Source organism: Rheinheimera baltica (assembly GCF_030731985.1).
Taxonomy (GTDB): domain Bacteria; phylum Pseudomonadota; class Gammaproteobacteria; order Enterobacterales; family Alteromonadaceae; genus Alishewanella; species Alishewanella baltica.
Genome location: NZ_JAPJDY010000002.1, coordinates 519042 through 576712 on the forward strand (window position 1 = coordinate 519042; position 57671 = coordinate 576712).

45 protein-coding genes, 1 tRNA gene and 6 pseudogenes (2 of these 52 cut by a window edge) are annotated in these 57671 nt (G+C 47.1%); 20 read left to right on the top strand and 32 right to left on the bottom strand.

Translation table 11 applies throughout. The annotated features are described in order from the left end of the window. The 23 genes and pseudogenes from ORJ00_RS05230 to nudF all read right to left on the bottom strand — a co-directional run. On the bottom strand, positions 1-359 hold the 5' portion of the coding sequence (locus ORJ00_RS05230) for a hypothetical protein (protein WP_306139192.1). The gene continues 64 nt to the left of window position 1, outside the view; the window shows 359 of its 423 coding nt (coding positions 1-359); it begins with the start codon at positions 357-359; the stop codon falls past the left edge of the window. A gap of 5 nt (positions 360-364) precedes the next feature. After that, complete coding sequence (locus ORJ00_RS05235) at positions 365-796, bottom strand: toxin C-terminal domain-containing protein (protein ID WP_306139193.1); 432 nt, start codon at positions 794-796, stop codon at positions 365-367. A gap of 24 nt (positions 797-820) precedes the next feature. Then, positions 821-949: pseudogene (locus ORJ00_RS05240) on the bottom strand (RHS repeat-associated core domain-containing protein); the annotation flags it as partial. 59 nt (positions 950-1008) lie between these two features. Then, a complete protein-coding gene (locus ORJ00_RS05245) occupies positions 1009-1539 on the bottom strand; it encodes a hypothetical protein (protein ID WP_027671351.1) in 531 nt (176 codons plus the stop codon). 1 nt (position 1540) lies between these two features. Continuing rightward, a pseudogene (locus tag ORJ00_RS18985) lies at positions 1541-1714 on the bottom strand (hypothetical protein); the annotation flags it as partial. 21 nt (positions 1715-1735) lie between these two features. Further along, a pseudogene (locus ORJ00_RS05250) lies at positions 1736-2176 on the bottom strand (RHS repeat-associated core domain-containing protein); the annotation flags it as partial. A gap of 73 nt (positions 2177-2249) precedes the next feature. Continuing rightward, a complete protein-coding gene (locus tag ORJ00_RS05255; protein WP_306139194.1) occupies positions 2250-2624 on the bottom strand; it encodes a hypothetical protein in 375 nt (124 codons plus the stop codon). Further along, positions 2624-3187: pseudogene (locus ORJ00_RS05260) on the bottom strand (RHS repeat-associated core domain-containing protein); the annotation flags it as partial. The pseudogene ORJ00_RS05260 and the gene ORJ00_RS05255, both read right to left, overlap by 1 nt. 56 nt (positions 3188-3243) lie before the next feature. Continuing rightward, positions 3244-3768, bottom strand: a complete 525-nt coding sequence (locus ORJ00_RS05265) for a hypothetical protein (RefSeq protein ID WP_306139195.1) — start codon at positions 3766-3768, stop codon at positions 3244-3246. Then, positions 3743-3949: a hypothetical protein gene (locus ORJ00_RS05270; protein ID WP_306139196.1), complete on the bottom strand. Its 207-nt coding sequence runs from the start codon at positions 3947-3949 to the stop codon at positions 3743-3745. Before ORJ00_RS05270 ends, ORJ00_RS05265 begins: the two co-directional genes overlap by 26 nt. A gap of 219 nt (positions 3950-4168) precedes the next feature. After that, positions 4169-4330 (bottom strand): annotated as a pseudogene (locus ORJ00_RS05275) (RHS repeat-associated core domain-containing protein); the annotation flags it as partial. A 102-nt stretch (positions 4331-4432) separates the two neighbouring features. Then, the gene (locus ORJ00_RS05280; protein ID WP_306139197.1) at positions 4433-4855 is read right to left on the bottom strand and encodes a hypothetical protein; all 423 of its coding nucleotides are present in this window, start codon (positions 4853-4855) and stop codon (positions 4433-4435) included. Positions 4856-4861: 6 nt separating this feature from the next. Next, a complete protein-coding gene (locus tag ORJ00_RS18990) occupies positions 4862-9169 on the bottom strand; it encodes an Lcl domain-containing protein (protein WP_370304638.1) in 4308 nt (1435 codons plus the stop codon). Between the two features lie 2571 nt (positions 9170-11740). Further along, a pseudogene (locus ORJ00_RS18995) lies at positions 11741-15334 on the bottom strand (Lcl domain-containing protein); the annotation flags it as partial. Positions 15335-15521: 187 nt separating this feature from the next. After that, positions 15522-15896, bottom strand: a complete 375-nt coding sequence (gene rraB / locus ORJ00_RS05290; protein WP_306139199.1) for a ribonuclease E inhibitor RraB — start codon at positions 15894-15896, stop codon at positions 15522-15524. A gap of 4 nt (positions 15897-15900) precedes the next feature. Next, entirely contained in the window at positions 15901-16647 is a 747-nt protein-coding gene (locus tag ORJ00_RS05295) for a 1-acylglycerol-3-phosphate O-acyltransferase (protein ID WP_306139200.1), read from the bottom strand. A gap of 88 nt (positions 16648-16735) precedes the next feature. Beyond that, positions 16736-19039: a DNA topoisomerase IV subunit A gene (gene parC, locus ORJ00_RS05300; RefSeq protein WP_306139201.1), complete on the bottom strand. Its 2304-nt coding sequence runs from the start codon at positions 19037-19039 to the stop codon at positions 16736-16738. A gap of 3 nt (positions 19040-19042) precedes the next feature. After that, a complete protein-coding gene (locus tag ORJ00_RS05305) occupies positions 19043-20464 on the bottom strand; it encodes a tetratricopeptide repeat protein (RefSeq protein WP_306137820.1) in 1422 nt (473 codons plus the stop codon). Between the two features lie 48 nt (positions 20465-20512). Beyond that, positions 20513-22408, bottom strand: coding sequence for a DNA topoisomerase IV subunit B (gene parE / locus ORJ00_RS05310; RefSeq protein ID WP_305976751.1), 1896 nt, complete (start codon positions 22406-22408; stop codon positions 20513-20515). Positions 22409-22443: 35 nt separating this feature from the next. After that, the gene (locus ORJ00_RS05315; protein ID WP_306139203.1) at positions 22444-23016 is read right to left on the bottom strand and encodes a YqiA/YcfP family alpha/beta fold hydrolase; all 573 of its coding nucleotides are present in this window, start codon (positions 23014-23016) and stop codon (positions 22444-22446) included. After that, positions 23009-23836 (bottom strand): metallophosphoesterase family protein, encoded by an 828-nt coding sequence (locus ORJ00_RS05320; protein WP_306126278.1) that lies wholly within the window; start codon positions 23834-23836, stop codon positions 23009-23011. Before ORJ00_RS05320 ends, ORJ00_RS05315 begins: the two co-directional genes overlap by 8 nt. Continuing rightward, positions 23791-24231: a DUF1249 domain-containing protein gene (locus ORJ00_RS05325; protein WP_027671359.1), complete on the bottom strand. Its 441-nt coding sequence runs from the start codon at positions 24229-24231 to the stop codon at positions 23791-23793. Before ORJ00_RS05325 ends, ORJ00_RS05320 begins: the two co-directional genes overlap by 46 nt. A 1-nt stretch (position 24232) precedes the next feature. Then, positions 24233-24868 (bottom strand): ADP-ribose diphosphatase, encoded by a 636-nt coding sequence (gene nudF / locus ORJ00_RS05330; protein ID WP_306126277.1) that lies wholly within the window; start codon positions 24866-24868, stop codon positions 24233-24235. Between the two features lie 119 nt (positions 24869-24987). On the opposite strand from nudF, the gene tolC reads away from it, so the two are divergent. From tolC to ORJ00_RS05345, 3 genes are all read left to right on the top strand, one after another. Continuing rightward, complete coding sequence (gene tolC, locus ORJ00_RS05335; RefSeq protein ID WP_027671361.1) at positions 24988-26283, top strand: outer membrane channel protein TolC; 1296 nt, start codon at positions 24988-24990, stop codon at positions 26281-26283. Between the two features lie 108 nt (positions 26284-26391). After that, a complete protein-coding gene (lpxL, locus tag ORJ00_RS05340; protein WP_306126276.1) occupies positions 26392-27324 on the top strand; it encodes an LpxL/LpxP family Kdo(2)-lipid IV(A) lauroyl/palmitoleoyl acyltransferase in 933 nt (310 codons plus the stop codon). 3 nt (positions 27325-27327) lie between these two features. Continuing rightward, the gene (locus tag ORJ00_RS05345; RefSeq protein ID WP_306139204.1) at positions 27328-27909 is read left to right on the top strand and encodes a TcpQ domain-containing protein; all 582 of its coding nucleotides are present in this window, start codon (positions 27328-27330) and stop codon (positions 27907-27909) included. Between the two features lie 24 nt (positions 27910-27933). On the opposite strand, the gene glnE is transcribed toward ORJ00_RS05345, so the two are convergent. Beyond that, positions 27934-30753 carry a bifunctional [glutamate--ammonia ligase]-adenylyl-L-tyrosine phosphorylase/[glutamate--ammonia-ligase] adenylyltransferase gene (glnE, locus tag ORJ00_RS05350; RefSeq protein WP_306126274.1) on the bottom strand — a complete coding sequence of 940 codons (2820 nt, stop codon included), beginning with the start codon at positions 30751-30753 and terminating at the stop codon, positions 27934-27936. 13 nt (positions 30754-30766) lie between these two features. Then, positions 30767-31669 (bottom strand): CYTH domain-containing protein, encoded by a 903-nt coding sequence (locus tag ORJ00_RS05355; protein ID WP_306139205.1) that lies wholly within the window; start codon positions 31667-31669, stop codon positions 30767-30769. A 133-nt stretch (positions 31670-31802) separates the two neighbouring features. Here ORJ00_RS05355 and ORJ00_RS05360 point away from each other — a divergent pair, with 133 nt between their 5' ends. Next, positions 31803-32408, top strand: a complete 606-nt coding sequence (locus tag ORJ00_RS05360) for a TIGR04211 family SH3 domain-containing protein (protein WP_306126272.1) — start codon at positions 31803-31805, stop codon at positions 32406-32408. 6 nt (positions 32409-32414) lie between these two features. Here the strand turns inward: ORJ00_RS05360 and ORJ00_RS05365 are convergent, their stop codons facing one another. After that, positions 32415-32921, bottom strand: a complete 507-nt coding sequence (locus tag ORJ00_RS05365; protein ID WP_306126271.1) for an Lrp/AsnC ligand binding domain-containing protein — start codon at positions 32919-32921, stop codon at positions 32415-32417. Between the two features lie 132 nt (positions 32922-33053). Here ORJ00_RS05365 and putA point away from each other — a divergent pair, with 132 nt between their 5' ends. The 3 genes from putA to ORJ00_RS05380 all read left to right on the top strand — a co-directional run bounded on the left by putA (position 33054) and on the right by ORJ00_RS05380 (position 39448). Continuing rightward, positions 33054-36830, top strand: a complete 3777-nt coding sequence (gene putA, locus ORJ00_RS05370; RefSeq protein ID WP_306126270.1) for a bifunctional proline dehydrogenase/L-glutamate gamma-semialdehyde dehydrogenase PutA — start codon at positions 33054-33056, stop codon at positions 36828-36830. A gap of 170 nt (positions 36831-37000) precedes the next feature. After that, complete coding sequence (locus tag ORJ00_RS05375; protein WP_027671368.1) at positions 37001-38149, top strand: cyclic di-GMP phosphodiesterase; 1149 nt, start codon at positions 37001-37003, stop codon at positions 38147-38149. Between the two features lie 87 nt (positions 38150-38236). Next, a complete protein-coding gene (locus ORJ00_RS05380) occupies positions 38237-39448 on the top strand; it encodes an HD-GYP domain-containing protein (RefSeq protein WP_306139206.1) in 1212 nt (403 codons plus the stop codon). Here ORJ00_RS05380 and ORJ00_RS05385 read toward each other — a convergent pair. Together ORJ00_RS05385 and ORJ00_RS05390 are read right to left on the bottom strand one after the other, a co-directional pair. After that, positions 39445-40230, bottom strand: coding sequence for a general secretion pathway protein GspB (locus tag ORJ00_RS05385; RefSeq protein ID WP_306139207.1), 786 nt, complete (start codon positions 40228-40230; stop codon positions 39445-39447). The two genes, ORJ00_RS05380 and ORJ00_RS05385, sit on opposite strands and share 4 nt — an antisense overlap. Before the next feature lie 26 nt (positions 40231-40256). Further along, on the bottom strand, positions 40257-41183 hold the full coding sequence (locus ORJ00_RS05390) for an ExeA family protein (RefSeq protein WP_306139208.1): 927 nt from the start codon (positions 41181-41183) through the stop codon (positions 40257-40259). A 67-nt stretch (positions 41184-41250) separates the two neighbouring features. Here ORJ00_RS05390 and ORJ00_RS05395 point away from each other — a divergent pair, with 67 nt between their 5' ends. Beyond that, positions 41251-42507, top strand: a complete 1257-nt coding sequence (locus ORJ00_RS05395; protein ID WP_306126266.1) for a multifunctional CCA addition/repair protein — start codon at positions 41251-41253, stop codon at positions 42505-42507. Here ORJ00_RS05395 and ORJ00_RS05400 read toward each other — a convergent pair. Genes ORJ00_RS05400 through folB form a run of 3 tightly spaced genes read right to left on the bottom strand, consistent with a single transcriptional unit; the run spans position 42504 to position 44158 of the window. Then, positions 42504-43316, bottom strand: coding sequence for an undecaprenyl-diphosphate phosphatase (locus tag ORJ00_RS05400; RefSeq protein WP_027671373.1), 813 nt, complete (start codon positions 43314-43316; stop codon positions 42504-42506). The genes ORJ00_RS05395 and ORJ00_RS05400 overlap by 4 nt on opposite strands. Before the next feature lie 3 nt (positions 43317-43319). Beyond that, positions 43320-43805, bottom strand: a complete 486-nt coding sequence (gene folK / locus ORJ00_RS05405; protein ID WP_027671374.1) for a 2-amino-4-hydroxy-6-hydroxymethyldihydropteridine diphosphokinase — start codon at positions 43803-43805, stop codon at positions 43320-43322. Continuing rightward, positions 43805-44158, bottom strand: a complete 354-nt coding sequence (folB, locus tag ORJ00_RS05410) for a dihydroneopterin aldolase (RefSeq protein ID WP_027671375.1) — start codon at positions 44156-44158, stop codon at positions 43805-43807. The genes folK and folB overlap by 1 nt, the downstream gene beginning before the upstream one ends. A gap of 138 nt (positions 44159-44296) precedes the next feature. Between folB and plsY the strand changes: the two genes are divergently transcribed. Beyond that, complete coding sequence (plsY, locus tag ORJ00_RS05415; protein WP_305977038.1) at positions 44297-44902, top strand: glycerol-3-phosphate 1-O-acyltransferase PlsY; 606 nt, start codon at positions 44297-44299, stop codon at positions 44900-44902. 137 nt (positions 44903-45039) lie between these two features. Here plsY and tsaD read toward each other — a convergent pair whose 3' ends face one another. After that, positions 45040-46053 (bottom strand): tRNA (adenosine(37)-N6)-threonylcarbamoyltransferase complex transferase subunit TsaD, encoded by a 1014-nt coding sequence (tsaD, locus tag ORJ00_RS05420; protein ID WP_306139209.1) that lies wholly within the window; start codon positions 46051-46053, stop codon positions 45040-45042. A 180-nt stretch (positions 46054-46233) separates the two neighbouring features. Between tsaD and rpsU the strand changes: the two genes are divergently transcribed. From rpsU to ORJ00_RS05475, 11 genes are all read left to right on the top strand, one after another. Continuing rightward, positions 46234-46449 (top strand): 30S ribosomal protein S21, encoded by a 216-nt coding sequence (gene rpsU, locus ORJ00_RS05425; protein ID WP_027671378.1) that lies wholly within the window; start codon positions 46234-46236, stop codon positions 46447-46449. A 160-nt stretch (positions 46450-46609) separates the two neighbouring features. Beyond that, positions 46610-48364, top strand: a complete 1755-nt coding sequence (dnaG, locus tag ORJ00_RS05430) for a DNA primase (protein WP_027671379.1) — start codon at positions 46610-46612, stop codon at positions 48362-48364. 84 nt (positions 48365-48448) lie between these two features. Beyond that, positions 48449-50293, top strand: a complete 1845-nt coding sequence (gene rpoD, locus ORJ00_RS05435; protein ID WP_027671380.1) for an RNA polymerase sigma factor RpoD — start codon at positions 48449-48451, stop codon at positions 50291-50293. Between the two features lie 182 nt (positions 50294-50475). Beyond that, positions 50476-50552 (top strand) — tRNA-Ile (locus ORJ00_RS05440). Between the two features lie 45 nt (positions 50553-50597). Then, a complete protein-coding gene (locus tag ORJ00_RS05445) occupies positions 50598-51566 on the top strand; it encodes a thioesterase II family protein (RefSeq protein WP_306139211.1) in 969 nt (322 codons plus the stop codon). A gap of 79 nt (positions 51567-51645) precedes the next feature. Continuing rightward, complete coding sequence (locus ORJ00_RS05450) at positions 51646-52278, top strand: 4'-phosphopantetheinyl transferase family protein (protein ID WP_306139212.1); 633 nt, start codon at positions 51646-51648, stop codon at positions 52276-52278. 237 nt (positions 52279-52515) lie between these two features. Further along, positions 52516-54627, top strand: coding sequence for a winged helix-turn-helix domain-containing protein (locus tag ORJ00_RS05455; protein ID WP_306139213.1), 2112 nt, complete (start codon positions 52516-52518; stop codon positions 54625-54627). A gap of 588 nt (positions 54628-55215) precedes the next feature. After that, a complete protein-coding gene (locus ORJ00_RS05460; RefSeq protein WP_306139214.1) occupies positions 55216-55878 on the top strand; it encodes a helix-turn-helix transcriptional regulator in 663 nt (220 codons plus the stop codon). Positions 55879-55899: 21 nt separating this feature from the next. Further along, entirely contained in the window at positions 55900-56079 is a 180-nt protein-coding gene (locus ORJ00_RS05465; protein ID WP_306139216.1) for a hypothetical protein, read from the top strand. Positions 56080-56085: 6 nt separating this feature from the next. Beyond that, entirely contained in the window at positions 56086-56661 is a 576-nt protein-coding gene (locus ORJ00_RS05470; protein ID WP_306139217.1) for a hypothetical protein, read from the top strand. A 307-nt stretch (positions 56662-56968) separates the two neighbouring features. Then, positions 56969-57671, top strand: partial view of an alpha/beta fold hydrolase gene (locus tag ORJ00_RS05475; protein WP_306139218.1) — the 5' portion only. 137 nt of this gene lie beyond the right edge of the window; the window shows 703 of its 840 coding nt (coding positions 1-703); it begins with the start codon at positions 56969-56971; its stop codon lies off the right edge, out of view.

Genomic DNA, 57671 nt, shown 5'->3' on the forward strand with positions numbered 1-57671 from the left:
GCCTCAGCTTTGTCACCAATCAGAATAAGATGGTCGCCTTCATCACGAATGGCCTGCAATTTGAAATACCGGAAATCGTAGCTTTCATCAGGGTATTCATGAATTGCCTTTAAATACACTTCAGCATCTGGATTGCGGTCTTCTGCTTTCCAGATTAAAAGCCCTTTCAATAGCACTTGGCTATTTTTATTCTCTGGAAGCGGTTCATCTACTACAACTGAAATTGTCGGCAACCCCATTGAATTACCGAATATATAAACAAATAGCCTATCTTCTGAAAAGCCTTCAATCACGGCAAAAAGTGGCTTAGATACTTCACCCAACTCTCTCAGCTCTTTGATTAATAGATCAACAATCATTAAAACTAACCTCCAACCGGATTGAGAGCAGCATCAACTGTCCCGGTGCGTGTATTCTTGCTGCCTAAATCTTTAACAGAGTCAGCTATTTTCCATACTCCGCCATTGTGTGAGCCCTTGCCATCACCGCTACCAACGTCACGAGTTATATACTGCTTTGTTTTTTTGTTGTAATAAACCGCCTGATCGTGGACTCTAGATTTAATTTTCTCAAAACCTAACTTCTTCGCTGCGGCGGTTGCTTCGCCTGTCGTCTTGTAAAAGACCTCGCCTTTACCGGCTTTAATACCCCTAGGCCCGACGCCCCCAGTAAACGCGCCTTGCAGTGCTGCTGCACCTACTTGCCAGTAGTCGACACAGCCTAGTGAACGGCCTTCTATTACCACCTGCCACAGGAATTCTTTGGCGGCACCAAACAGTGCCCGGCCAACGATCACCTGCAGAATTTCCCCGGTTGGGTCAATAAAGTTTACCGGGTCACCCAGTACGTAGCCGTATAAGTTACTATCACCCCCGCCAAAGCGGATGGGGTCTTTACTGGTCCAGCGGCCGGTTTGTGCATCGTAATCGCGTGCACCAAAGCGGGTTAAACAGGTATCGTCACCAAAATAAAGCCGCTTTTAAGCGGCTTTATTTTGGCTGGAAAATTTTACTCATCACTCCAAATATCATACCAATCGTAAACGTACACACCTTTCTGCGGTTTAACTATTTCGTCAATCGGCACATCATCCGGTAACGCTAGGAACCAATAAAAGCCGTCTGACATATCTGAAAAACATGCTCCTGTTTTGACATCTTTTACTCCAACCTGCACGACGTCCCGCAGACTAAGTTGATATATATATACTTTTTCAATATTACTAAGCGTATTAAACTCTTTATCAACTAAGTAAGGCAAATCGATATTTGGAAGTAAATTACTGAACGCTGCTACTTTTTCATCAGGGGAGTTGAAATCGTCATCATCGAGGAAGAACTTCAAATGATGGGTATTAAACTCTCCCTCATTAAAATACTCGAAAAAATTAGATACAACCTCCAAAAATTGCTGCTCAACAATATAATACTCTTCTGGGTAATGGCTTTGTCCAGCTTTTAAAAGCTCTGATCCAAGCATCCAGTCACTCATATAATCCGGGTTGTCATAGTCATATTTGCAAACCTTAAAATACTGCATATCAACCGCCGATTTTATTCATATTTGCGTCATAAGAACCTAGCCTAGAGTCTTTCGACTTACGTCCGGCTTCAGCCTGCTTCTGATTTGCATAGCCTTTAAACATTTCAGGACCATGACCTGTATCTGATTTACCAATCCAAGCTGGATCAGCTTTCGGTTTGTGGAAAATAGGGCCATGTGAGTTACTGCCTTTCTATACATAGCCATTTCTGGTTGCTGCTTCTCTCGCTTGTTTATTCGTATATTGAGATTTGGCGGTACCACGAATGCCACTTCGTGCGGCATTTCCACCCACTCCCCCGGTAAACGCACCTTGAAGCGCTGCCGCACCTACCTGCCAGTAGTCGACACAGCCCAGTGAGCGGCCTTCTACAATGACCTGCCACAGGAACTCTTTGGCGGCACCAAACAGCGCCCGGCCAACGATAACCTGCAGTATCTCCCCGGTGGGGTCAATAAAGTTTACCGGGTCGCCCAGTACATAACCGTATAAGTTACTGTCGCCACCGCCAAAGCGGATAGGGTCTTTACTGTTCCAGCGGCCGGTTTGGGCGTCGTAATCGCGCGCACCAAAGCGGGTTAAACCGGTATCAGCATCATACAAGCCACCGGCCCAGCCGAATGGCTGAAAGCCTGGGTTGGTGTCTTAATATTTTTATCTGAACCCAGTTTTACGAGCTTCAAATAAGAACAATCCGAATTAAAAATTAATTCTTTTTGGCTCTCCATTCAGTACTATCAAAAGCCTGAATAATTATTTCACAGGATGAGAAATCATCCTTTGCGAGATCTTCACCAACAAATTCAACATTGGGGTCAAGTGCAATAATTAAACATTCAATAGTTTGCTCCAAACTCTGAGCGAAAACTATCAGCTCATCCCAACTCATTTTAAACCCAGTTGAATCGGATCTAATAGCATCTTCAAATTCATCCATAGATAAATCATTTGGCGCTTGACCAATGCCATTAAAGTCTAAAACAGACCAATTGAGATTGTTCGGCTCAATTCCATTTAACCAGTCAATTAACTGCACGCGAGTGCCATCAGGCCTAAACATATTATTTGATTCTATTGTCATTACGGCATCCCTAATGGTTTAGCTGGTCCATGCTGAGGAGTTCCCCCGGTTGGATTTGGAACCCAGTCATGCTGATGCGGATTTGTGTGATTTTGTGGTCTCCCATGATCAGTAAAATCTATATCCCGAACGGGTTTACCATTCCCGTCAAACTCTCTAGCCTGGGTATAATCACCATTTCGGCCTTTCTTTGTACCAAGCTGAGTATGTGGTGCATCTGAATCGGGGACCGGGTTTCCGTTTTTATCTCTAGGTAATTTTCTATCGGGGCGATAACTTCCTGCGTTCTTTGCAACACCCCTCGGCCCACCCCCCCCAGTAAACGCACCCTGTAGTGCTGCTGCACCTACTTGCCAGTAGTCGACACAGCCCAGTGAGCGGCCTTCTATTACTACCTGCCACAGGAATTCTTTGGCAGCACCAAACAGTGCCCGGCCGACGATTACTTGCAGTATCTCCCCGGTTGGGTCAATAAAGTTTACCGGGTCACCCAGTACGTAACCGTATAAGTTACTGTCACCGCCGCCAAAGCGGATGGGGTCTTTACTGGTCCATCGGCCGGTTTGGGCATCGTAATCAGAACAAAGCCGCTTTTAAGCGGCTGGCTTTATCTACCGAATTAAAAAATGAATTGAGTGGGATAACATTCAATATAAATCGCCCTATTGAATTCCCAATCATTTTCAATAGACATCACATCCCGAAAGCATCGGTAATATGTATTAAGCTCCATTCCTTCTACTTTAGCCAAGCCAAGCTCAACTGGAACTCTATATTCTTCCGATTTTTCTGGAAACTTTGCCTTATCCCTGTCTAGAAGATAGATACTAGGTGGCTCATCTGAAAGCTGGCTATATAGTGGTTTAGTATCATCCCAAAAGCTCAGGTAATCTGAACAATCTAATGGAAGAACCAAGACAGGCATAAACTCAGCAATACAGCCTTTTTTAATAATTTCACTTACTAGTTCAAAAAAAACATTTATTGAGAAATCTAGTAACTCTTCACCTTTAAGTTCGATTTCTACAAAAGATGAAACATGGGCGGTTAAAAGGTAAACCTGCCCCTTTAACCGCATTGAATCATCGAGCCAATGAGAAAAAGCCTTAATTACGTCTTTATTTTTTAGGTAAACTCCAGCCATTTTGTTGCACCCACTTTGCTTGCTGACTTGTCAATTTTGTACCGCCATGTTTCCAAGTACCATCAATATTCAATGCAGAACCATCTTTAAAGTGGATATGCGCTTGCTCTCCTTTAACTTTACCTACATCAACACGCGTAACACCATCAGGCGCATCACCCCGCTTGATTTGCTGATTCATTTGGTTAGGGCTTTTGAATTTGCCAGCACCTTTACCGGCCTTAACACCCCTCGGCCCAACGCCCCCGGTAAACGCGCCCTGCAACGCTGCCGCACCTACCTGCCAGTAGTCAACACAGCCCAGTGAGCGGCCTTCTATGACTACCTGGTAAAGGAACTCTCTGGCGGCACCAAACAGTGCCCGGCCGACGATAACCTGCAGTATCTCCCCGGTTGGGTCAATAAAGTTTACCGGGTCACCCAGTACGTACCCGTATAAGTTACTATCGCCACCACCAAAGCGGATTGGGTCTTTACTGGTCCAGCGGCCGGTTTGGGCGTCGTAATCGCGGGCACCAAAGCGGGTTAAACCGGTATCGGTGTCGTACAGGCCGCCGGCCCAGCCGAATGGCTCCCTTTACTCTGCCAAGAGTAATCTTTTTCCCGCGTCTAATGAAAACTGCACGCTTTTAGCGTGCAGTTATTAAAAAAAACCAGCTAAACGTTACTCTTCTTCATCTGCATACATACTTTCATCGAACGCATCATAGTGCTGTCTTAACTCCAGCGCCTCAGCCTTGTCACCAATCAGAATAAGATGGTCGCTTTCATCACGAATGGTCTGCAATTTGAAATACCGGAAATCGTAGCTTTCATCAGGGTATTCAAAAATGCTTTCCAAATACACTTCAGAATCTGGATAATTATCTTCATTTATCCAGATAAAAAGTTCTTCTAACAACACTTTGCTGTTTTTGTTCTTTGGTAGAGGCTCATCGACAGTAATCAATATTGTTGGATAATCCTCCAAGCAACCAAACCGACAGACAAAAAGCCTGCGCGAAGAATCACCTCCAATCAATGAAAAAAGCGGCTTGGATGTACCATCTGGTAATCGCAGTTTTTCAATTAATTCTGAAGCTAACATATCCGGTTATTTCCCTATTTTGTTCAGTGCAGCGTCAAAGGTACCACCACGGGTGTTATTGCTTCCCAGCTCTTTAACCGACTTGGCTTTTTTCCAAACGCCACCGTTATGTGAGCCATTGCCATCACCACTACCAACATCACGTGATATGTATTCTTTCGTTTTTCTGTTGTAATAAACCGCTTGGTCATGAACTTTGTCTTTAATCTTCACAAAACCTAACTTCTTCGCTGCGGCGGTTGCTTCGCCTGTCGTCTTGTAAAAGACCTCGCCTTTACCGGCTTTAATACCCCTCGGCCCAACGCCCCCAGTAAACGCGCCTTGCAGTGCTGCCGCACCTACCTGCCAGTAGTCGACACAGCCCAGTGAGCGGCCTTCTATTACTACCTGCCACAGAAACTCTTTGGCGGCACCAAACAGTGCCCGGCCAACGATAACCTGCAGTATCTCCCCGGTTGGGTCAATAAAGTTTACCGGGTCGCCTAGTACGTAGCCGTATAAGTTACTGTCGCCGCCGCCAAAACGGATAGGGTCTTTACTGGTCCATCTTCCTGTTACCGGGTCGTAATCGCGCGCACCAAAGCGGGTTAAACCGGTGTCGGTGTCGTACAGGCCACCGGCCCAGCCGAAGGGCTGAAAACCAGGGTTAGTGTCTTGGGTAACAATACCAAACTCATCATAGCTAAGCTGCTGGGCTATGTCGCCAGTTTGGCTGTTTACCACCAGCCGCACCGAGCCTAACTGGTCGGTAATAAAGCGATAAGTTATACCGCCTTTTACCATATAGTCTGGCACGTTGCCCAGGCTGCCATAGACAAAACGTGCAACCACGTTGTTATTGGCATCTAACTGCGCTACCGGGTTTAACTGGTCGCCATACAATAAACCATATTGCACTGTGCCATTTACCGTTTTACCTACCCGGCGGTTGCTGGCGTCAATCAGGTATTCAATGCTGGTAACACCTGCACCGCTATCAGGTAGCGTAACGCTTTGCAGGTTGCCAAACACATCGTACTGGTACTGGGTAACAGCATCACCGCACTGCTTTTGCTGCAATTCGCCATTGGCGCTGTAGCTGTAGCTGCAGGTGCCATGCGTTAGCAGCCGGTCTTGCGCATCATAGCTTGCGCTTACCACGCCACTGCCGCTGGTTTTACTTAGGCGGTTGCCGTTGGCGTCGAAGCTGTATTCTACCGTGTCGCCATTTCGCACTACCTTGTACAGGCGGCCATTACTGTTGTAGTGGTAATCGCTTACTACGGTGTCTGCGCCAACAATTTCGGTTTTACGCGTTATCCGCCCCAGGTTGTCGCGCACCAGTGCCATGCTATGCAGTGGCTGGCTGTTAAACCGGCTGGTTACGCTGTTTAACTCGGCAAAGTCGTTGTGCTCAAGTACACTACTGATATTACCCAGTTGCGTAGCGGTTAGCACGCCGCCTTGTTGCGCAGCCAGGGTAAGGTTTAGGTTACCCGCAGCGGTAATTAAACCATCAGCGTCATAGCTGTAAGCCACACAGTCGCCGCCGTTAATGCACTGCGCCGTTACCGCAAAGTCATTATTGTAGCTGTAGCTTACTTCACCGTTTATTAACCCGCTCCAGCTTTCGGTTAGCGGTAAATTACCGTCGTAGCTATAGCTGTTGTGTATGCCATACGGCGAAGTGACTGCCGTTAACTGGCCATGCGTATTGTAGCTGTACGCGTAATCTCCCTGCGGCGCCTGAAGGCTTTGCAGCTGCGAGCTGCCCGTAGCATAACTGAAGTTAATTTGCTGGCTGTCTGGCCGTGTTATACCGGTAAGCTTGCGGTCACGGTCGTAATGGTAATGCGTAGTGGGCACAGTGGCACCGGCTACTGCCGGCGGCGTGTAAGCCGACTCGTTACCCACACCATTGTAATGGAACTGGTGCGCCGGTTGGCCTGGCGGCGTTAAACTGCTAACGTTGCCGTTGCTGTCGTAGCTTAGTACCAGTTCAGTGCCGTCCGGATACCGGGTTGAGGTAACCCGGCCCATTACATCGTAGCTGTACTCGGTAACATAACCCTCTGCATCAGTAACCGCGGTAACATTACCTTTGCCATGGGCGGCGTATTCAAACTGCGTTAGCCTGTCACCCGCATGCGTTTGCACTAAACGGCCACGGCTGTCATAGCGGTAGTGTTCTGTAGCCAAACCACTTACCTGCACCGAGCTTAACAACAGGGTTTGCGGGTCATACTGGTACACCACTTCACGCTGTGCGGCGCTAAGTTCGATTTTAACACCCGTAACAGCATCGTTATGAATGGTACTGACTTTACCATTGGTATTTATTGAAACCGTTACGCGGCTGGTGTCAGTGCCATTGCTGCCATACTGCTTTTGTAGCACCGTTTGCTGTTGCAAGCCCGATGGCATGGTATTGCTGATATTGGCCGGTATTGGCTGGCCGGTTACCGCATCGCGGGTTTTATCCACCACACTGCTTACGCCGGCACTCTGGTAGCTGTTACGCAGGCCATCTGCTGCGCGAATGCTTTGCTGCAAACTATCGTCAGTAAAGCGGATACGCTGCTGCAAATCGCCGTTGCTAAGCTTAGACAACTGCGTTTCATACAGGTTGTCTTCTGCCGTGGTATAGCCATAGCGTAAATTACCGGTGTAGGCATCGCGCTCACTGAAGAAGCGCCAAATGCCGCCTTCGCTGTCATCGCTGTAGCTAATACGGCCGTGCTGGTCGTAGCCGCGGCTAAACAGGTGGCCGTTAGGGTCGCGTTTTTCAATGATTTGGCCATTAACGTAACTAAAGCTATATGCGCTGTTATCAGCGTACTGCACAGCACGCAAATCGTGCTGATGATCAACATTTAAGCGGGTGATATAGCCGTCACTGGTTTCCAGCTCTGTCGCTACGCCATTGCTGTCGCGGCGAATGGTTAAGCTGTTATCAAACCTATCGCGCACTGCCACCAACTGGCCGGCACTGTTGTAGTCAAAGTGCATTAACACCTTGCCTGTTACTTGATCCAGCGTACGAACATGTTTGCCGCTGCGGTCAAACACATAAGGGCTCTTGATACGGGTTAAGTCGTTACGTACACAGCGGGCGTAGTATTGCTCGGTGTGCTCATAGCGGTGGTGCGAGTAACCGGCGCTTTCCAGAGCCCAGGCTTGAGTCGCTGCCGCCATAACATTCGGCGTAGATGCCCAGTAAGGCCGACGGAAGTCAACCCCAGGTGACCAGGGCCTGCCCTGCTGCATTTCCGGCAAGCTGGTTTGATGCGAAAATACAGTGTTTGGCAGGGCATAGCTAAGCTCGTTTACGTTAGGTAAGCGCCAGTCTTCAAAACCGGCGTGGTCTAGGTTTTCACAGTAATCAATAGCTTGCTGCCAGCCAAACTGCAAACTGCTGTTTGCCGGGCTGTCCTGCCACATTAGACCGGTGGCACTGTCTACCACCACCTCATCTGCGGGGCTGGCTTGCAGTTCGCGGCTGTATTTTTCGTCCAGCGGCTCGCCACTGACACATAGCGCCGGGATCATCCGGTTATCCGGGTTATAGGTGTTTTGCTTCCAGTAGCTTTGCATTTCTGTGGTGTACATCGCCATAAACTGCACGTTAGCCGCTTTATCTATGGTGTATGCCACTTCTTTTGACGTCGGCAGGCGCCACGGCAGAGCTGTATCCGGGTTTTGTGGCAAGGCGGCACAATAGCTGTTTGCCTGCGCTTTGGTTGCAAAGCGCACGGCTGGGCTGGTTAGGTGCTGCCATTGCAAACCGGTAACATTGTCCTGTACCGTGCCATGGCTGGTAATGCTATAGCTGATATCGGCACCAAATTGCTGGTAACTACCATCATCACCCGGGTATTGGCTTTCGGTTATTCCGGTTTTTAGCACCTTGCCGGCGGCTTCAACGTCCATCGTACTGCCGTCACCCAAATAAATACGGTTGAACGGGCTAAGTACATGGTGCTCAGACAATGACCAACCATTGGCTATCGGGCTTTGCGGTATGTTAAACAGCGGTACTACGTTACTGCTCCAGCGCACATCGTTTTCGCGGCCGGCCACATTGGTAACGGTTTGGCCCCACTGCGCCCAAGCCATAGGGAAGCTGCTTAACGGCTGGCCACTGCTGGCTGCGTTGCCAGAGCTTAAGTAAGCTGCAGGATACGCATAACCAATGCGTAGTTGCGCGCGAACACCGCCTTCAACCCGTTTACCTGCGGCGTTAGTACCATCCCAGATAAACTCTACCTGCTGGTTAATCGCCGGAGCAAAGCGCTGCTCAAACAACCTGCCGGCCACTTCAAGCGTGGCGATCATTTCCACCACGCCTGGCGGCAACTCATCATCACTTACCGTGGCAGTAATTTTGTGCTGGTAGCCTGCAGTGCGTTGGCTGGAATAATGCAGTGCTATGCCCGTACCGGTAATGCCAATATCATCATGCAGTACCAATGGTTTAGGAGTAACATAAGAGCCAACTGCGGTACATTCTTCAATATCCAGCTCGGTTTCACCATTGGCGTCGGCATCCGGATTATTTGGGTCACGCCCGTCTGAGCCGGCCGACCAATTCAAATCATAGGGCGTCATATGGTCAAACGCGGCGCGCCATAGCGTATCGCCAGCAGCGTAACCGGTTAAGCCAATAGCTTCATCAGCTGTAATGCCGTCGCTATTAATATCATCGGCGATGCCATCATCGTTGTAGTCAACGCCATCTACTGTGCCGTCGCCGTTAGTATCCAGCAGGCGCACCACCACACCATTGGGCGAGGCTATCCATTTCGAGATAGTGCGGTCGAAGTAGCCCACCGGCACGATTTCGCCTACCGGGAAGCCGAGGAAGTTATCTAAGTACAGTACCACGTCAGCGTTGTAATGCACTGAGTCGGTGTAGTGAGTGCCATCAACATGTAAGTCTGACGCCCAGGTAAAGGCGGTTTCCGCAGGCAATTCACCTGGCATTGAGGCCGGGGTTTCAAACTCGGTGGCGCTGAACATAAACTGCGATATCGGCCGACGCGCGCCGTTTTGGCTGCGGATCTCGGCTGAGGTAATGCCATTAAACACTACCGTAGCGCGGCGTTCGCCAAATTCATCGCTTATAACCGATGACTGGTGCACCTGCGCTGTACCGGCGGTTAAATCGATCAGGCTTTGTTTGCTGTCGCGTTCAAGCAAAGTGACATTTGGCAATGCCGCCCAGCTGCTACTGGCTCCAATAGTGCTGCGCTGCAGTACCACATAGCCCGGTTTTTCATACACGACGGTTTGCTCACCGGCCGGGCCGGCTAGCATAAAGCGGCCATCCGCATTGGTTTTAACCGAGCCATATTCCGACGCATTTAACAGGCTTAGCTGCACGTCGGCCATTGGGTAGCCATAGCGGTCTTGCACCACACCGCTATATACCGCCACCGCCAGTGGGTTAATGCTGCGTACGGTGGCATTTTCAGCTATGTAAGCTTTTAATGGCTCAGCTTCAGTGCCATTTAATATTGTGGTATCGGCAGGTTCGCCAATGCTGATATACACTCGGTTAGATTCAATACCGGCCAGACTAACCGATACCGTGGTATCGCCCGCTTGCTCGGCATACAGCACACCATTTTGTACCGACACTACCGAGTAAGCATCGGCTTTAAACTGCGCCAAGGCAGTTAAATCACGCTGGCTGCCATCGCTGTAAATACCGGTAACGGTTAACTGGGTGCTTTGGCCCAGCGCTAAATGCACACTGGCTGGGGTAATGGTTAATTGCCGCAAACCGCTAAGTTCAGCTTCATTTACATCCACCTCCAGCTGATGCACCGGGCAGCCCTGCGCCTGGCTAACATCTACAGTTTGAATACGACTGCTATCCCAGTTTGGCCCCTGATCGATGGTTTTAAATACCGTTACTGCACCTTGCTTAATAACTGGATTAACGCCCGGCTGATATAAGCCTTTGGCCAGGCCAAAACCGACTACTCCTTCGGTGGTATTATCAGCATGGTTATCGTCTAAGCCGGTTTGTAGCAAGTGATTGCGGTGGCCCCACGGCGTGCCGTCGATACCAAAGGCGACAAACCAGTCTTTGTCGTAGTAAAGCCAGAAATAAATGGCTTTTGCCAATGCAATATTGTCGCTAATAGGGTTTGGATCTGTAGCACCAGCTACCGATTCTGGCTTGCTTATAAAGCTATCGGCATTGGCACCAATATAGCTATGCGCCTGCATACGCTGCATTGGTGAGCGGCCATCGTTGTAATGGCCTATTACTTGATTGCGGCTTTGTATGTACGTGGCATACGTTTGCGCCACTTCTACCATGGCTGCATCAAAACCGGCATAAGGTTTAATACCCCGGGCTACCCGCTCGGCATTAACCAGATACAGGCCTTTTTGCTGCACACTCATTGCATCCCACTGGGCTTGCTCAGGCATTAAAAGATACTGATGTACCGAAGGGTCCAAACTTCGGGCATAGTTAAAAGCGCGGGCGATATCGTCTACCGTTTCGGCATTGCCACCGGTCCAGGCGATATTGTCTTGAGGATATAAGCCGTTGTAACCGAGATCATCCGTTACAGGCAACGTTGGACAATGCGAGAACGAGCGCCCCGACGTAATATTGATGGTTGTCTCCAGGCTTTTACTAACAGCCATATCGGACGTAACTACCAAACGGATAGCATAGCTACCTGGCTCCTCAAAACTAATTGTAGTAATAGCTGACTCAGATATTAAAGCGTTATCAAGATACCAAGCAAAGCTCAGTGAACCAGCTTCGACATAACTTTGGCTGGCATCGAACTGTAATTCGCCGTTTACCCATCCTTCTTCCGGTACAATCCACTTTGCAACTGGCGTAGTCTCAGGTGTTTCCGCATAAGTTCGTACACAGCGCGGGTAACCTTTATTGTTAGTTGACTGATTTACTAAGCCCCCGAGCGTCATGTGCTCAGAGTCAGAATAAGAACGATAGTAAAATACGATGTTTGGATTGGAAGCCGGCCAATAGCCAAAATCCCGTACACTCGATTTAGGTAAATAGCGGAACGGTGATGGCATTCTTGGGCTGCCATTGCGCTCTGCACCACCATATGCATCAAAAGTTGCTAGCAGTGAATGTGACTCGTTGCGGTTGGGCAAACGCCAATCTGTAAAACCAGCTAGAGTTGTATCTTCACAAATTTGTGCCGCCTCTGGCCAAAGTAGTGGAGTCTCACGTGCGATTTGTGGGCCATCTTCCCACATTAAACGGTGAGTGGTATCAATCACCACGTCATGCTGTTCGATACGTTTATAAACCGGTTTGTAATGTTTTTCGCCAGAAACACAACGCACATATTCAGACATATTGTAATTAATGGCATGCACTTCACCTGTGTTAAACGATAAAGTGTTATACATAACCCGGGCGTTAACGATGCCGCTGTCTCTGCCAACTTCTTCAGCAAGGTAGGGATAGTAATAACTGTTATTTCTAGCCTGGTTTTTAAACGCACGGTTGAGTGCACCGCCACGTATCGGCGTAAGATAGGCCATTTCTAAACGGGTGGGTAAGCGCCAGTCAGTGATACCACCCAGTTCTAGGTTGCTGCAGTAATATTGCCCACCTGAATGTGAACGTTTAATCTCAGTGACTGCTATATCATCTTGCCAGACAAGGCCTGACACACGGTCAGTTACAACCTCACGTTCGTGGTCACGTTCAAATACCCGATCGGTACCAATTTGGGTTGCACCGTCTTCAAGCGGGCTGTTAAATGAAGTAACACCGGTTTTTGGCACCCGGGAATATCCCGGTGGCAAGTCCGCTAAGGTGTAAAAGGTTTTAACTTCAATGTTATAGGCTAACTCAGAATACTTACCGTATTTGTCTTGTGCTCGAATAACAACGTTATGCGTACCCACTTGCTCAGCGTTAGGTTGCCACAGGATATCAGCCTGAGTATTGTTTATTGGGGTAAGGGTTAATCCTGCCGGCGCTATGACAAGGCTAAACTCGATTGCGTCATTATAATTGTCATTATCTGCCGCGCTTATTCTGTCTTCGAATGACACCGTTGCAAAAGCAACATTTTTAGGATTATTGGTAAATACAGGTGGTTGGTTAAGATCAGGCACAAGCAACGTAAACTGTGCCTGATTATATGTTTGACCATCCGTAACGACAGTAATAGTAATATCTTTAGTACCTATATCCCCCCGCTCTGGTGCCCAACTTAGTACGCCGCTGTCTGGATGCATAGTCATTTGTGCCGGAGCAGATTCGAGCATAAAACACGTCAGTACATCGTTGGCGTTGGCAACAGTAAACGGAATGAACGTTTTGCGGTGTATACTGGCCACCAGATTTGATGGCGGCTGTATGTTCAAGTCAACATCATGCTGAAAATCAGAAAGTGCTGCACTGTCATGGCGCGAAAATAAATCCTCACAGCTCAACAACGTATTGCCAGATAAACCCACTACTAACTGCAGCGGCTGCTCAGGTTGCTCACTATTAAAACCTTCGTATATATCAGTGTCATAGATACTCACGCCATCATCATCGGCAAATTTCATCTCTGCTAAATGATTGTAATGGCTAAAAAAGTTAACAAAGCGCAGTTCATCTGCTGCAGAATAGGTTTTAATAATTAAATCATTAGCCATGCGTCGCATATTTTGAAACACAGTTTGGCGGGAAACTCCCTCCGCAAAGTTTAAATGTACTTTAAGTGCAGTATCGCCTAGCGTATAGACAACGTCTTTGCCATGTCCGGCTTCGAACTGCAACGTCAATCGTTGTTCATCCCAACTATAAACGGTGCCTTCTGCATCAGTTTCGTATGATGGGGCGGTATATTGCGCAATGATAATGTCATCACCAGCCTTGGCATCAATACTGGTGACTGCCATCCGGTTTAGTAAAATATCGCCGCCCTCTGTGCCTTGCAGCAGAGTTTCGCCTGAACGGCCTAAAATGAGTTGGCGCGCTGGTAAGGATTGCGATGGTGCTGTGGCGCTAAAAATGGGAAACAACTGCTGGCGGGTAAGTGTTTGGCCTGAGTCTAATTTAAACAGCTCTATGGTGTTAGCCAGAGTAAAAAAGCTTTGTATCGTTAATGTTTGGCCGCTTTGGCCAATGCGCAACATTAAATCGTTGCCCGAGCGCACTAAGCCGCTGCTAATATCGCTCCAGGCAATATCGGCGGCAAAATGCACTTCGTTACTGCCTTCGGTATCGATAATGACATCTGCACCATCACCTTTAGCAATAACATAGCGATTATTGCCGGCGCCGCCGAGCATAATGTCGTTGCCGGTACCGGCACGGAACAGTGAAGCACGCTCATCAGAAATTAATAAGTCATCTTGTGCAGTGCCGTCGATAATAACAAAATTGGTTTCATCGCCAGTGTCACAGCTATCACCCTGACAGGGATCAGGATCTTCACCGCCACCAGAACCATCACCGTCATCACCGCCACCAGAACCACCGCCATCATCTCCACCGTCACCATTGCCTTCACCTGGTGCGTTATTATCAAAGCTAACGCCCGGTGCTACCATATAGTAATGATGCGCTTGCTCTGGGGGAGCGACGCCAAACAGGCCAAACAGCTGAGCAGCGTCTATGTCGCCGCCGCTGGTAAAGCGAATTTGCGAGATGGTATTAGCACGGGTAAAAAACTGATACACCGTTACTTCGCTACCATCCTGGCTGTTAATAAGCTGCAAATCATCACCACTGCGGCGAAGGTTCATAGCAATATCGTTAAAAGCTACGTCAGCACCAAACAAAATGGTATTGTTACCCTCGTAAGCAACAATCAGGTTTTTGCCGCTGTTTAAACCAAACTCCATGGTTACCGCAGGGCCGCGAGGAACCAGAATATCGTTACCCGCTAAACTTTGCATAAGCAAGGTGCCATGACGAGCAATCAGCACTTCTGCATTAGCGCTGCCGGTTAGTTCTGAGTCTGGTGCCTGAGCGGTGACAAGCTCGGGTAAAGCCGCGGTTGCCGTTGGTGCGGCCATGCCAAAAGCACCAAACAGCTGGGCATTGCTAATTGTCTGGCCATTGCTTAAACGAAATTGGTTGATGGTATTGCTATGTGAAAAGAAAAATTTCACAGTGAGTGTTTGACCGCCTTGGCCAATGCGCAGCACCAAATCGTCACCCGACTTCATTAAGCCACTGGCAATATCCGAAAAGCTAATTCCTGCGTCAAATTCAACAGTGTTATTTCCTGACAGCTCGTAAATAGTGTCTGCACCGTCATCTTTACTGATGACATAAGTATTGTCGCCAACACCACCGATAATAAAATCATCGCCGCGGCCCGCCTCAACTCGAGTTGTTACAGAATCTGCAACAATCATATCTCGACCATCGGTACCTATAACACTACTAGCCTCAGTAGCTTTAATACTGCAACTGAACAAAATAACACTGGCAAAAAATAGCGTAAAAAATTTATTAATCATCAACTTAAATGGCACTAGCATGGCTATGTTGCTTCCAATTTTCACAGGCACCTGTAAGCATTTGCTTAGACAAAGCTGCCCCAATAAAAAAAATTGCTGCGATACTAGTTACAAAATTTCACATTGTAAATAAAATTGTTAAAGATTATTAAATATTTAACAAAACAAAAAAGCCGCTTTACAGCGGCTTTTACTTGGTTAAAGACGATTATTCTTCGTCGTCTTCGTCATAATCTACATCGTCTTCGTCACCTTCAAAGTAGGTGCCCCAGCCGTCGTATTCTACATGATGTTTTTTCGCCAGTGCTTCCAGCTTTATCGCATCGGCAACAATGGTTTCAGTTACCAACGATTGCTCGCGTATAGCGTCGAATACCCAGGCATTACTGCCGTCTTCAAACTCAACTTCTTCGGCGTCGGTTACTTCGTAACCTAACTTAAATAGCTCTACCGACAATTTTTCTAATTTGGCGAAGTCTTTGTCGTAAAAATGATGCTCAATAGTGTACTGCGCGTCTGGATCGCTGCCATCTTCTAATAATGCGGCGATGGTGTCTTCAGTAAATTCCTGCCAGTTTTCCATAAAATTACTCTTTAGCTTTAATATTGTTGGCAGTGTAGTCGTTGCCAAGTTCGCTATCAAGTAGCGCTATCTGTTGCTGCATTTGCTGATGAACATTTTGTGCAAATTCACGAATATTTACCTGATCACGTTGCAGTGTTTGTGGCGCCATTATTTGCACAATCACCTTGCCATTGTTCCAGCGGTTTAATTTAAATTGGCCATGGGTACTACTCATACACACTGCCACCACCGGCACGTTGGCTTCAAGTGCAATATGAAATGCGCCCATTTTAAATGGCAATAATCCCCGGCCATAACTGCGTGTGCCCTCAGGAAACATCCATACTGAAATCTTGTCACGGCCAATACGTTCTGCAGCACCTAACATTGCACCTAATGCCCGGCTTTTGTTTTGCCTGTCGATGAGAATATTGCCGCTTAACCAATATAGCTGACCAAAGAAAGGAATAAATTTCAGGCTTTTTTTACCAATCGTAACAGTACGCAACTCAACCGCGTTACTGATGGTAAATAAGTCGAGATTATTTTGATGATTCGCGATGTAAACACAAGGTTGGCCAATGTCGGCGCCGTTATGCTGACGGATCTCTACTTTCAGGCCAAAAATCCATGCTGCCCAACCGTACCAATGTGAAAAAATATACACGTTGTTGGGATGAAATGGCCTAACCAAGCAAATCAGTAAACCTGCGACGGTACTAAGTAAAAAAAACAAGATTAATAAAACTATCCGAACTACCGCTATCACCAGGTTCTCCAAATTGCTGCCGCGTATTGTTGACGTTTATTGCAGCATAAAAAAAGGCGCCATAAAACAGGCGCCCAGTATAACGGGTTTAATCGGTACTGCTGGTTTGATCACTGCCACTTGGTTCAGTACCCGTGTCATCAACCTGATTTACCAACACCGCATCAATACGCTGCAAACCACGAGGTAATTTGTTTCCGCGCCGGCCGCGCTCGCCATGGTAATGCGCCAGATCGTCTGCTTTTAACCCTAATTTACGTTTTCCGGCAACCAAGGTAACACTGCCTGTAGCAGGCACTATGGCTAACTGACTAACATACTCTTCACGGCTAGAGGCCCTTGCAGACGGTATCGACATTAATTTGTTGCCCTTGCCTTTACTTAGCTTAGGTAAATCTGCCACCGGGAATACCAGCATACGCCCTTCATTAGAAATACACAGCACCAGATCCGTATCAGGGTGTTTCACCACCATTGGCGCCATGACTTTGGCGCCCAATGGCAAGCTTAGTACTGCTTTACCGGCTTTATTACGGCTAAGTAAGTCGCTGTACTCCGCAACAAAACCGTAACCGGCATCACTGGCTAGAAGCAGTGCTTGTTTCTCGTCACCTAATAACACATGGTCAAAACTTTCCCCCGCTACCACAGCAAAACGCCCGCTTAACGGCTCGCCTTGCCCGCGGGCTGATGGCAGTTCATGCGCTTCGGTGGCAAAACTGCGCCCCGAGGAGTCTATAAACACCGCCAGCTGATTAGAGCGCCCACTGGCTAGGGCTTTAAAGGCATCGCCCGCTTTGTAGCTAAGCGCATTGCCGTCGATATCATGGCCTTTGGCACAGCGTACCCAGCCTTTTTCAGATAACACCACACTAACCGGCTCACTGGGCAATAGCTCTTTTTCGCTCAGTGCTTTCGCCTCGCCCCGTTGTACTATCGGGCTTCTGCGATCATCGCCATACTTTTCGGCATCGGCGAGTAATTCGTCACGGATAAGCTTAGTTAGCTTTTTCTCTGAACCTAAAATTGCCTGTAACTTGTCACGCTCTTTGGCGAGTTCATCTAACTCGCCACGAATTTTCATTTCTTCCAGCTTGGCTAAATGCCGTAGCTTTAACTCAAGAATGGCTTCCGCCTGGCGCTCGGTAATACCGAAGTGAGCGATTAACTCTGGCTTGGGTTCATCAAAAGTGCGAATAATGCGGATAACTTCGTCGATGTTTAAAAAGGCGGTTAATAAACCTTCTAAAACATGAATACGGTCCAGCACCTTATTTAACCGGTATTGCAATCTGCGCCGTACGGTATCGCGGCGGAACTGCAGCCACTCGCTGAGAATTTCCAGCAGGTTTTTCACGCGCGGACGATTGTCCAGACCCAGAATATTAATATTAACGCGATAGCTGCGTTCCAGATCGGTGGTGGCAAACAGATGCTGCATGAGCTGCTCAACATCAATGCGATTCGAGCGTGGTACAATAACGATGCGGGTGGGGTTTTCATGATCGGACTCATCACGTAAATCACTCACCATGGGCAGTTTTTTGGCTTGCATCTGCGCAGCAATTTGCTCCAGTATTTTGCCACCTGAGGTTTGATGCGGTAATGCCGTTATGACAATATCGCCGTCTTCCTGCAGGTATACAGCACGCATCTTTATGCTGCCGCGACCGGTCTGGTAAATAGTCGCTAAATCAGCTGCCGGGCTGATAATTTCTGCGTCGGTTGGGTAATCCGGGCCTTTTACGTACTGCATTATATCCAGTACAGTACTTTGAGGGTTGTCCAGTAGTGCTGCACAGGCATGTGCCACTTCACGCGCATTATGCGGTGGTATATCGGTTGCCATACCCACTGCAATACCGGTAATACCATTTAGCAAAATATGTGGCAGCCTGGCAGGCAGCACTTTGGGCTCTTCTAAAGTACCGTCAAAGTTGGGCAACCAATCGGTAGTACCCGCGCCAAGCTCTGACAATAACACTTCAGAGAATCGAGACAATTTAGCTTCGGTATAGCGCATTGCCGCAAATGATTTTGGATCGTCCGGTGCACCCCAGTTTCCCTGTCCATCTACCAGCGGATAACGATAAGAGAACGGCTGCGCCATTAGTACCATGGCTTCATAGCAGGCAGAATCACCGTGCGGATGAAACTTACCCAGTACGTCACCCACAGTACGGGCTGACTTTTTGTATTTTGCCAGATGTGACAAACCCAGCTCCGACATGGCATATACAATTCGCCGCTGCACCGGTTTTAACCCATCGCCTATATGGGGCAATGCTCTATCCATAATGACGTACATGGAATAGTTTAAGTAAGCTTCCTCAGTAAAACGACGCAGCGGTAACTGTTCAACGCCATCATAGGAAATTACAGTCTCTGTCATAACTTATCCTGTTTGCCCGGGAGTGTCTGAGGTGGTTACCCGGAGTTTATGTTTTTGCCGGGTGAGTTGCCACAGTAATAAAACAAGGAGTACCAGCGTACTGCAACTGAGGATTGCCAGCCAAAGTAACTGCACCTGACGTTGCCGCTCAGCTTGTTGCAAGCGTAGTGTTTTTAATTCGTTGTCTTGTTCTAACAGCCTGTTCTGTTGGACCTGACGCTCATGTTCAAAGCCAATACGCAGATGTTCTACTGCCAGCTCGTTTTCTTTGTTGCGGACATCCTCAAACATATAAACAAAATCATCCAGTTGTCGATATGCCCGTTCATATTCGCCCAATTCAGCCAGCAATTGCGCCTTTAGATACCATACATTTAGCCGGGTTGGGCTATCCGCTTCGACCCCTTCATCTGTTAAACCGCGCTCAGCTAATATCACTTGCTGCATCGCCATCGATGCCTGCTTTAAGTTTAGATAAATCTTTGCTTTTTCATAATGATGGGTAGAAATGTGTAATGTAGATTGCAACAAAGGTAAGTAATGCTCGGCCTTGGCAATATAGGATAACGCGGCATCACCACTGCCACTTTCACTACTGGTTATGGCCAGCCCTAAATACGCATGATACAAATTAACATTGTCCTGCACCTGCAGACTCTTTTGCAACATCATGTTGTACGTCTCAAGTGATAAAGAATATTGCTCCAAATAACTGTAGGTGCGGGCCAGATTAAACAGCACCGCAATTTGTTCTTTTTGCCAGCCGAGTTGCTCATATAACTGTAAAGCGGTGCTAAGCAAATCAATAGCCTCTTGCTCATACGCCATAGACGCATATAGCAGCCCCAATTCAGCATTCACTTCGGCTAGTAATTCAGTGTCGTTTACTGCCGGAGCACGTTGATAAGTATCTTTTAACAATGCCAGTGCTTGTTGTTGCTGGTTTTGGGCACTTAACACAGCGGCATGATTAATTTGCCCCATGAGTGTTTGCTTATCGTTTTCCAGCAATGTCGCCAGCGCAATACCCTGCTGATAATATTGTAACGCCAACGGATAATTGGCTTGCATTTCCAACGCGAAACCCAGCGTATAGAGCAGTTTTACTTTAAGTACGGATTGCTCGTCGCCCAAAATACTAAGGCCTTGCTGAGCGGCTTGCTGTTGTTCCTGATGTCGCCCCAAACCGTCTAGTAAAGAGGCTTGTTGAAAATACCAGTTCGCTTGCTGATGCACTGATAAGCTGGCCACATCGTCCTTGTGCTGTAGCAACAGCTTTAGCATTGCCTCAGGTTCCTGACGTTGTAACGCAGCAACCTGTGCAAGCCACTCGGGTGGTTCATCAGCCGTTTCTGCTGTTTGCGCAATAGCAAGTTGCAGCCATAACACACTGCAAAGCAGTGCAAATTTAATATACTTCGTCACACTATTGATGCCTTATACATATAATTGCTTTAACACTGTGTGCAGCACCTAAACCGTAATCGCGGCTTTATCGCCTTTTTGCTCCAGCCATTCCCGTCGATCCGTCGCGCGTTTTTTTGCCAACAGCATATCCATGACTTCCAGCGTTTGCTCAACATCGTCAATGGTTAACTGTACCAAGCGGCGGGTATTTGGGTCCATTGTGGTTTCACGTAGTTGTAGCGGGTTCATTTCACCCAGGCCTTTAAAGCGTTGAACGTTAACTTTACCGCGCTTTTTCTCTGCCTCTATCCGATCTAAAATACCGTTTTTCTCGTCTTCATCGAGCGCGTAATACACCTCTTTGCCAATATCAATACGATAAAGGGGTGGCATAGCCACGTACACGTGTCCGGTTTCAACCAAACAGCGAAAATGCCGCATAAATAGCGCACACAGCAAAGTAGCAATGTGCAAACCATCTGAGTCGGCATCCGCCAAAATACATATTTTGCCGTAACGTAATGCGGATAAGTCGTCGCTGTCGGGGTCCATACCAATGGCAACTGAAATATCATGCACCTCTTGTGAGGCCAGAATTTGCCCAGAGTCTACTTCCCAGGTATTTAAAATTTTGCCCCGCAAGGGCATAACAGCCTGAAACTCACGATCGCGCGCTTGTTTAGCACTGCCACCGGCTGAGTCACCTTCGACCAAAAACAATTCGGTGCGGTTTAAATCCTGTGCAGAACAATCGGTTAGCTTGCCAGGCAAGGCCGGACCCGACGTCACTTTTTTGCGGATAACTTTCTTGGCGGCTTTTAAGCGTTTCTGCGCATTGTTAATACAAAAATCTGCCAGGTTTTCGGCAATATCGGTGTGTTCATTCAACCACAGGCTAAAAGCATCTTTGACAATACCTGATACAAATGCCGCTGATTGGCGTGACGATAATCGCTCCTTGGTTTGACCGGCAAATTGTGGGTCCTGCATTTTTAGTGACAATATGTACGCACAGCGATCCCAGACATCTTCCGGTGACAACTTGATGCCGCGCGGTAACAAATTGCGGAATTCACAAAATTCGCGCAGGGCTTCCAATAACCCCTGGCGTAAACCATTAACGTGGGTACCGCCCTGTGCGGTCGGGATAAGGTTCACGTAGCTTTCTGTAACCAGTTCCCCGCCCTCCGGCAGCCACAGCAACGCCCATTCCACAGCTTCGTTGCTGGCACTGAAACTGCCAACAAAAGGCTGTTCCGGCAAACACACCATGTCTTTTACCGATTCGGCCAGATAATCTTTAATACCCGCCTGATAACACCACTGGTATTGCTGCTGATTTACGCGGTCATCAAAACTAACCGTTAATCCGGGGCACAATACCGCTTTGGCTTTTAACACGTGCAGCATTCGGCTTACCGAAAACTTTGGCGAATCGAAGTAAGACGGCGTAGGCCAAAACCTTACACGGCTTCCGGTGTTTCGCTTACCCACACTGCCGGTTATTGCTAGCTCTGATACCTTATTACCATGCTCAAATGCCATTTCGTAAACATTGCCATCGCGACGCACGGTGACATCGACCCGACTGGACAACGCATTTACGACCGAAATACCCACACCATGCAAACCACCAGAAAACTGGTAGTTTTTATTCGAAAACTTTCCGCCGGCATGCAAACGACAAAAAATCAATTCTACCCCGGTAACCCCTTCTTCAGGGTGAAGATCCACCGGCATCCCTCGGCCGTTATCAATCACTTCTAATGATTGATCATCATGTAATATTACCTGCACAGCATCTGCATGCCCTGCAAGGGCCTCATCGACGCTGTTATCAATGACTTCCTGGCCCAAATGGTTGGGACGGGTGGTATCGGTATACATTCCGGGGCGACGCTGCACGGGTTCAAGCCCGGTTAGCACTTCAATCGAATCGGCATTGTACTGTTGTGATGTCATAGTCTCGGTCACTGGCTGATAGGATTAAACGCGTTTTACGCGAGTTGGCAAAAGTTGGCAATAGCATCTAACTCGTTGGTATAACCCACGTAGCTATGATCACCCCCTTCACTCAGTTTTATTTTAGCGCCTCTATAGTAGCTAAGCGCCTGTCGGTAATCTAACACTTCATCGCCGCTTTGCAACATAAGCAGGTAATTCTCTGGCTGAAGCAATTGCGGCGGCATTAACTGCGCCAATACGGTCATCTGTGCAGGCGTCACATCATAATGCTGTTGCAGTACGGGGTGAAAATAACGCCCAAGATGTTTATCCAGCACTTTATGGGGCGCAACGGCAGGGTTAATAAGGCAGGCACGGCATTGTATTTGCTCCGCAATACAGGTGGCTAAAAAGCCCCCCAGCGAACTGCCTATCAGCGCCACATCTCGCCTGGCGCCAATATGGTGTTTAATTAATGCTAACGCCGATGTGGGTTCATAAGGTAAATCTAACGCCGTAAAATCAATGTGTGAGTAATATCGGGCAAAAAACGCGGTCGTTAATTGTGCTTTTTCAGATTGAGAGGAACTGGCAAAGCCATGTAAATAAACTACTTTTTTATTCATTGTTATGTTTAACCATTATTTCAAGATGGCGAAACTGCCAACTAACCCCCTGGTCAGCACTAAACACCCAGTCGCACCACTGTGGACCCAGATCTACCGTTTGCCAATCTGCTGTCGGTAAGAACTGCACAGAGCTAGCGGGGCAACCCACAATATCGACCCTTTGGTGAACCTGATGATAAGCATAGTGCGCATGCCCATGTGCAATACCAAGAACACGAGGTTCAGCAGCAATAGCTTGCCACAACGCCTGCGCTTGCAACTGGCCATGCTTGTCAATAAAACAGTTCAACGCTTTGGGGTGATGGTGACAAAACAACCACAGCGCTGATGCAGTACTTTGTTCGCACTGGGTTTGCAGCCATCGCTGTTCAGCTTCTGAAAACGCGCCGGCAGGCATGTCACCTTTGGTATTAAGTAGCAAGAGTTGCCAATCACCCAACTGCAAACTGCGTTCAGCGCGAAAGGGGGGGTGCTGACATAAACGTGCAAGTTCAGCCGTGTCATCATGGTTTCCGGGTAAGCAAAAAATCGGACAACTCAGCGGCGCTAACAACCGCGCCAGCAATTGATAAGATGCAACACTGTGATCTTGCGTCACGTCGCCAGTTAACAGCACAGCATCAGGCTGTTCTAAAATTAATTGCTCGACGATGGCCGCCAGGTGCATCGCAGGCTGCACCTGCTGATAATAGCCGTTAACATTTGCCAGTAAATGACAATCTGTAATTTGAGCCAGGCGATACCGCGCTTTGTTAGAAAACTGATATACCATTAACCGAATACCAACTCCTGATTCGTATAACCCTGGACGGCGCATAATTTTAACCAGTCCCGCAGCAGCAAGTTAATTTGCCGCTTCTCATCAGGTTGCAACATATCGGTATTGGGGTAATCATAACGTGCTTTAAAGCGGCTGATTTGTTGACAGGCCAGCACTTCTGCGACCCGGGCATCATGATATAACCGCACGACAAAATTCGGCCGGAAATAATGCTCGTGCTGATCAACAAGTTCTATTTGTAGCGTGGTGGTAAAGCGTGCCACGTCAATTACCGTAAGTCGATAACTGTGTTGTTCCGACACCTGAATAACGGTCGACTGACCATCACCAGCTTCGTGAGATACATAGCGATTTAACTGTGCATAATTTCGCTCACACAGTGCCAAAAAGTCAGGCAATTTTGGTTTGTATTTACTGCGGTTAAACCACACGTCAGTCTCCCCAGCGTTGTTTTACCTGGTTTAGATTAAGCGCCAGCCATTGCAGGGCAATGACACTGGCTGCATTATCAATTTTTTGCTCGGCCAGCAACTGCATGGCGTCAGTACGCGATAAAACGTGCACTTTTATGTCTTCATGTTCTTCGGCCAAACCAAACACGCCAGGTTGTACCGGCTGTGTTAGCCTGCCTAGGAACAGTTGAATACGTTCTGTCGTGCCACCCGGACTAGATAAGTAGCTAAGCATAGGCCAAAGCTCGTTGATTGTTAACCCAGCCTCTTCTTCCGCTTCTCGTATTGCCACTTGTTCAGCGCTTTCGCCCGGCTCAATCATGCCCGCGATAACTTCTAATAACCAAGGGCTGGCACTGCTACTGGCGGCACCAACGCGAAACTGTTCAATCAATACCAGCTCATCCGTTTGCGCGTTATACGGCAGCACCACAACCGCATGACCTCGCTCAAATACTTCACGCTTCATCGGTTCGCTCCAACCGCCAGCAAACAGCTTATGCCTTAAGGTGTAACGATCCAAACGAAAAAAACCCTGAAAAACCGTAGTTTTGTCGATAACATCAAGATCTTGCAAACCAAATGAGGGATACTGGTCAAAGTTGAATTTAGACATTGCTATACTCACATTCTGTTACACTCTTGCGGGTAACTTTACGGTTTAATGATTACCTAGTTTACCTTAACAGAGTATCATTTATGCAGTTTCCTTTTATCTGGCCAGGATTGGTAGACATGAAAAAAACTTTACTCAATACTTTGTTAGCATCTTCTTTTGGATTGTTCAGCCTGCAGATTTCCGCTGCAGACCTGCAAGAAATATATCAGTTAGCGACGCAAAAAGACCCAACGGTGTTACGTGCTGCTGCATCGCGTGATCGCGCGGCCCGTGGTATAGACGTGTCTCGTGCAAGTTTACTACCTAGTATCACAGCTTCTGCCAGTTTTGGTCGCAATGATAGCAGTAGTTACGGATTAGATGCCCCCAACGCCAACTCCGCCAGTATTTCATTAGCACAAAGCTTATTCGATTGGGGCCGCTGGGAGCGCTTAAACCGCGCAGAGCAAGTGGCATTGCAAGTACAAACAGCATACGACAGCGAAGTGCAAAACTTAATTGTCCGGGTAACTAACACCTATTTTGACGTGCTAAGCGCCGTAGATGATTTAGGTTTTGCACAGGCAGAGAAACGCGCTATTGAGCGTCAACTAGAGCAAACCAAGCAACGCTTTGCCGTTGGTCTTACCGCGATTACCGACGTACATGAAGCGCAAGCGCAGTACGACAGTGCCGTAGCCCGCGAAATAGCTGCCGAAAACGAGCTGGAAAATGCCCGTGAGTTTTTACGTGAAATTACCGGTCAGTATCATGAGAGCTTAGCCTCACTTAACACCGATAAATTTTCGCCGGGCACGCCAAGCCCGTCCCAAGTGCAAGATTGGGTTAAGCTGGCACAAGACAACAACCTGACATTAAAAAGCCAACGTGTGTTATTAGACATTGCGGACAAAGACATCACTCTGGCAGAAACCGGCCACTACCCTACGCTGTCTCTGAGTGCTGAACTTGGTACAGGTAAAGTATCGGGTATGGACCGCAGCGAAAGTAGCTCTGCTGGTATCTCGTTAGCCGTACCGATATACAGTGGTGGCGGAGTTAACGCAGAAGTTGAAGTAGCAAAAGCGAACTATGTTGAAGTTAGCCAGACGGTAGAGCTTAATCATCGTGCAGTTATTCGTCAGGTACGTAGCTCTTTTAACGGCGTTAATGCTCAGATTTCATCTATCAAAGCATTAGAGCAAGCGGTAGTGTCGGCAGAAAGTGCATTAAACGCTACCGAAACCGGTTTTGAAGTAGGTACCCGTACTATTGTTGACGTACTGCAAAGTACCCGCAACCTGTTCGAAGCACGCCGTAACTTATCTGGTGCACGTTACAACTACATTGTCACCATGCTGCAACTTAAACAAGCGGCAGGCAACTTGTCTGAACAAGACTTGATGGCCGTTAACCAAGCGCTTACTAACTAGCCTTTGTTCAGGTTCACCGCGCCTGCGGTGAACCTCTTACCAGTTTTTCCTATCGCTACCGCCGTTTTTCGCTACAATAGCGCAGGTTTTTTTTGCTGAGGGTATCGCGTGGTTCAGGCTCCGCAGTTTAGCTGGCGCTTTTTGCTGCCAAAATATTGGTTATTGTGGCTCGGTGCAGGCTTACTTTGGCTTATCAGTTGGTTGCCTTATTCAGTGTTAATGTTACTCGGCAAGGGCTTCGGGCGTTTGTTGCATCGCACACTTTCATCACGACGCAAAGTGGCTAAGCGTAATATCGCGCTATGTTTCCCACAAATGCCTGAAACAGAGCAAAATGCCTTAGTAAAACGCAATTTCGAAGAAACCGGTAAAGCCTTGTTTGACACCGTTATTGGCTGGTGGTGGCCAACATGGCGCATTAGAAAATTGGCCCATTTTAGTGGCTATGAACATATACAAGCTGCTGTAGCTGAGGGAAAAGGGGTGCTATTGCTTGCGGCACATTTTTTACATTTAGAAGGCGCCTGTCGGGTATTTGGCCTTACGCATCCCAGTGTCGGTTTTTACCGGCCACACAATAACCCGCTGATGGATTATCTGCAGTATCACGGCCGAAATAAAGCCAATAAATATATGGTAGGCAAGCGTGATGTAAAAGGGTTAATTAGTGCGCTAAACCAGCAGGAAGTGTGTTTTTATTTGCCGGATCAGGACTACGGCAGAAACCGGTCGTTATTTGTGCCTTTTTTCGCGGTAGCAGATACCGCAACTACTACAGGGACGCTGCTGTTTGCCAACGCTGCAAATTGCGTCGTTATACCAGTGATAACCAGTCGTTTATCTGGCAACAAGGGCTATCAAGTAGAGGCTTTGCCTGCGCTAACGCCATTTCCTACCGGAGATGACACAGCCGACGTTATTAAGGTTAACCAATGGGTGGAGCAAGCTATACTACGCCAGCCTGAACAATATATGTGGCTGCACCGACGCTTTAAAACCCGACCAGATGCCGGGATGCCATCATTGTACAAAGGAGATTAAGTTATGGGGTTTTGGATCCGCAATATTATATTTTTACTGATACTTGGTGGGTTAGCCTATGCCATTTTAACCAAACCCGATTTTTTGTTTCGTAAAGACACCGTCAATGCCGCAGCCGAGGGTTTTAGTGAGTTTTACAGCAAAATTCGGGGCTCTATTGAAGATGGCGCTAAAGAACTGGGTAAGTTTAAAATTACCTTACCTGACACCAGCGACAAGCTAACGCTGCAATTAGAGCGCCGTCGCACTGTAGTGCCACCTGGGGAAAGTAACTGGCGAGGTATGGTTAAGGACAGACGCTTCCGTGAAGGTGACACCATAAAAACCAAACTTACCGAATATGCACAAGCTGAGGGCATAGCGCTTTACTGGACTCTGCCGCGAGATTATGTGGTTAAACAGTATTTTCAAACCAACACAAGCTTGATAGAAACTATCGATGAGATTGCCGCTGCCATCGCGCCGGATTTCTCAACCCCGGTGCTGGCCTATTACTGCCCACGAGAGCGCGCCGCTATTGTTACCGACAAAGCCAATGAGCATTTGCAATTAAATTGTATGAAAGCCAATACCCCATTGAAATAGTGCCATTGAAGTGTTGCTGCTTATTTACGCCGGTGCGATAGGCGTAAATAACTGCTGCCAGACCTTTTCAACTTGCTGCTTGGCGCTTTGCAGGCTATCAAGTGACGGTAAGGTTGCCGGTGCCAATGTTTGTCGATGTCCAGCCCCGCGCAATAGTTGATACGCCTGCTGCAATTGTTGCATTTGGTCTTCTGCTAACAGACCATGCTTAGCCGAAGCTGCCAAAATACGAATATTGTCACTGTATTGGTAAAGAGCAGCATCTTCTGCTGCGTAAGCCAACACCAGATACTGACTAATAAACTCTAAATCAACAATTCCGCCAACACTGTGTTTCGGATCATCAGCGTCAAGCCCGTGGTGTTGCCGCAATTTATCGCGCATTTCTACCACATCTTGGCGCAACTTAGCTAATGGCCTTGGCAAACTTAATACCTGTTGGCGGATCTGCGTAAAACGCTGTTGCAATGCCTGACTGCCATAAATTGCTCTGGCGCGAACTAACGCTTGATGCTCCCACGTCCAGGCTTCTTGCTGCAAATATTGGCTATAGGTTTCAATATTAATCGCCAGCAAACCAGAATTGCCCGATGGCCGCAATCGGGTGTCAATGTCATAGAGCACGCCACTGTTGGTACGGGTGGTACAAAGATGCAGTACACGTTGTACCAGCTTTAAATAAAACTGTTTAGAATCAATAGGCCGTTCACCACCGGTTGACGCTTGGCTGTCGCAATTATGCACAAACACCAAATCCAAATCAGAGCCATAGCCCAGCTCTAAACCACCGAGCTTGCCATAGGCCAGCACAGCTAATCCTTTGTCGTCGGCAGAAGCATTCGCAGGTTCACCGTAACGTGCACTCATTTGCTGCCAGGCCAGCTCGACAACCTGCGCCATTATAACCTCTGCCAGCCAGGTAAGATGATCACTCACTTTCATTAGCGGTAACACGCCACTAATATCGGCGGCCGCAATGCGTAACTGCTGCGCTTGTTTATACTGCCGCAACGTTTCCATCAATAATTCTAAGTCGTCAGCACTAACCCGCAGCAGAAGCTGCCGAAGCCGGTCATGATAGTCAGCTTTGGTGGCTACCTGATAAAGTTGCGCCGGGTCAATAAGTTCATCCAACAACATAGGGTAGCGTGCTAGCTGCTCTGCCAACCAACCACTTTGGTTGCACAGTAACACCAGCTGTTGCAGCGCATCGCTATTCTCAAACAGCAATTCCAAATACGCTGTACGGGTAACAATTTGCTTAAATACTCCCAACACCCGGGCTAAAACGGTAGGTTGCGCTTGTTGCTGTTGCAACATATGCAGCAGCAGCGGGATTAGCTTAGCCAGAAAGTCACGGCCACGTGGGCCAACGCTGCGCTTTTGGCAGTCTTGTTTAAACTGCTGCAGTTGCTCTATAAGGATTTTGCCCTGCTCAAGCGTCAACCAATCTAGCTGGCTGGCTAATTCATCTGCGCTTTGCTCACTGTCCCAAATCAATTTGCCCAGAGTAATTTCCTGCTGGTCGGGGTCCTCACCGTTGTCGATAACAAGTTTAAATTGCTGATGTACTCTTGCCATAGCGGTATCAACCTGCTGCTGTAACGTCGCCCAGCTAACAAGGTTTAATGCAGACAGCAGTTGTGCCTGTAACAACGGCTCTTGCGGCAGGGTTTGAGTTTGTTGATCGTCTATCCCCTGCAGTGCTTGTTCTACAGTGCGCAGCCACAAATAATCGTCGCGTAACTCATCCGCCTGCTGTGTAGTCAGAATGTGTTCTGCCGACAATACGGTTAGTGCTTTGAGTAGCGACGGTTGTTGCATTGCCGGAATACGGCCACCACGGATCAACTGCAAGGTTTGCACGATAAATTCAACTTCGCGAATGCCCCCGATACCCAGCTTAATATTGTCACGCCGGTTTAAACGCCGATTTTCCTGCTCTATTTGCTGCTTCATTCGTCGCAACGATTCAATTGCTGAGAAATCGATATAACGACGATAAATGAAGGGTTTAAGCAGTTTTTTTAATTCGTCACTGTGTTCGCCATCCGGGTTTAATACCCGGGCTTTTAACATGGCGTAGCGTTCCCACTCCCGCCCTTGCTCCTGATAGTAATCTTCCATCGCAGCAAAACTCAGCACCAAAGGGCCGCTGTCGCCAAAAGGCCTTAAACGCATATCTACCCGGTAGACAAAACCGTCAGCGGTGACCTGGTGCAACGCGGCAATCAGCTTTTGCCCTAGCTTAGTAAAAAACTGCTGGTGCTCGGTACTACGCCGTCCACCTTGAGTTTCTCCATTAGCCGGGTAGGTAAATATCAGATCGATATCAGAGGAAAAATTAAGCTCGCCGCCGCCCAGCTTACCCATGCCTAAAATTAATAGCGGCATTGGCTTACCCTGCTCGTCCAGCGGAGTGCCCCACTGTTGCGACAATTGCTGGTACGCCCATTGATAAGCGGCATTAATCAAGCGGTCAGCTAATTGCGAAACATAATGCAAACTGGCACTAATGTCGTGTAACTGCAAAATATCCGCCGCCAAAATACGGCATAACTGCGCATTGCGAAAACGTCGCAGCACCGCAAAAACTTCTGTTTCAGGGAGTAAATTTAAGTCAATTTCCAGCGCGGCATTGCTTTGTAACGCAGACGCGAGTGAAGACGGGGCGCAAAACTCAACAAGTAATTCTGGTTGCTGCTGCAAGGTGCGGCCAATAAAACTACTGGCACTGAGCAACCGGGTTAGCTGCTGTTGCTGCGCATCCGACAGTAAGGTGAGATCAAAACGACTGCTAATCTGTAACAGGTACGCCGACATAACAACATTGTATGAACTCATTCCTCACTCCGGTTCAGGCATTGCGATAAAGGTATTCAGATAATGCCAGTAACCACAAATTATAGTCTTTGCGGTCAAACACTCTTGTTCCGGTAGCAAGTTCATTGGCAAACTTTACTGCCTGGATGTGCAATGGACGCAGTGCCACAACAGGTTGCAGCAATGCAGCCAGCACCGTTAGTGCCAATATAGCTGCATCCAGTGCTTTTTGCTCAGCATGCTGTTCATAGCATGCCTCGGCTTGCTGCAAAGTCTGAATTTGCGCTAATAAAGTATCCTCGGCTACCACAGGCAAAGGGATAGCTTGCTTAGCCGCCAGTCGATAACCCCGCGCGGCTTTACTCTGCCACCCGGTGCGTAAAGGCAGTTGTTGCAACAGGATACGCGCCATCGTAAACACATTTAGGGCGTTGCCGCTAACAAGCTCAATTTCTAATTCAGCAATAATCTGCTGCTGTGTACCGGCAATAACCTTACCTTGGTCGTAAACCAGCTCAACAATGCTGCCATCACTGCACAACAAGCGCCAACTTTGTCGGCTAAAGTCGGTGCGAAAAAGCTCGGTTAGTTGTTGCTGTAGCGCCATAACGTCGGTGCCACTTGGCCAGATTTCGTCAGGGAAATGGCCAAGTACCGGCTCCACGCTGGCACAAGGCGCATTGTATTCCGGCCGCATTTGCATAGCGCCATGCTGCGTACCTGCCAGTTTTATGGTTTGTTCGTACTGGCCGCGCTTTAAACGGCTGCGCAGCCCCATATCATGCTGACGAAACCATTTTTCGGCCGTATCAAAATACGCATTAAGTAAAGTAGCCGTATCGCTGCTTTGCACTAACCCTAGTTGAGGTAGTGCGGTAATAAATTGTGTTAAATGCGCTGGGTCCATTAAAAACTTCAGCTCAAGTTCAGTACTCATCTGCTACTCTGTTTGCTATGGCGGGCACCGCAAGGCGCGTGACCGTATTAAACCTTGTCAATTGCCGCGCAACTCCCTATCATCCAAGGTGTTGGCTGCAAAGCTGTTTTATAAAAATAAGCTCAGGATACCTATGTTCAGATTAATTAAAAGCACCTTACTGGTATTATTTTCTACATGCTGGTTAAGCCTTTCCACTTCGGCTGTCGCACAGGCAGAAACCAAACCCGCTTTTATCAGTGATGCTTTATTTGTTTATCTTCATTCTGGCCCAAGTAACCAGTACCGTATTGTTGGTACCTTAAACGCAGGTCAAAGTGTTACCTATTTAGGTGAAGATGCTGATACTGGCTATGCTCAGATACAGTTTGAAGACAATAAAACCGGCTGGTTGCCAAAAGAATATGTTACCTATACACCAGGTTTAGTGTATCAGCTGGAGCAGCTTAAAACGGAATATGCTAACCACAATGAAACCGTGCAAGCCCTGCAGCAACAGCGCGACCAGTTAAATAGCGAACTTAATCAGGCTGTTGCAGAACGTAAGAACGCACAAGACCAACTTGAGCAAGCCAACAGTGCTTATGAGCAACTAAAAGTACAGGTTGAAGCAACCCAAACGTCCGTTTGGCAAAAACCCATGGTACTGGGTTCTTTGATACTACTTGCCGGCCTCATTTTTGGGTTAGTGTTACCTTTAATCATGCCCAAACGTCGCAATAGCGAGCGTTGGATGTAATCTGCTTTAGCCCGCTACTGGCGGGCTATCTGCTGCTTTAAGCGGTAATCCGCGGTCATTTTTCACTTGCTCTATCACCACGTAAGTATGTGTTTGTGCAACACCGGGTAAGTCGACAATCAACGCCAGAATATCCCGATAGGCATCCATATTGGGTAGCCGCAGTTTCAATAAATAATCAAAGCCACCTGCCACCATATGGCATTCTGCAACCTGCGGGATTTGCACCACCGCATCGCGAAACTGATCAAATACTTCACTGGTGGTTCTGTCCAGCGTAACCTGTATAAAAGCGGCAGTGCCAAAACCTAACTTGGCGGCATTAAGCCTGGCACCAAAGCCATCAATGTAACCTTCTTTTTCCAGCCGTTTAACCCGGTCGATACATGGACTGGCACTTAAATTTACCTTTTTTGCCAGGTCGACATTGGCAATTCGGCCATCACGCTGCAAGGTATCAAGAATACTGATATCGATCCGGTCCAGCGCTTTACTTTTCAGAGGTATATTCATTGCAGCTACTTTTCTGGTTTAGTGTCATTTTGTCAGAATTATATAGGGTTATATGACAAAAATAACCACCCTATACTGCAGACATTTGAATAAAATGCCGCTCTCTTAATTGTTGTCAGGAAGCTTACTGCCATGTTGTATAACGGTTCCCTGGTTGCTACTCAACCGCTGCGTCAAACCATTCGTAACTACTATCGTGCTGATGAAGATAAGGTACTGGAATTTCTTTTACCCCTAGCCGATATCGGTGTTAACGCGCGCAGCCGCGCCTGGGAGAGAGCTCGCCAGTTAGTGCTAACTATCCGTCAAGCCCAAGTGGGTAAAGGCGGTGTAGACGCACTACTTAATGAATTCTCACTGTCTACTGAAGAAGGTTTGGTACTGATGTGCCTGGCCGAAGCGCTGTTGCGGGTACCGGATAAAACCACCGCTGACAGGTTGATCCGCGACAAACTATCGCAAGGTGACTGGAGTTCGCACCTGGGTAACAGTAGCTCGGTTTTTGTTAATGCTTCCGCTTGGGGCTTGCTGCTTACCGGTAAACTGGTGAACTACTCCGATGAGCAAAAAAGACAGCAATTTGGTTTATTAAAACGCACCTGTGGCCGTTTAGGTGAACCCGTTATACGCCAAGCGGTGCGTTACGCCATGCAAATTATGGGCGCGCAGTTTGTTATGGGCACGACTATCAGCGCAGCGCTGGAACGCGCCACTGACATGGAAAGTAAAGGCTTCCGCTATTCTTACGATATGCTGGGCGAAGGCGCCCGCACGATGGCGGATGCAGACCGTTATTTTGATAGTTATATGCGTGCCATCGATACCATTGGTAAAGCGGCAAAAGGCCGAGGCCCGTTTAATAGTCCGGGTATTTCGGTAAAATTGTCGGCTATCCATCCACGATATGAATTTAGCCACCGTGATCGCGTAATGGAAGAATTGATACCGCGTGTAAAACAACTGGCACTGGCTGCCAAAGCCTATGATATTGGCTTTACTATTGATGCCGAAGAGGCTGACCGACTGGATATTTCGCTGGACATTATTGAAGCCGTTTTTAGCGATCCAGCACTTGATGGCTGGGAAGGCTTTGGTCTGGCGGTACAAGCTTACCAAAAACGGGGTATCCATGTTATTGAATGGCTGCGCGAACTCACGGTAAAAGTAGGCCGTAAAATGATGGTGCGGTTGGTCAAAGGCGCCTACTGGGATACCGAAATTAAAGTAAGCCAGCTTGAGGGCTTTAACGATTTTCCGGTGTTTAGCCGCAAACCTGCTACTGATGTGTCGTATCAAGCCTGCGCCAAAAAAATGCTTAACTACCGTGACAGCATCTACCCGCAGTTTGCCACCCATAACGCTTACACTGTTGCGACCATTATGGAAATGACTAAAGACTATAGCGGTTTTGAGTTCCAGCGTTTACACGGCATGGGGGATGCACTGTACGACGAAATTGTTATCAACGATAAAATCCCTTGCCGCATTTATGCTCCGGTTGGCGAGCACTCCGACTTACTGGCTTATTTGGTACGCCGTTTATTAGAAAACGGTGCCAATAGCTCTTTCGTCAACAACATCGTGGATGAGAGCATTCCGGTAGAGTCTTTACTAAGCGATCCGGTTGAAGTTGTGCGCGGCTGGTCGAAAAAACGTAACCAACAAATCCCATTACCTGCAAAGCTTTATGGCGCGGAACGGTTAAACTCCAACGGCCTGGATTTAACTGAAATTGATCAGCTGGAACCGGTAAAAGCGGCCATGACGCAATGGTTTGACGGCATAATACAAAATAACGTACAGCCCAATGCGGTGCCAGTAACCAACCCGGCAAAATTGGATGAAGTAATAGGTTACCTGCAATATGCCGATGCTGAGCATATGCAACGCATTTTAGCCAATGCCGATACGGCTTTTTCATCATGGGCTGCCACCGATATTGCTGAACGTGCGGCATTGCTGCGCCGTATTGGCGATGCGTTAGAAACCCATCGCAATGAACTACTGGCACTTTGCATAAAAGAAGCCGGCAAAACGCTGGGCGATAGCGTTGCCGAAGTCCGTGAGGCTATTGATTTTTGTCGCTATTATGCTGCACGCGCCGAAGAACTGTTCAGCCAACCACAGCAAGCACGTGGCGTATTTTTATGTATCAGCCCGTGGAATTTCCCGCTAGCCATATTCTTAGGTCAGGTAGCGGCGGCTATTGTTGTGGGTAATACCGTCGTGGCAAAACCCGCAGAACAAACCAGCCTGATAGCGCTACGCACCTTAGAGATTATGCGTGAATGCGGCATGCCTGAGCATGTGGTTCAACTGGTTATTGCCCCAGGCCGTCAAGTTGGCGAGCATATTGTCCCAGATAGTCGCATTCAGGGGGTAATGTTCACTGGTTCAACAGAAACAGGTTGCTGGATTGCCCGTAAGCTGGCGGAACGCGGCGACGAACCGGTACCACTTATTGCTGAAACCGGCGGTCAAAACTGCATGATTGTAGACTCTACGGCTCTGCCTGAGCAAGTGGTGGATGATGTAATTTCTTCCGGTTTTCAAAGTGCCGGCCAGCGCTGTTCAGCGTTGCGGGTGCTGTTTTTGCAAGAAGACGTGGCCGACAAAATTATTACCATGCTAAAAGGCGCAATGGCCGAGCTGCATGTTGGCGACCCAATGTGGCTTAGCACTGACTTAGGCCCGGTAATCGACGCAAAGGCGCACGAGCGTCTGACCAGTCATGTGCAGTACCTGGCCGATAAAGCCACCTTACATTACGAATGCAAAATTCCATCAGGCGATCGCCATTATTTTTTCGCACCACGCCTGTATGAAATTGCAGATTTAACCGTACTGGAACGCGAAGTATTTGGCCCTGTGGTGCACATTATCCGTTTTAAAGCGGACGAGCTGGACAACATTATCAGCCAGATTAATGCCACCGGCTATGGCCTTACCATGGGTGTTCACAGCCGCATTGAACAGTTTACCCAGCGTGTGGCCCGCGATATTAAAGCAGGCAATATCTATGTAAACCGTAACATGATTGGCGCAGTCGTCGGAGTACAACCTTTTGGCGGCCGCGGTTTATCCGGTACCGGCCCCAAAGCAGGTGGCCCGCTGTATTTAACCCGGTTAGTTAAAGATAATGTAGATGTCTGCTGCGCTGAGCTCAGTGAGCAAAAGCGCCACCGTTTGCTAAGTGAAACCACCAGCAATGCCGTGGCCTATGCCATGCCAACCGCTGCCGTAGCGCAGCAGCAATGGGCAAGAACTAACATTAACCAGCGTACCTCAGTGTTACGCCAGTTTCTGGCATCGTTGGCGTCAAATGCAGTGGTTACTAAACAAGAGCCTGACTTAGAGCAAGTGTTAACCCTGGCTCAGCAAAAACTGCAACGGGTAGAACGTGATTTGCAAAAGCCCATAACCTTGCCAGGCCCCACCGGTGAAACCAACGTATTGGTGCTAGACCCACGTGGCATATTAGCGCTGGTGCGTGATGATAGCAGTGCTTTTAGTCACTGGCTGTTAGCTATTATTACCGCGCTGGCAGCAGGTAATGCCGTTATTACCGCCGTGGAAGACACTGATTTAGCAGAAGCTGAAGCGTGCATTAAGGCTTTGCTGTTGGCGGGTATGCCGCAACATTTAGTCGCCGTGGTACGAATAGATTGCTTAACAACACTGTTAGCGCACCAGGACTTAGCGGGTGCCATGGTCGATGTTAGCAGTGCAGTTAAACCCTTGTGTGCAGAGTTACTCGCCGCACGTGAAGGTGCAATATTGCCGCTAATTACTGCCCCGGCCGGGCCACGTTTATTACAGCGTTTGGTAACCGAAAAAACCATTACCATCAACACCACTGCTGCAGGGGGGAATGCATCGCTGATGACAATGGCCGACAACGCGGGCTAGTACCCTACCCTGCCCAATAAACGATAAAGCCCGCGGCCGCGGGCTTTATGCTATGGTATACCTCATGCTATCGCAAGATTATGACAAACCACCTCTTTGTTAATTTATGGTTAAGTAGGATGCGTTATAATTTTCACCTTAGTTTAAAGCGGGAGTAAGGTTAACAGACAATGGCCTATCAGGAAGTCAACATCGTCGATTTGCAACCAGGCAGCTATGTCGTGCAAGTATTGCAGCAAACAGGCGAAGTCGTGGTTAAACATGCTGGCTGGGTAAGAACGGCTCAGGCAGTCGCTTTGCTAAAGCAAAAAGGGGTAAAAGTCCTTTTAATTGACCCTGCCAGACAACTACCTGAGACTCCATCAGCTGAAACCATAACGACGAAAGCGCCTTTACCAGCCGCAAGCATCAGTGAAGAAACGCCTCCGCCTAAAATTGCCTTCAGCGACGAATGGCCCAAAGCAGAACGTGCGCTAGTGCAAAGCCATAAAGTTCAACGGCAAGTACTGGATGCAGTGCGTTTCGGCGGGAGTATTGATTTAACACTGGTAGATGAAGTGAGCGCAGGCCTTGCGGACTCTATTAGCCGTAATCAGGATGTTTTGCTTTGCTTAAATCGTATTGCTGAACAAAGCGATAATCTGCTGCAACATAGCATTAGTTGCGCCGTATATATGGCGGCATTTGCCCGTTATATTGGTTTACCATCGCATAAAGTGCAGGCATTAATTACTGCGGCATTACTGCACGATATTGGCAAAGCAATAAGCCCAAATTACCTCAATGCTGAAGATTATGTCGCCATTCCAACCAGTTTAAATGCGCTACAAAAAACTGAAAACTTATCCGGCAAAATTTCACTTTGGATCAGCCAACACTGTGCCCACTTAGATGGCAGCGGCTCACCGAAAATTACCGCAAGTCAGATAGACAAAGGCAGCCGCCTGTTGGCTATCGTCAACAGCTATGAAAAGCTCACTTCACCGCAAACCAGCAAGCTCGGCACGTTAGCGGCAACACGAATGTTACTTGAACGTGCTCCACATAAGTTAGATGCAGAGTTACTACAATTATTTATCAAATGTATTGGTATTTACCCACCTGGCTCGGTGGTAAAACTTAGCAGCGGCAAACTGGCGCTTGTGCTGGAAAATAATGCTAAAAAACCATTATTGCCTAAAGTTAAAGTGTTTTATCACAGTGCGCATCAACACCATATCCCGGCCAAGGTAGTAGACTTATCCCGCCAACAGGAAGAACAAATCGACGGTTGCATTGATTTGAAAAAATTTGGTTTAGATGTACGTAATTACATCTAACATTAATGTTCTCTAAACTAAGCCCTTGAATAAGCCATTTTGCTCAACTACTCTTGTTTACAGATGCCAGAGTGATATGAGCAGTACTTGAAAACCATTACCATAGACCAGTTAATATGCGGCATGTACGTTGTCGATGCGCAAGGTGCTAAAAACTTACACGTAAATGGCCTCATTACGTCTGCAACACAAATTGAGCAACTTCGACGTAAAGGTGTGCGGCTGCTTAATATTGATTCATCCAAACAACAGGCCTTAGAACTCGACAGTTCTGAGGAAAGCCAGTTCACGCAAGCCATATCAGCAGCCGACACACCATCACTCTCCGTGCGGCAGAGCATGAAAAAACTCAGCATGGCGCAAGAACTTAAAAATGCACAGTTACTCTACTCAGAAGCCAAATCTCTGCAAGCACGCGCATTTGCTGATATCACTAACGGCAAGGCGGTCAGCGTAGCCGACTTTCGTCGTTGCGCTGAAGGTTTTATTGATTCTGTATTTCGCAATCAAGACGCCTTGCTGTGTATCAGCAGAATACGCGACAAAGATGCGTACTTATTGGAACACTCGGTCAATGTGTCCATTTTAATGAGTATTTTTGCCAAATACCTGAAACTAGATGAAGACATTATTGTTGAATTGGCAACCGGTGCCTTACTGCATGATATTGGCAAAATTAAAGTGCCCAACACTATTTTAAATAAACCCGGACGGCTGACAGAAGCAGAATTTGTCATTATGCGAAAGCATGTTGAGTTTAGTCGTGACATTTTGCAGCAAACCGAAGGCATTTCACCGATAAGTATAGATGTAGCGGCAAACCATCATGAACGCCTGGATGGCAATGGGTACCCGGCAGGGTTAGCACAAGAGCAAATTTCTTTTTACGCCCGCATGATTGCCATTGTTGATACTTACGACGCCATTACCGCACAACGCGTGTATAAAAGCGGACAAAGCTGCGTCAAAGCACTAAAAATTCTTCGCACTGACAGCCCGTCACACTTTGATTTAGCCTTAGTGAAGCAATTTATCGCCGCCGTTGGTATGTATCCACCAGGCACTCTGGTACTCATGGACAGTGAAAAACTGGCGTTAGTATTAGAAAATAATCCCAACAGCCTAACCTGCCCAAAAGTAAAAGTGTTTTACAACGTCAAACAACGCCGCCACTTAACACCAGTTACGGTAGACCTTGCCAATGCTAAGTGTAACGATGCCATTAAATCTGCGGTGAATGCTGATGAATATGGCATTGATATAAATAAATTTTTTAATCAGTTTATTTTACAAAGTTAACCGGCCCAGGAAGATAACGCTGCCATACTAAATAACAGCTCACCTCGCTCCATCAACACATACTGCGGCATAATTTCTTTAATTCGGATCTCGGCAGTAATCCATTGCCCTTCCTGCAGGTTTTTGCCGTTAACCTTAACCCAACGCTGATTTGCACGCGTGGCATAAACATGCGCGTCAAAGCGCAATGCCGGGATCTGCTGCTGTAGAGTCTGGCTTAGGCTATTAATATCTGTAGCCGGGCTAGCATTGCGTGGCGGCGCGGCGGGTTGTCTCAGGTTTTGTTCTGAGGCTTGTAGCGCAGAGGCAAACATATCTCGCAGTTCTGCAGACACCTCAACCACTGGCTCTTGCTCTGCGGCTATTGCTGACGTTACTGCCGTCTGTGGTACTGGTTCGGCCGCTGCGGTACCCACTGTCACGGTTTTGATTGCCGGAGCTGCGCTTAAGGTTTCAACAACAGGGGCTGGTACTGGAGATATCACCTGTGCTAACTCAGCTTCAAGTTGAACCTTTGTTCTATTGCTATGGGACGGGTTAGCATCAACATTTAACGTTGCGAATATTTTTTCTGGGGCAGCAACCTGAACCGGTTCCGGTTTCGCTGCGGGTAGTAGCGCAGGTTGCAATACTGGTGTTAACAGGTATGCGACTACGGCCCCCGTCATCAATGCCAGTAACAGCGCCAGCACCAAGGCCAATTTTCGCCAAAACGAATGATTATCGCCTGCCGTGGGGTTGGCTTGAGTTTGCTGTTTAAGTGCAGCCATTAAAATTGACATTGTTGTTCTCGATAAACACGTTTACGTTATCCACTGCGCAACAAGGGCATCAGCACCAACGCCATACTAAAGCCCAGCACTATAGCGCAAACCCCCATTACTGGCCAGAACCAGCGCGGCAAAGGCGCTTTTTGTGTTTGTTCAGACAACGGCAATATTTCGCCAGCCGCCAGGTTAACCAGCTTGTCATTTACCATCGCCTGCTGTTGACTGTAAGCACCAAGCAATGCCCTGTCAGCCATAAGATTAACTAAGCGCGGTATACCTCCACTTAGCTGATATAACCTTTTAATTGCACTGTCGGAGAACACGGGCCTGCTGCAACCTGCTACTTGCAACCGATACTTCAAATAGTGTTTTACTTCATCCAGATCCAGTGGCAACAAGTGATATCGCGCGGTAATACGCTGTGCCAGCTGGCGTAAATCATTGCGCTTAAGTAATTGCTGTAACTCAGGCTGGCCAATCAGAATGACTTGCAGCAACTTGCGGGTATTGGTTTCAAGGTTGGTTAATAAACGCAGTTGCTCCAGCACTGCTGGCTGTAAATGCTGCGCTTCGTCAATAATCAGTAAGGTATGCTTCCCAGCAGCATGGTTTTTCAATAAGCGCGCTTTAATTTTATCGCCGAGCATTTTTAAGCTGGCATCACTTTTTTTGTAGCGAATTTTAAGCTCATCACAAATAGCGGCCAACAGCTCCAGCTCAGACAAGGTAGGGTTTAGAATAAATGCTACTTCAGCACGCTCATCTAACTCTTGCAACAAACAACGCGACACGGTGGTTTTGCCGGTTCCTACTTCACCGGTTAATAAGACAAAGCCCCCCGCCTCGCCCAAGCCAAAGCGCAAGTGTGCCAGCGCTTCGGCATGACGTGGACTCAGGTACATAAAATCCGGGTTAGGTGCTATGGAAAATGGGGCACTGGTTAAGCCGAAAAATCCGGTATACATTCTGCTTCCTGCTGGTTAGGGCGCTGCCATTTGTTGCGACCGTGCATTTTGAAAGGCGACGGGTATAATGGCAAAAAAAATGGCAACAGGAAAGCCGGTGCAACGATATCTGGTAGGTGGTGCAGTTAGAGATAGTCTTTTAGGCTACCCGTTTCACGAGCGTGACTGGGTGGTAGTAGGTGCTACGCCGCAGCAAATGCTGGATTTGGGTTACCAGCAAGTTGGTAAAGACTTTCCGGTGTTTTTACATCCAGAAACCAAAGAAGAACACGCACTGGCACGAACCGAGCGTAAAAGTGGTAAAGGCTATACCGGTTTTACGGTTTATGCCGCACCCGATGTCACCTTAGAGCAAGATTTATTGCGCCGAGATTTAACCATTAACGCTATTGCTCAAGCCGATGATGATAGTGTGATTGACCCTTTTGGTGGTGTGGCAGATATTGAGCAAAAAATACTGCGGCATGTCTCTGAAGCCTTTGCTGAAGATCCCTTACGAGTGCTGCGCGTGGCACGTTTTTATGCCCGCTACGCGCATTTAGGCTTTAGTGTTGCACCAGAAACCCAAGTATTAATGCAGCAGCTGAGCACTGAACTCAGTACACTTACTCCCGAGCGGGTATGGCAAGAAACCGCTAAAGCACTTAGTGAGCAAACGCCACAGGCGTATTTTCAATTACTCTATGATACCGGCGCGTTATCGGTATTAATGCCGGAGCTTTCCGCGTTATGGGGCGTGCCGCAGCCGCCAAAATGGCACCCGGAAATTGATACCGGCGTACATACGTTAATGGTGCTGCAGCAAGCGGCACTGCTGTCCCCTCGTATTGATATCCGCTTTGCAGCTTTAGTACATGATTTAGGTAAAGGTGTTACCAAACCTGAGCTTTGGCCGTCACATCATGGCCATGAGCATAGCGGCTTACCACTTATCAGCCAGCTTTGTGACCACTTACGGGTACCAAACGACTGTCGCGATCTTGCACTTTTAGTCTGCGAATATCACCAGATTATTCACCGCGCTAATCAGCTAAAAAGCAGCACGGTGCTAAAACTATTTGATGCGGTAGATTTATGGCGCAAGCCACAGCGGCTGGACGATATCTTACTTTGTTGTATGGCCGACTTACGCGGCCGCACAGGCTTTGAACTTGCTGAATATGCACAGGCTGAATACCTGAAAATACTGGCGCAAGCGGCACGCAAGGTTAGCGCAAAAGAGCTTGTTGCTCAGGGCCTGACAGGTGAAGCGATAAAGCAAGGCTTGCAGCGCTCGCGCTTAGCGGCAATAAAAGCCGCTAAACAGCAATGCCTAAATACTTAGCCGGCAAACCAGCCGAGGAAAATAATCAAGCCGACACCTAATAACAAACGGTAAACAACAAACGGAAACATGCCCATACGGCTGATAATTTTCAGGAAAAAGTGAATGCAAACCAACGCGCAAATAAATGACAATCCCATACCTAATGCAATACCCGTCACATCAAATCGTTCAGGTTCTGACAATAGTTTGCTGGCTTGATAACCGCCACTTAACACAATAATAGGTATGGATAACAAAAACGAAAAACGGGCTGCACTTACCTTATCTAACCCGATAAGCATTGCAGCGGTCATCGTAATGCCTGAGCGTGATGTACCCGGCACAATGGATAGCGCCTGAGCAACACCAATAAACAACGCCTGTTTCCAGCTTAATGTGTCCATGCTCTGTTGCTGCTTTGCTGTTGCATCAGCCCACCACAACGCAAAACCAAACACGATAGTCGTAAAGGCAATAATCCAGGGAGAGCGCAATAAGGTATCCACTACGTCTGCTTTTGCCGCCAGCAAGCCGGCAAGTCCTGCCGGTATTGTTGCCAATATTACCCACCAGGCCAGCTTACTTTCCATACTGTGCTTCCCACTAAGGCTATGCACCCAGCCTAGTGTTAACTGGCCTATATCATGACGAAAATACAACATCACTGCTAGCAACGTGCCAACATGTACAGCAACATCAAAAACAATACCTTGATCCTGCCAGCCAAACACTGCTGACGGTAAAATAAGGTGCGCCGACGACGAAATAGGTAAAAACTCAGTAAGCCCCTGAATAATAGCTAAAATAATAACTTCCACTGTACTCACTGCTTACTCCCAGTTAAATGGCACCGGCCATAGTTTTTGTTGCTTGTTATATTGCTGCCATAAACTGCTGTAGGTCTGGCCGGTAAGCGGATGTACCACCTCTGGTGCTATTTCAGCCAAAGGCCACAGTACAAACGCATTCTCAGTGATTTCAGCACGCGGTAATTCAACAGGCTGCTGACAAATGACGTCATCATAGGTTAATAAATCTAAATCTAAGGTGCGGCCACTAAACTTAGCGGCTGTGCGATCACGCCCGTAACTGTCTTCAATTTGTTTAAATAAGGTCACACAGTCTGCTATGGCTAAATCCGTATTTGCCGCTGCAACCATGTTGTAAAACGGATCACCGGCAAAACCTACCGCTTCGCTTTCGTATACCGACGACAACGTTAATGGGCCAAAGTATTGGCTAAGGGCACTGACTGCCGCCTGAATATGAAAATGCCGGTTTTTGTTACTACCAAGGCTGATATAAATCTGCGCCATTAACTGCGGCTCCGCACAATACGCACGCCCACTGTTTGCGCTTGAGGCACCGCACCAGGTTTACTTACCGTGATATCCACCGAGCTGGTTGCAAAGTCGTCCAGTAACATCTGCGCCACACGCTCGGCGACTGTCTCTATCAGCTCTATCGGTTGTGCTGTAATAAGTTTGATAACTTTTTCTGCAATGACCGCGTAATCCAGCGTCAGCTTTATATCATCGTTAGCCGCGGCATCACGTTGGTCACTTGTTAATGCCAGATCAAGGAATAAACGTTGCTGAATAACTTTTTCCCAGTCGTAAACACCGATAACGGTATCAACTTGTAGCTGTTTTATAAAAACTATGTCCATTCAGTTACATCCGCATTGCGTTATTTCTCGTTTCAGGTAGGCTGGTCGGATAGGTAAAACCGCGAAAACCCTATACTCTGCTGGCCTTGAATCAGGCTGCAATCTTAACGTAAAAACTGGTGCTGAGGAACCGCCTTAATGACCCCGCTGATTGGAATTATGATGCTGACAGCCTACCTATGTGGCTCCGTTTCGTCGGCAGTGCTGGTCAGCAAGCTATTTCGCTTACCCGATCCTCGTAATCATGGCTCTGGCAACCCCGGTGCAACCAATGTGTTACGTCTTGGTGGCAAGTTGCCGGCCATCATGGTGCTAGTTTTTGATATTTTAAAAGGCACAATCCCCGTTTGGGGCTCTTACTTTTTAAAAATCGATCCGTTATTTCTTGGCTTAATTGCAATCTGCGCCTGCGTTGGCCACATTTTCCCAATATTTTTTGGTTTTAAAGGCGGTAAGGCCGTTGCAACAGCATTTGGCACTATGATGCCAATCGGCTTAGATTTAGCCGGTTTGCTAATTGCCAGTTGGTTAATTATTGTCGCATTGAGCGGTTACTCGTCGCTGGCGGCTATTTTAACGGTGATGTTAGCGCCGGTTTTTACCTGGTTTATTAAACCGCTGTATACCGTACCGGTGCTCATGCTAAGCATTTTAATTATTTTGCGCCACCGCGAAAACGTTGTCCGTTTATGGCGAGGTAAAGAAAGCAAAGTATGGGATAAAACCAAGCGTATTCGCGAGTAAGATTAGGCAATAGCTGGGAAAACGAGAAAGCGAGGTTGTAATCACGAGCTGAGCGCCACAGAGTGTCTGAACAAAAGCACAAGAATGAGGGCAGGAGTTGCAACCGACGCATTACTCCTACCTACCCATTCTAGCCATTAAATTGATGGCAAATCCTGCATTGGCCAGCGGGGTGTCACCCCAATAGTTAAATCCTGCTGCTGGCCAGCCGCTAAACGATAATAGCCCGCCAGTGCAATCATGGCACCGTTGTCAGTACAAAACTCTTTCCGCGGGTAATATACCTCACCACCATAACGCTTTAATAAGGTGGCCAGTTGCTCGCGTAACGACGTATTAGCACTAACACCGCCGGCAATGACCAAGCGGGTATACCCGGTTTGCTGCAATGCCCTATCGCATTTAATTACCAACGTATCAACCACGGCTTGTTGGAAAGACGCGGCAATATCTGCCTGCACTTGCTCAGTGTTACCGGCTTTGGCAATAACATTTGCGGCAGAGGTTTTTAACCCACTAAAGCTAAAATCCAATCCAGGTCTGTCGGTCATTGGCCGTGGAAATTTATATTTTTTGCTATCACCCTGTACAGCCAACTTCGCCAGTAAAGGCCCGCCAGGGTAATCCAACCCCATGAGTTTTGCCGTTTTATCAAAGGCTTCACCGGCAGCATCGTCTATCGACTCGCCCAGCAGTTCATAACGGCCAATGCCTTCTACAGCCACCAACTGGGTATGCCCGCCCGACACTAACAACGCTAAAAACGGAAATTGTGGCGGATTGGCCTCCAGCATCGGTGCCAATAAATGGCCTTCCATATGATGCACTGCCAAGGCCGGTTTATTCCAGGCCAGCGCCAGTGAACGCCCAATAGCGGCCCCCACCAACAGTGCACCGGCTAACCCCGGCCCTGCCGTGTACGCCACACCATCAATGCTGGCAGCATCACAACCAGCCTCGGCCAATGCTTGTTTAATTAACGGAATGGTTTTACGAATATGATCACGCGAGGCCAATTCCGGCACCACACCGCCGTAATCAGCATGCAATGGGATCTGGCTATACAATACATGGCTTAATAACCCCTGCTCGCCGTCATACACCGCAATACCGGTTTCATCGCAGGATGTTTCTATACCTAAAACTCGCATCTGTGTCTCAAATCCGCTAAAATGGCGGTCATTGTACCGGCTCAACGCGTGCAGAGCCAGAGGATCGGATTTAGATCGCAGAACTGCTTTACATCGCCCTGTCTTTTTGCGTAAAATGCCGCACCATTTTTAATCGTATTGGTTCAGAGATAACCAATTTGGCCCTGAGGTGAGAATTTAATGCCTGTTGTTAAAGTAAAAGAAAACGAACCGTTTGACGTAGCATTACGTCGTTTCAAGCGCTCATGCGAAAAAGCTGGTGTTTTAGCTGATGTTCGCGCAAAAGAATTCTACGAGAAGCCAACCTGGATCCGTAAGCGTAAAAAAGCAGCAGCAGTTAAGCGTCATGCTAAGAAGCTGTCTCGCGAAAACGCACGTCGCATCAAGCTGTACTAAGCGCTAGTCGCTTAACGTACCTGCTTAGCGACATTGGTGCTATCTGCTGGTGATAAAACACTAGCATTGAAAAGCCCAAGATAATATCGCAAGTCGACATCTGCATACCGTGCCCGCAAGGCACGGTTTGTCTTTTTCTGAATAACGCCGAAGGAAAAAGGTGGCAGGACAAATACCCAGACAGTTTATCGATGAGTTGTTGGCTCGTACTGACATCGTCGAACTGATTGACCAGCGCGTACCGCTAAAAAAAGCCGGTAGAAATTACGCCGCCTGTTGCCCGTTCCACAGCGAAAAATCACCGTCTTTTACCGTTAGTCCGGATAAACAGTTTTATCACTGCTTTGGTTGTGGTGCGCATGGTAACGCCATCAGTTTTATGATGGAGTTTGAACAGTTAGAATTCGTTGAAGCGATAGAAGAACTGGCTCAACAGCATCATCTTGAAGTACCACGAGAACAAGGCGTAGGCAACGCTCGCCCTGCAGCACAAGCTGATGATTACAACCTAATGCAGCAAGCAGCAGAGTTTTATCAACAACAGCTACAAACCCATAGCAATGCCGCCGCCGTGCAACAATATGTCGCGAAACGTGGCCTTAGCGCAAAAACCCTCAGTGATTTTGCCATTGGCTATGCGCCTGATGGCTGGGATAATTTACTGAAGCGCTTAAGCCCTGCGAATAACAAACCATTGCGCGAGCAACTGGTTGAGCTTCGGTTGATAAACCGCAACGACAATGGCCGCGAGTACGACTTTTTTCGCGACCGTTTAATGTTTCCTATCCGGGATAAACGCGGCCGGGTTATTGCCTTTGGTGGCAGAGTTTTAGGTGACGGTACGCCTAAGTACCTCAATTCACCGGAAAGCCGGCTGTTTCATAAAGGCCGCGAACTTTATGGCCTGTACGAAGCTCGCCAGCAACCCGGGCATTTGGAACAGGTATTAGTGGTTGAAGGCTATATGGATGTCGTCGCATTGGCCGAACAGGACATTCGCTTTGCCGTGGCTTGTCTTGGTACCGCAACAACCTCTGATCATATGCATACGTTGTTTCGGTTTACACCCAAAGTGGTGTGTTGTTACGACGGTGACCGCGCAGGTCGTGACGCTGCATGGCGCGCACTGCAAAGTGCTTTGCCGCAGTTAAAAGATGGCGTAGAGCTAAATTTTGTCTTTTTACCCGACGGCGAAGACCCGGACTCACTGGTTCAAAAAGAAGGTAAAGACACTTTTTTACAACGCATTGCAGCAGCAGTGCCATTAAATCAATATTTTTTTGAACATTTAGTTCAAGAATACAATCCTAATACCGATGCAGGAAAATCGGCATTATCGGTAAAAGCCGCAGAATTGATCAAACAAATCCCAAGCGAATTTTATCGGGAGAGTTTAACAGACAAGCTGGCTAATTTGTTGGGTAAACCGCGGGAACGCACCAAAAATGCAGTAAACCGGGCAAGTAATCGGGTGAAACCGGCAACGATGAAAATAACACCTATGCGCCGTGCTATTGGTTTATTGTTGCAGTACCCCAATTTAGCTAATGTGATGCCTGACGCGCCAGAGCTCGCTGATGCAGATATTCCGGGCATTGGTTTGTTACTTAGTTTGCAGCAACGCTTACTTAAGCAACCGGGCTTAACCACAGCACAATTGCTGGAACAATGGCGAGATTTACCCGAACACAGCATTTTAATGACACTGGCAGCATGGGATCATCAAATTGAGCCAGAACAGCTATCGCAAGAATTTGTGGATACGTTTCACTCAATAGAAGACCAATATTTACAACAACGACTAGAAGCGTTGGAACGAAAAGATAAGCTACAACAGTTAACAAAAGCCGAATGGCATGAGTATAAATTGCTATTACAGGCATTAAAAAGCAAAAAACCAAAGCTTGCGACCTAATGCGACTGGCTAGAAAAGCCGCGCTTTGTTATAATCGCTAGTTCGCAATTTTACATTAATCAAATTGGTGGAAGATAAGTCTCTATGGAGCAAAATCCTCAGTCGCAGTTAAAACTCCTGATCATCAAAGGTAAAGAGCAAGGTTATTTAACCTTTGCTGAGGTGAATGATCACCTACCGCAAGACATTATCGATTCTGATCAGATAGAAGACATTATCCGCATGATCAACGACATGGGGATCCAGGTATTTGAAAGTGCCCCGGATGCCGATGATCTGATTATGGCTGATGCCACCACAGACGAAGATGCTGTTGAAGAAGCAGCACAGGCTCTGGTTAGTGTAGACAAAGAGCTGGGGCGTACTACCGACCCGGTTCGAATGTATATGCGGGAAATGGGCACAGTCGAACTACTAACCCGTGAGGGCGAAATTGATATCGCCAAACGGATAGAAGAAGGTATTAATACCGTACAAAGTTCTGTGGCCGAATACCCGGAAGCCATTACTTACTTACTGGAGCAGTGGGATAAGTATGAAGCTGAAGAAATTCGCTTAAGCGACATTGTCACTGCGTTTATTGACCCTAACGAAATCGACGAAGCTCCTGTAGCCGGCAGCCACATTGGTTCTGATGTACCAGAAGACCAAATGGATGACGACGACGATTCAGACGACGACGAAGATGGTGACGGTGATTCAGACGAAGCTGACACCGGTCCGGATCCAGAAATGGCGCGGGAAAAATTCGGTGAATTACGTTCTCAGTACGAGGTTACTCGTAACTCTATCGTTAAAAATGGTCGTGAGCACGCCACCACCAAAGAAGAAATTGAAAAACTGAGCGAAGTATTCCGCTGCTTCCGCCTGGTACCAAAACAATTCGATCGCTTAGTTAAAAACATGCGCGAAATGATGGACCGGGTTCGAGTGCAAGAACGCATAGTGATGAAACACTGCGTTGAATACGCCAAGATGCCGAAGAAAAACTTCGTTAAAGCTTTTACCGGTTTTGAAACTTCTACCGCCTGGTTATCAGCCGAAATTGCTGCCAATAAGCCTTATTCTTCGAAACTGCAAGAAATGCAGGAAGATTTGGTGCGCAGCATCGAAAAACTGAAAAAAGTTGAAGAAGAAACCGGCTTAAGCATTTTTAAAATTAAAGATATCAACCGTCGTATGTCGATTGGTGAAGCGAAAGCACGCCGGGCGAAAAAAGAGATGGTTGAGGCAAACTTACGTTTGGTTATCTCTATTGCGAAAAAATACACTAACCGTGGCTTACAATTCCTTGATTTAATTCAGGAAGGTAATATCGGTTTGATGAAAGCGGTAGATAAGTTTGAATACCGTCGTGGTTATAAGTTTTCAACTTACGCTACGTGGTGGATCCGTCAGGCAATCACGCGTTCAATCGCAGATCAGGCCCGTACAATCCGTATCCCGGTACACATGATTGAAACCATCAACAAGCTAAACCGTATTTCACGGCAAATGCTGCAGGAAATGGGCCGCGAGCCATCACCAGAAGAATTATCAGAACGCATGCAAATGCCAGAAGATAAAATCCGTAAGGTGCTGAAAATTGCTAAAGAGCCTATTTCGATGGAAACCCCTATTGGTGATGATGAAGATTCGCACTTAGGTGATTTTATCGAAGATGCCACCGGTGAGTCACCGCTGGACTCTGCAACGATGGAAAGTTTGAAAAATGCCACTAACGAAGTACTGGCGGGTTTAACTGCTCGTGAAGCAAAAGTACTGCGTATGCGCTTCGGTATCGACATGAACACCGACCATACGTTAGAAGAAGTGGGCAAACAGTTTGACGTAACACGTGAGCGTATTCGTCAAATCGAAGCCAAAGCGCTACGTAAACTGCGCCACCCTTCACGTTCAGAAGTATTAAAAAGCTTCCTAGACGAGTAAGGTTTTGTCGTTTAGTTGCTGAAAAACAAAGGCGCCCTTCGGCGCCTTTGTTATTTATGCGGCATAAAGCTCAAAAAAACAGCAATTACCACACTTAGCGTAACAAGCCGGATGACAAAGCCGGCAAAAGTTTTTATACTGCCTGCCGCTTAGTATTGCGTCTGCAATCAATTAAGCAACGTGGCCCCATAGCTCAGTTGGTTAGAGCGCTCGACTCATAATCGATCGGTCGCTGGTTCGAGTCCAGCTGGGGCCACCATTTCAAGCTCTGCTTTCATGTTAACCCTCACCGGACTATTCCCCCTTGCAGCTAAAGCTGCTGCACGCTCAACTCGCACAAAGCGTTGCTTTGTTACTACGCGTGTTACATTTGTACAAAACACTGCTGACCATAGAGCCTATTAATTTTACCAGCATACAGCGTCATCGCTGGCTGCTAGATTTGCTACCCGGAGATTTTAACCCAATACCACAGACCCAAAGAAAGAGGCTTAATAGCATGGGAAATAATTGGTTCCTTATCCCCAAACCCAATCCAAATGCCAGACTTCGTTTATTTTGTTTTCCTTATGCCGGAGGGAACGCCGGGACCTATTTGGCATGGGCTGAAAAACTTCATTATCAAGTTGAATTAGTCGCTTTACAGTTGCCCGGCAGGGCAACCCGTATTGCAGAGCCGGCAATATCGGATATGCACCAGATGATAGAAGCCTTGCTAAATCAATCTACCTGCTTCACCCAATTACCTTATGTTTTGTTTGGACACAGCCTCGGCAGCAAAGTGGCTTATGAATTTGCAGCCAACATGTGTCGGCAAAGAAACCGCCCCCCCAGCCACGTTATCGTTTCAGGAAGTGGAGCACCTCATTTGCCAGTCGAGCATTTGCCACTGTATAACCTGCCGGAAGCCGAATTTATTGCCAAACTAGAAAAACTGCAGGGTACACCTGTCGAGGTTTTACAGAACAAAGAGTTGATGGCAATGTTAACGCCCTTAATTCGTGCCGATTTTAAAATAGCAGATACCTATATTCCGGACGCTAGTCCGATTGAATGTCCCTTTACCATTTTGGGAGGCACTCAGGATCACGATGTCACCACAGAAATGTTGGCTGCTTGGAATCAATTAACTAGCGCGCCAGGTAAAATACATATGATTGAAGGTAATCACTTTTTTGTTGAACAAAACCGGGCAGCCGTGTTATACGTGGTCAATCAGGTACTCGAAAACGTATTGTCTGCCAGCACAGCTAAGATGAGGCAGACAGGCTAACCACAAGATGCTCCCTCACACGCCATTCTTTAGGTCGGCTCAACATAGCTGGTTTGGTAACAATATCAGCTTGACCTTAATGCATTTTAATCCCGACGTTTACTCATCAAATCTATACTCCTTGTTAGGCCACACCTTTTGTCAATCTATACAACAAGCAGCACCAAAGCGTCAGGCAGAATTTCTCGCCGGCCGTCATGCTGCAAGAAAAAGTTTGGCGCAACTTGGCTTAAGCCAGAGGCAGATCCTAGTGGGCAAAAACCGGGCACCAATTTGGCCCTGCCAGGTGATAGGGTCCATTTCTCATACGGACAGAATTGCCGCCTGCGCGGCCATTCATGCTGCAGATCGTTTGTATCTGGGATTAGATTTGGAAAACTGGCTAACCACAACAGTTGCAACTGACATTTGCAACAACATTGTTTCACCGGCCGAACACAAACGGCTACAGGCAACCGGGTTCAGCATAGAACAGGCACTAACTATTACTTTTTCAGCAAAAGAAAGTCTGTTCAAAGCACTCTATCCATTCGTCGGTGACTATTTCGGATTTGAAGCTGCAGAAATTCTGCATCTCGATCCGAAGACAGGAAAAATTGAGATGGTACTATGCCAAACGCTGAGTGCTGACTGCCGTTCAGGTCAGATAATTTATGGCTATTTCCAACGCAAAGGTTGGGGAGTACAGACTCTGGTTTATGGATCGCTATAACCTGATACAACTATGCAATGACTGGTTCGACCACTGATTTAAAACAACTTTTCACAGTGAACAACAGCACATCTATAGACATAGACGTCAAATCCTCTATGATACTTCTGGGTCATGAAGTTCCGTTTCAACAAAAATCAAAACCTAGCTGGACATTTATGTTTGGCAGGCTTTTAATCGGAAGTTGTCTGTGTAAACGGGGATTACTATATTGAGGAAAAGAGGAAATCCGGTTTTATGTCAGAGTTTCAATCAGCACAGTATCTCCAAGAGAAGACCCCCTCTGGAGTTTTGCAAGCAGAGGACCACTGCTATCAGATAGGTGCTTTTTTAGTATCGCCAAAAGATAAGACCATTACGCTTGATGGAACGGAACTTACTATTGAGCCAAAGGTTTTTGATGTGCTAGTCTATTTTTGTCAAAATAACGAACGCTACATTGTAACTCAAGAACTACATGATCAGGTTTGGAATGGCAGTATGGTCAGTGATGCTGCTGTGCGCAGAGCTGTCAGTAAACTTCGCATTATTCTCGGGGATGACAGCAAAAATCCGACCTTTATCAAATCTGTTTCCAAACGTGGTTACAAGCTTATCTGCGATGTCATTAAACTTAATAATATTGCACATGTACCGAAAAGCGAGTTATTCGAACCGTCTCCCTCCGCTTTCAGCCTTAGTCCTAAAAGTTGGATCATAATCGCCGCTGTGTTGCTCGGACTCTCGTTAATCTGGCTGAGCGTACTGACAAATATGTCAGATAATGTATCGACCGTGCATACTGAAGCAATGTTTGAATACCTGGGGGAAAAAAATTTTATTGCAGCAACCGAAAATGCCGAAAAAGTGGCATTTACTGCGCGCATCCCCGGATTTTCAGGTTTCCAGATCTTTCTGAAACGTCAGGGAGACAGTAAAGTCGAACAAATTACTAATACCGCCAACAATGTGCTGAAATTCGATTTTTCCGGAGATGGCAACACACTTTATTACATTGATATTCAGGCTGGAGCATCTTCGCTGAATCAACTCGCCCTTGAAACAACGGCGGCGTTACCACAAACTCTGGTGAACAATTTTTATTTTCTTTCTGACGTAGCGGTAGTTAAGGATGGTTCGGGTTTGTACTTTAACGGTTTGAAATCGATTAACGACTCAAGTCAGCTTTACTATTACAATTTCACCACTAATCGATACCAAACCATAAATCACAAACTGAACGATGACTTTCATGACAATAAGGTGGCAGTGTCAGCTGATAGCCAGCAGCTTGCCTTTGTAACCGTCATGGGTAAGCTGGGTGAACAACAAGTTTCGGTCAAAAACAGGCTAACACAACGAATTTTGACACGATTTCATCATGACAAAGCTATCTTTCAGCTTGTATGGTATGACAACAACTCGCTGATAATTCTTGATGAAGTGGGTGTTTACAAAATTGATTTGGCAACACGAAGCAAAACCCTGCTATTTGACAATAATAACACCAATGCCAAAGTCAGATCTTTGGCCATGTCCACTGATAATAAAATGTTGTTACTCAGTGAACCTCCTGCTGCCAACTATTTTTCCCAAATGGACTTACCTAACTTCAACGCCGAAAGTCAGCATATTATCTCAACCGACAAGCAGATCCAGCAAATGTTCTATGTCGAAGAAGAGGGCAGCATGTTGATTTACAAAACAGATAACCAGACCAATGTTATTAGTACGCTACAGGGCACCACTGAAACGATTCATCTAAAAACATCAGCATCACTGGAAATTTATCAGGTTGCTAATCATGGGCGGTTAATTCTAGCCAAGCTAGACAATGTGTTGGCATTACTGGACACGAAAACAAATGAAATAAGTTATATAACCGGCGGAAAACAATTTCTTGCGGAAGATGCAGCATTCTCAAGTGATTATACGCAAGTACTATACGGTGATAAAACGTCTGATGACTGGGTTATTAATACCTACAATATTGCTGACAAATCCAATTCATTACTGATGAGTGGATTCCGATCCGCAAGAGAAATACCTGATGGTTACATCTTGGCGGATAAATCTGACAAGGTGTATTTTTACAACAGCTCTGAGCAGAATTTAACTTCATTAGGAATTGAATTGTCGATCGATTTAAATACCCGCTGGTTTGTCCGGGGTAACAGCCTGTACTGGACCAAATTCGATAGCAATAATACTTTTTTTAACATCTATGACTTTGTCAAAAGTAAACGTAAAGAATATAAACTCGATACCATTCACAATGACCCACGTTTTGACATCGACAAATATGGCAAACGTATCCTTATGAAAAATCATCAGCCTGCCAATACTAAAATTCTAATGGCCTATTATTGATCACGTCATATTTGAGAGTCTCGCCTAAGCGCTTCATTCTTATTTCTACAGCGCCGACAACTCAGGCTTTTGTGCAGCAAAGCGCAAAGTGCTAACACAGCAAATAAAACTCAGCTTACACTCTCTCTTCCATCGGTCGAAAAGTGTTGATTACACTTAGTTTGGCAAATCATCACCGCCCTTCATTTGTAACTAAATAGTTTCTTATTTATGAACAAAAAGCAATGGTTACGCATTGTTTATTAATAAATCACAAATAAGTTACCATTTAGTTGTTTCATTTCCTCACAACCCCTGTTTAAAGTAACCACTAACAACCCAACCAATGAAGGAACAAAACTTGAAACCACGTAACTCTGGTACCCAAATCAAAATCGCAGCTATCGCAATATTATTTATTGCTTCAAGCTTTAATGTATACGCTCAACCTGACAGCACCTCAGTTGATGCGTCTACCACTGAACCTGTTGTTGAAGAACCTAGACCAGTTATTCAAATCATTTGCACATTAGCTCCGGAGCTGTGCAGATTTCTATAATGTCTGCCCATGTATAAATCCAAACAACTGATTACAGAAGGGAGTGCATAATGAAAAGTTTAGAAGCATTAATTCAGACGATCGAAGACATACCAACTGACGACAAGCTGAATGAGCTACTAAAAGCACTCCCTCTGGAACATGGCTACCACTGGTGCGGTATTTTGTTATTTCGCCCTTTGTCAGCAATGAATCAGGAGGTCGTTAGTTTTGGTGAAATACCGCACAAAATCAAATCAAAGATGACGTCAAACAGTAGGCTATATCGCTACTGCACAAACCACTGCCGGGCAATTGCTGCCAGTGATGTGCTTGATATTTCTGCCAGCGAACATCAGGAGTATAAGCAGATCCTATTGTTACCACTCAAAGGATGTGCCAGTAATAGTGGCTGTTTAATGATCCAAGTTAACGCCGAAACACAAACTTATCTGAAACAGATTGGCTGGTACTGGTCAATTCTGGGGCCTTATTTTTATGACGCGGCACAACGGGTATCAGATCTGAAATCAGCGGTGATTAGCAAAAGAGAGTTAGAGTGCATCCGCTGGGCATCTGAAGGTAAAACTTCCTGGGAAATCAGTCTGATTCTGAGCATCACTGAAAGCACAGTCAATTTTCACTTGGCAAACTGCATAACCAAAACCGAAAGTGTCAACCGACAACAGGCTATTGCGAAATGCTTGCTGCAAGGACAACTTTTACATGTGTAATTCGAGACAAAAGAGTTTTTTATGCAACTTAATCAACCATTGAATACTCACGACCTGAGCGCAGAGTCCTTAGACAATAATCAAATCAGAGAAGAAATTAAATTTCTGATGGAACTGGATCAGTTGGTCATAGGCTCAGGTTTTAATACCCCTATTGCTACACCGACATCACACTACGTCGACTATATTTTGGAGAGCTAATTCGCTATGCTTCAACCGGCAAAAATTGTTGTACCCATGGCGTTATGCATGTCTATTGCTGGCTTTGCCGCTTATCAAAACCCTAGCTCCGAGCTGTACCAGGTTCAGGTTGAAGTTACGCTGGATAATTATGTTCCAGTGCTTATCAAGCAGACTGGTACTGTTAGCGAATACCAGGTACAGAATATTTCCCGGGTCGAAAAAGACCAGGTGCTTTACAAATTTTCAACGCTAACGTCCAGCACACCAATCATGGTTCGTGCTACCAAATCCGGCGTGTTTTATCCTATAGTCAACTTGTACGACCCAATTTCATCTAACCAGGTTACAGGCTACATTTTGCAGCAAGATAGCAAACCAACCATCTTTTTTCAGCTTAAAGGCCCAAAAGCTATCAACACGAATGTTGGTAGTCGCGTGAGTATCAGCGATGGTCATCAGGTCAGAACAGGCTCTATTCAAACCTTGTTCGTAAAACCCGACACTTCACAGGGAGACAAAGTTGGTATTGTGTTTGACGACGGTCTACTTTTTCAGTTACTAAAACCTGGCGCAGAACTGGTGATGACAGTTCATATCTGAATCAACATGGTCTTTATTTTGCCTTTTCTCCACACATGTTTTTACTTTCGTTGCTAGTCTAAAACAAGAATCGTGCTGCAGTAATAGTCGCGAATTTTAACCTGCATCAACCTATTGCAGGTTTACCCTTTCGGTATGAAAGGTCATGTACTTTTAGCCCGTTATGGCTGTCTGACCATTAGAGCCTGACTATAAGATCTCTCAGTTTCGCCTCAGATAAATATCTCCATACTAGAGCGAAATATTCCCTGCCGCCAATTAAGTTGAAGGGTGGTTTACTGGTCTTAGCTGATGAAGATATATGCTCATGATGAATTGTAAAACTCAATTATTCGATGACGTCACACTGACTTACGCGATATCTCGGATTTCTACACAAAAGCCATGGCTGACGCTGATTCTGCCATTTGGCTTTAAAGTCGATACCGCGATGGAGTTTTTTAGCCACTTCGCCGACCGCTACAATCTTTTGACCTGGCAAGCCAGGTTAATTCTGGCACCACATCAGGTTGAAGTTTTACCGGAACAACTCACTGTCGCAAAGCATGCTGAGGATTTGTACACCCTGATGGATGCGCTTAAAATCCAGCAAACTGATTTAGTTGGATATTGCTCCGGTGCGGGCATCGCAATTGCAGCTGCAAATATGCAAAGCGATCGCATAGGACGGTTAGCCCTCGTGAATGGTGAATTCGCATTGTTAACGGATCGCAACGCGGTGACTCAATATGGCGGCGATATCGACGGCGTCCTACCAATGGCCGCAAGAGACCCGGCAACGGCGGAATTTATCCTTCAGCGCATCTCCACAGTCGAACGTGATGCGGTTGATGGGGTGCACTGCAATATTATGCTGCCATTTTCCGATCCATGTTACTTCCATCGTTATGCAATGAACTATGTAAATTACCGGGCAGCACAATTTGATCAACTTGCCTGCAGCGTTATGAACAAAACGCTGTTGCTCGCCGGTGAGCAGGATCAACAAACAAATGTGTACAGCGCCCGTT

Coding starts and splice junctions, on each gene's coding strand:
- ORJ00_RS05365 (WP_306126271.1), bottom strand. CDS start 32,921: ATGAATATACCTCTGAAAAGTAAAGCGCTGGACCGGATCGATATCAGT.
- ORJ00_RS05280 (WP_306139197.1), bottom strand. CDS start 4,855: ATGTTAGCTTCAGAATTAATTGAAAAACTGCGATTACCAGATGGTACA.
- plsY (WP_305977038.1), top strand. CDS start 44,297: ATGACCCCGCTGATTGGAATTATGATGCTGACAGCCTACCTATGTGGC.
- folK (WP_027671374.1), bottom strand. CDS start 43,805: ATGGCGCAGATTTATATCAGCCTTGGTAGTAACAAAAACCGGCATTTT.
- ORJ00_RS05390 (WP_306139208.1), bottom strand. CDS start 41,183: ATGTATACCGGATTTTTCGGCTTAACCAGTGCCCCATTTTCCATAGCA.
- ORJ00_RS05465 (WP_306139216.1), top strand. CDS start 55,900: ATGCAACTTAATCAACCATTGAATACTCACGACCTGAGCGCAGAGTCC.
- ORJ00_RS05245 (WP_027671351.1), bottom strand. CDS start 1,539: ATGCAGTATTTTAAGGTTTGCAAATATGACTATGACAACCCGGATTAT.
- ORJ00_RS05455 (WP_306139213.1), top strand. CDS start 52,516: ATGTCAGAGTTTCAATCAGCACAGTATCTCCAAGAGAAGACCCCCTCT.
- tsaD (WP_306139209.1), bottom strand. CDS start 46,053: ATGCGAGTTTTAGGTATAGAAACATCCTGCGATGAAACCGGTATTGCG.
- parC (WP_306139201.1), bottom strand. CDS start 19,039: ATGACAGAGACTGTAATTTCCTATGATGGCGTTGAACAGTTACCGCTG.
- ORJ00_RS05355 (WP_306139205.1), bottom strand. CDS start 31,669: ATGAGTACTGAACTTGAGCTGAAGTTTTTAATGGACCCAGCGCATTTA.
- ORJ00_RS05460 (WP_306139214.1), top strand. CDS start 55,216: ATGAAAAGTTTAGAAGCATTAATTCAGACGATCGAAGACATACCAACT.
- rpoD (WP_027671380.1), top strand. CDS start 48,449: ATGGAGCAAAATCCTCAGTCGCAGTTAAAACTCCTGATCATCAAAGGT.
- tolC (WP_027671361.1), top strand. CDS start 24,988: ATGAAAAAAACTTTACTCAATACTTTGTTAGCATCTTCTTTTGGATTG.
- ORJ00_RS05315 (WP_306139203.1), bottom strand. CDS start 23,016: ATGAATAAAAAAGTAGTTTATTTACATGGCTTTGCCAGTTCCTCTCAA.
- ORJ00_RS05265 (WP_306139195.1), bottom strand. CDS start 3,768: ATGGCTGGAGTTTACCTAAAAAATAAAGACGTAATTAAGGCTTTTTCT.
- ORJ00_RS05450 (WP_306139212.1), top strand. CDS start 51,646: ATGCATTTTAATCCCGACGTTTACTCATCAAATCTATACTCCTTGTTA.
- folB (WP_027671375.1), bottom strand. CDS start 44,158: ATGGACATAGTTTTTATAAAACAGCTACAAGTTGATACCGTTATCGGT.
- ORJ00_RS05345 (WP_306139204.1), top strand. CDS start 27,328: ATGGGGTTTTGGATCCGCAATATTATATTTTTACTGATACTTGGTGGG.
- putA (WP_306126270.1), top strand. CDS start 33,054: ATGTTGTATAACGGTTCCCTGGTTGCTACTCAACCGCTGCGTCAAACC.
- rpsU (WP_027671378.1), top strand. CDS start 46,234: ATGCCTGTTGTTAAAGTAAAAGAAAACGAACCGTTTGACGTAGCATTA.
- ORJ00_RS05385 (WP_306139207.1), bottom strand. CDS start 40,230: ATGTCAATTTTAATGGCTGCACTTAAACAGCAAACTCAAGCCAACCCC.
- ORJ00_RS05255 (WP_306139194.1), bottom strand. CDS start 2,624: ATGACAATAGAATCAAATAATATGTTTAGGCCTGATGGCACTCGCGTG.
- ORJ00_RS05320 (WP_306126278.1), bottom strand. CDS start 23,836: ATGCGCCGTCCAGGGTTATACGAATCAGGAGTTGGTATTCGGTTAATG.
- ORJ00_RS18990 (WP_370304638.1), bottom strand. CDS start 9,169: ATGATCGCCACGCTTGAAGTGGCCGGCAGGTTGTTTGAGCAGCGCTTT.
- ORJ00_RS05360 (WP_306126272.1), top strand. CDS start 31,803: ATGTTCAGATTAATTAAAAGCACCTTACTGGTATTATTTTCTACATGC.
- parE (WP_305976751.1), bottom strand. CDS start 22,408: ATGACATCACAACAGTACAATGCCGATTCGATTGAAGTGCTAACCGGG.
- ORJ00_RS05375 (WP_027671368.1), top strand. CDS start 37,001: ATGGCCTATCAGGAAGTCAACATCGTCGATTTGCAACCAGGCAGCTAT.
- glnE (WP_306126274.1), bottom strand. CDS start 30,753: ATGAGTTCATACAATGTTGTTATGTCGGCGTACCTGTTACAGATTAGC.
- ORJ00_RS05395 (WP_306126266.1), top strand. CDS start 41,251: ATGGCAAAAAAAATGGCAACAGGAAAGCCGGTGCAACGATATCTGGTA.
- nudF (WP_306126277.1), bottom strand. CDS start 24,868: ATGTCTAAATTCAACTTTGACCAGTATCCCTCATTTGGTTTGCAAGAT.
- ORJ00_RS05270 (WP_306139196.1), bottom strand. CDS start 3,949: ATGAATCAGCAAATCAAGCGGGGTGATGCGCCTGATGGTGTTACGCGT.
- rraB (WP_306139199.1), bottom strand. CDS start 15,896: ATGGAAAACTGGCAGGAATTTACTGAAGACACCATCGCCGCATTATTA.
- ORJ00_RS05470 (WP_306139217.1), top strand. CDS start 56,086: ATGCTTCAACCGGCAAAAATTGTTGTACCCATGGCGTTATGCATGTCT.